Source organism: Micromonospora sp. DT4 (genome assembly GCF_049841675.1).
In the GTDB taxonomy this organism is placed as follows: domain Bacteria; phylum Actinomycetota; class Actinomycetes; order Mycobacteriales; family Micromonosporaceae; genus Micromonospora.
The window spans coordinates 82,412-133,343 of record NZ_JBNCKT010000005.1 but is presented as its reverse complement, the minus strand read 5'-3'; the positions used below and the strand labels follow the sequence as shown (position 1 = coordinate 133,343).

Here is a 50,932-nt window from a genome sequence, read left to right as displayed (position 1 = left end):
ACTGGCACACCAACCAGCCAGTCCTACGGTCCCTGACCGCATACGACCACTGACCCCCTTGGAATAGATCGTCTAGTCGAAGAAGCGTGCCAGGTGGGAGTTCGGGGCCGGCTCGGCATCGGCGGGGAGGGGCGTCAGGTCGGCGAAGATCGACGCGCCGTCGCACCCGGCGTGCAGCGGGTACCACCGCGGCGTGCCCGGCGGCCGGAGTTGGCAAATCCCCTTGAACGTCTGCACGTCCATCAGGCGGACGTGGGTCGGGTCGGCCACCGCGTTGACGTGTCCCCACCAGGGGCTCATGACGTGCAGGACGCCGCCCGGACGGAGCACCCGGTGGCACTCGTCCACCAGGGGCAGGAAGTCGATCAGGTGCTCCAGGATGTGCACCGCGAACAGGACGTCCACCGAGTCGTCGGCCAGCGGCAGCGAGCCGGAGAGGTCCGCCACCGCGTCCACCCCCGGCGCGGGATAGATGTCCAGCCCGAGGTTGCCCGACCACTGCTTGGTCGGGCCGCAGCCGAGGTCCACCACCACCGGCTTCCGTCCGCCGACGCCGACCTTGCACCAGACGCCGTAGACGCCGGCCAGCCGCCCCACCAACTCCCGTACCAGCCGTAGGTCGGCGGGTTCGGCCACGTCCCCGGTGAGGTGGGCGACCCCTCGGTCGAACCGCACCTCGACCGCCAGGTCGCGCAGCCGGTCGTCGTGTCGGACCTGATCCGCCCACGCCTGCGCGAGGAACTCGTCGATCAACCGCAGCCGGTCGGCCGAGGGCGGAGTCTGTGCCAAAGCGACCATTCGGGCCACCTCCCGCCGCGCGTTACCCGCATACGCGCCCGGTATTCCCGTTTCGCCGTAGCGCGACTGCTGGCGGGCGTGTCGGCGCATCGGAGGCACCTACCTGTCGAGGCTGATGACTGTGAGGCATCAAAATGCCTCAGAGTCATCACGCTCATCGGAGTGCCGCGCTGCGGTTCGGGCTCGCGCTGCGGTCCGGGCTCGCGCTGCGGTCCGGGCTCGCGCTGCGGTCCGGGCCCGCGCTGCGGTTCGGGCCCGCGCTGCGGTTCGGGCTCGCGCTGCGGTCCGGGCTCGCGCTCCGGTCCGGGCTCGCGCTGCGGTCCAGCGCCGTCGGGGGTCAGCCCGACAGGGTGCGGCGACCTCCGCGCATCCGTTGGCGGGGCGGGGGAGCGGCGGGCTTCGGCCGCTTGAGGTGGTACCGGTGCAGTTCGTGGTTGCCGGGCAGGGACGGGTCCTCGCTCATCGCGACCAGTTCCCAGCCCTGGTCGCCGGCCCGGTTGAGGTGGGCCAGCGCGGTATCGCCGTACGGCGTCACGTCCACCATCGAACCGTCCGGGCCGTACCAGACGAAGACGACCTCCCAGCCGAGGTCGTTGGTCGCTGCCTGGCGGCGGCGGACCAGCAGGGCGTACTCCCACTTGAGCATGGCGTCATTCTCACCCCGGCCCGGCCCTTCGGCGCGGATCAATCCTCGGCGATCCGCCCGGCGTCGACCCGCAGCCGACGGTTGGTCTCGATGGCGGCCAGCATCCGCCGGTCATGGGTGACCAGCAGCAGTGTTCCGGGATAGCTGGCCAGCGCCGATTCGAGCTGTTCGATGGCGGGCAGATCCAGGTGGTTGGTGGGCTCGTCCAGCACGAGCAGGTTGACCCCGCGCCCCTGGAGCAGGGCCAGCGCCGCCCGGGTCCGCTCGCCGGGAGAGAGTGTCGCCGCCGGCCGGGGGACGTGCGCCGCGCGCAGGCCGAACTTGGCCAGCAGGGTCCGCGCGTCCGCCGGCGACAGGTGCGGTACGGCCGCCTGGAACGCGTCGATGAGCGGCGCGTCACCCAGGAACAACCCTCGGGCCTGGTCCACCTCACCGACCACCACGCCCGGTCCGAGCGAGGCGGTGCCCTCGTCCAGCGGCAGCCGCCCCAGCAGGGCGGCCAGCAGGGTCGTCTTGCCCGAGCCGTTCGCTCCGGTCACCGCCACCCGGTCCGCCCAGTCGATCTGGAGGTCGAGCGGCCCGAGAGTGAAGCCTCCCCGTCGTACCACCGCATGTCGCAGCGTGGCCACGACGGCGCCGGCACGGGGCGCTGCGGCGATCTCCATCCGCAGCTCCCACTCCTTGCGGGGCTCCTCGACCACGTCGAGCCGTTCGATCAGCCGTTCGGTCTGCTTGGCCTTGGCCGCCTGCTTCTCGGTCGCCTCGCTGCGGAACTTGCGGCCGATCTTGTCGTTGTCGGTGGCCTTCCGCCGGGCGTTCTTCACGCCCTTCTCCATCCAGGAGCGCTGGGTGCGCGCCCGCGCCTCCAGGCCGGCGCGGGTCTCGGCGTACTCCTCGAAGTCGGCGCGGGCGTGCCGCCGCGCCACCTCGCGCTCCTCCAGGTAGGCCGCGTAGCCGCCGCCGTAGTGGTTGACCTGCTGCTGCGGAAGGTCCAGCTCCACCACCCGGGTCACCGTTCGGGTCAGGAACTCCCGGTCGTGGCTGACCAGCACCGTGCCGGCCCGCAGTCCGGTGACGAACTCCTCCAGCCGCTCCAACCCGGCCAGGTCCAGGTCGTTGGTCGGCTCGTCGAGCAGGAACACGTCGTACCGGCTGAGCAGCAGCGACGCCAGCCCGGCCCGGGCCGCCTGGCCGCCGGAGAGGCCGGACATCAGGTGGTCCATGTCGACCGTGAGCCCCAGGTCGGCGCTCACCTGCTCGGCGCGTTCGTCGAGGTCCGCGCCGCCGAGGGCGAGCCAGCGCTCCAGCGCGTCGCCGTACGCGTCGTCGGCGCCCGCTGCCCCGGCGGTCAGCGCCTCGGTCGCCGCGTCCAGCGCCGCCTGCGCGCCGGTCACCCCGGTCCGGCGGGCCAGGAACTCCCGTACCGTCTCGCCCGGTCGCCGCTCCGGCTCCTGCGGCAGGTGCCCGACGCTCGCGGTGGGCGGGCTGAGTCGCACGCTGCCGGCCTCGACCGGCAACAACCCGGCGAGGGTACGCAGCAGCGTCGACTTCCCGGCCCCGTTCGGCCCGACCAGCCCGATCACGTCGCCGGGAGCGACCACCAGGTCCAATCCGGCGAAGAGCGGGCGGTCGCCGTGCCCGGCGGCCAGGTCCTTGACGATCATCGTGGCGCTCATCAGGACGGCAGCCTATCCGCCCGCCCGCATGAGACCCGCCCCCAGCGGGCAGACTCCATGACGTGGTGACCACACTGGCGATCGACTGCGGTGGCGGCGGCATCAAGGCGTCGGTCCTCGACGAGGCCGGCACGATGCGCGCCCGACCGCTGCGGGTGCCGACCCCGTACCCGCTGTCTCCCGCCCTGTTCGTGCGGACCCTGCTCGACCTTGGTGCACGGCTCCCCACGGCCGACCGGCTGACCGTCGGCGTCCCCGGGATGATCCGGCACGGCGTGGTGGTGGCCACCCCGCACTACGTCACCCGCAGCGGACCCCGGTCCCGGGTCGACCCGGACCTGCTGACCGAGTGGTCCGGCTGGGACGCGCGGGGCGCGTTGGCCGACGCGTTCGGGGTGCCGGCGCTCGTGCTCAACGACGCCGAGGTGCATGGGGCGGGTGTGGTGGCGGGCACCGGCTGCGAACTGGTGTTGACGTTGGGGACGGGCTTGGGCAGCGCCCTCTTCGACGGGGGAGTCCTCGCGCCGCACCTGGAGCTGTCGCACGCGCCGGTGCGCTGGGGCACCACCTACGACACGTACGTGGGCGAGCCGGAGCGCCGGCGACTGGGCGACGCCTTCTGGTCCCGCCGCATCCGGCAGGTCGTGGACGGGCTGCGCCCGGTGTTCCGGTGGGACCGGCTCTACCTGGGCGGGGGCAACTCGCGGCTGATCCGGCCGGAGCAGCTGGCCCGGATGGGCGACGACGTGGTGGTGGTGCCGAACACGGCCGGGATCGTCGGCGGCGTGCGGGCCTGGGAGCTGTCGGCCGGGCGTCGCGACGCCCGAACCTGACCGATTCCGCCCCGGGGAACAGTCGCCAAACGGCCGGTGTTGTGCCAGCGTCGGAACAGGTGACGGCGCGACCCGAGGAGGTGGGCAGATGGATCTTCTGGCGGACTACCGGCGGGCGACCATGTTCTTCGAGACCGGTGACCCGAGCGGAGCGGCCCGACTGCTGGAGCCGATCGTGGACGCCGAGCCCGGCAACGCGGCTGTCCGGCAGTTGCTGGCCCGGGCGTACTTCCAGTCGGCCCAGCTCAACCGGGCCGAGGAGCAGCTGCGGGAGCTGGTCGACCGGGACCCGAGCGACCACTACGCGCACCACGTGCTGGGCCGGACGCTGGAGCGGCTGAACCGGCACACCGACGCGCTGCGGCACCTGCGGATCGCCGCGGCGATGTACGCGGCCAACGACGACTACCGGATCGCGCTACAGCGGGTGGAGACCCGCGTGGGCGGCACGCGCTGAGCGTGGAGCAGATGCGGTGCGCGAGGGGGCGGTCCCAAGGGTCCGCCCCCTCGTCGTCGGGCCTGCCCTGGCCGCCCGTTCGATGTCGGGCGGGGCGAGTCGTGGGACGTGCCTAGGATGGCGGGCATGGGACCTGACCGGCCGGGGGCTGCGGCATGAAGCTCAAGCTGGACCTGCACGAGATCTTCAACAAGGGGCAGGACATCGACCGCGCGCTGCGCGGGATCATGGACGAGGCGGTAGCGAAGAAGGCCACCCTCGTCGAGATCATCCCGGGCAAGGGGTCGGGGCAGCTCAAGAAGCGGGTGCTGCGCTTTCTCGACCAGAAGGACGTCAAGCAGCTCTACCACCGCGTGGAGAAGGACTCGAAGAACTTCGGCCGCCTCTTCGTCCATTTCCGCTGGAAGTAGTGACGGGACAGGCCGGATGACCACGACGCGTCTTCAGAGGTCCAGGACGCCGACTATCTGACCTCCACTCTGCTCGCCTGTCGGCCTGAAGCCCAACTTCAGGTAGAACTCCTCGGGCCCTCCTGCCCGGGACGCCCAGGTGACGTATGCCCGGGTGCCGCCTCTGGCGCGGGTCTCCGCGCATACGGCCTGCGCGGCGAACCGGCCGTAGCCGTTCCCCTGCGCGTCGGCTGCGATGTTCAGCCGCCAGAGGCCGGAGCGCAGGTCATCGGGATTGTCGCCCCACGGTATGGCGAGGAAGGCCATGAGAAAGCCGACCAGCCGGTGGCCGTCGTAGACCAGCCTCGGCCAGGCGTGGTCGGGGAAGACGTACGCCTCGGCCAGCGACTTGACCACCGGCGCGACCAGATCCTCCTGATCGGGGCGCACCGACACTTCGAGAGCCGCCTCGTAGTTCTTCGGGGTGATCTTCTCTAGCCGCATGCCGCGGACCATAGCGGGCGGTTGTCGGCCCAGCGACCGGTTTGTTCGCGGTCTGCCTGCAAGATCATGCCGTTCCCAGGCCGTCGAACGAGAGCCGACTATGACCATAAGTAGCAGCGTCATGGCCTCCGACCAACGCTTTTGTACGCTCCGGGGGTTGTCGAACCGTGAACGTAGCCACGGTCACGACTCGCAGGGCTGAGCCTCCCTCAGTGGGCCGCGCAACCAGCGATGGGCGGCGGCGTGACTGCGGAGGTGAACCACGGAAAGGCCCGGGCGCCGGACTGCCAGGGCCTCGATATGTGTGGCCGTCTGAGGATGCGTGTTCCACGCCCAGCGGACGATGTGCTCGGAGTCGGTGAGCAGGGTCCAGAGCGGCGGTTCCACGTTGCCGTTCCAGAGCTGTTGGCGTCGAAGGCGGCGTACGACGGTCCGCCGGACGACCTGGCGCATCACGGTGATCTTCGGCAGATCCAGCCACACCACCAGGTCGGCGAGGTCGGCGAGGTGGGTGCGTACCGCCCTGTACTGCCATTCGGTCACCCAGGAGGGGCCTGCGCTGAATCGGTGTACGTCGTCTTCGAAGGACGGCCGTCTGGTCCACGACGGTCCGTGGAACAGGCCGTCGATCTCTATGTGCGGCGCTTGCAACGAGGTGGCGATGCGGGAGGCGAGGGTCGTCTTTCCGGCGCCCGAGGTGCCGGCGACCAGCACGCGGCGAGGACGGCACGGCAGGGGATCAGCGGCGTCTAGGTGCGGCATGGCAATGAGGGTAGTTCGATCAGATCGGCTTCGTACCGACCGCGACTCTAGAGTGCCCGCATGCTCGTCTCCCAGTACGCGTACTTGGCGCTGTCCTCGGTTCGGATGTCAGCGGCCGAGATCGCCGGCCGGTTGGGCATCGAGCCCGACGAGGTGCTCGTTCGTGGCAGTCGCCAGGCCGATCCGGTTCGGCCCACCGCTCATCGGTGGAAGATCGTGTGTCGCAAGCCCGGACTTACCGTGGACGAACAGATTGCGGAGATCGTGGATCGCCTGTTCGGCCACGCCGAGCGGATCGGGGAACTTGCCGCCGAGCTGGACCGCGTCAATGACGTGCCCGGTGCGAGTGTCCTGCAAGTCGTCCGGGTGTTCGAGCACCCGGACGGCGAGGAGGAAGACCTGACCAGTCCCGTCGACGGCATGCAGAAACTCGCGGGGCAACACCAATTGCTGGGCTGGCACCTGAATGCCCGGGTGCTGGAATTCCTCCGGCTCACGCGGGCGGAACTGGACGTGGACGAGTACCTGTACGGATGAAGAGCCCGGGCCGGCGACAGGGAGGAGATGACGTCAGCGCTTGCGGATGTGGCTATCGAACCGCGTTCAGCGCGTCGCGGAAGTCGGCGGTGGCCTGCTCGTGGGGGTAGCGACGGTGCAGTTCGACGTCCACCTCACCGGCGACGAGCAGCAGCGAGGGCAGGGACCGACGAGTTGCGGCGAACGCCGACACCCCCTGCTCGACGGCCCGATCCAGCTCGCCGGCACGCAGGGCTGTGGCGGCGAGAGTGAGTCTGGCTTCGGCCATCCGCATGGGTGACCGCTCGATGCCGTCCGATCCGGTGCCGAGACGCAGAACCTCGTTGGCGTAGTGCTCGGCGAGAGCGTCGTGTTCGGCGAGGCGGTAGGCGTCCATCGCGTAGAACAGCCATTTGTCAGGATCGACCTCGAAGTGGTTGTCGGGCCGGTCGGGCGCACCGAGGTCGTCGAGCAGCCGCCGACCTCGATCGAGCGCCGTCCGCGCGCCCTCGAGGTCGCCGAGCCGTGCCAGCGCCTTGGCTTCCTGTGCGATCAGTTGCACCCCCACCCGCTGCCGGCCGGCGGCTTCCTGCCCAGCTCGGGCGGCAGTCAACACTGCCTCGTGCCGAGACTGGGTGAGTGCGAACCACGCCGTCATCTCCCACGCCCAGCCGGTGATGCCGGCGTGACCGGCTTCGTCGCCGAGCTGGCGGGCGGCAGTGCGGGTGGCCTCGGCGCTGGCGCGTTTGCCGAGGTCGTACTCGACACAGCCGATCAGCAGCGCCAGCCAGCCTGCGCACACCAGCAGTTCGCGGTGCTGCCGTAGCCCGGTGGGTCGCTGTAGCAGTCGGGTGACCTCGCGCAGCCAACCCTGACCTTCGGCGCGGAGCTCCCCGGCATCGCGCCACCCGTACTGGCAGCACAGCTCGGTCACGGTCGCCTGCAACGTCTCGATGGTGGCGGGGGCGGTGTCGCTGGCGTGCATTCGATGTAGCAGCTCGACGGTCTCCGACGGCCGGGTGTCGGAGGCGGCGGCGATATCCAGGGCGGCGCAGGCGATCAGCTCCCCACGAGCGGCCAGGACGTCGTCGATGCTGCGGGCCAGATCCTCACCCGGTCGGCGACGGCCGTTCTCAAGCCGTGAGAGGTGACCCTTGTCGGCGGGCAGCCGCTCGGCGAGAGCGGCCAGGCTGAGCCCGCGCGCTTCCCGCGCTGTCCGCATTTGGGTGCCGAATGTTGGCATGTCTCGCGCCTCCCGCCGGAGTTGCCAGGTTGCCGGTGCGCATTGGCAACGCGCAACCCGTCGACCGATGTGAGCGTACCGCCGCACGGTGTAACGGACGAGTACACGGAGTGACGGTGGGAGGCGTGGTGGCAGCTTGGAAGCGGTTCAAGCGCTTGTGGAGCAGGCGGAGTCAGGTCCAACTGGACGTGACCGGAGCAGCGACCTGTTACCCACAGCGGTTCGGCGCGTACGGGATCACGGTGCGGGACGGCAACCGCGACGGTGGGCGGGCGGCTCGGTGACGGCTGGAGAACGGCAGACTGCACGGGCCAATCGGGCTGAACGGTCGGTGTCAGCGCTCGATCGCCGGATGGACGGGGAGCACCTGCCGCGCCGGCCGCAGTGGCACTGTCAGACGTGTGCGGCAGACACGCCCTGGCCGTGCCATCCCGCGCGGGTGCGCCTGGCCGAGGCGTACGGGTGGGACCGCATCGGCCTTTCCATCTACGTCAGTGGGCTGCTCTTCGTCGTCGTCGTGGAACTGCCCGAGGTGGCGCCGGCCGAGTTGTACGAGCGGTTCGTGGCCTGGACGCGCTGATGGGCTGCGTCCACCCAGGCGACGGGGCGTGTCCTACTCCGACTGCGCGCACGGTCAAAGGCTGGCGTTGACGTTGGGGCGTGGCGGCGACAGGGTCATAACGAAATATCCGCTTTCGTGTGCTTTGCTCCATTCGGCCTCCTCGCGTCAGCCGCCGGGCCGATCGGACGGCAGCGGTGGTGCCACGGTGACGAGCCAGGCCGTCGGCTTCAGGTTCGTGCAGAGTTTCCGGGGGAAGGTACTCGCCACCTTGCGGATCGCGGCGCAACCACCCGACGTGGTCCGGGCGACGATCGACCATCCGGCCCGCTCGTTGCGCAGGAAATAGCGCCGGACGGCGGTGTTCACCTCGCACCCCGGGCGTGGCTCGACGCCGCACGAGGCCGGATCGTCGGCCACCGTCATGATCAGCCAGTTGCCGTCGCAGGCTTCGACGTGACCCTGGGAGTGGCGGGACACGTCCATCCCCCGTACGGCCGCACGCGTCCAGGTCGGGTCGCAGCGGTCCGTCGGTGGGTTGCAACCCAGGTTGTCATCGCACCTGGTGTAGGTGCCGTTCTTCAGCGCCCACGTCTTCTGGTTGAGCGACAGCGGGCGGTTCCCGATCGGCTCCGCCGACGTGAGGGTCACCTCGGCGGGCGCGAAGGTCGGGCAGGCGCCGACAGTGTCCGCCTCTGCCGATTCCTGCACGATGGTGGCGAAGATGACGCCGTTCTCTTCGGTGTGGTTGCCGATCTGGACGTTGCGCGAGCAGTTGTCGCCACCGGCGAGCGCCTTGACCTGCACGGACACCGATCGGTCATCCAGCCCGGGGATCACGCCGCTCACTTCGGCCTCGTAGGTGCCCCACACGGCGGACCCTTCGTGGGGATCCCCGCAGGCAGCCACTCCCGGTGCCAGAGCAGTCAGCAGACAGAGAACTGTTGCGAGCCGGCGCATGGGCGGCATTCTGCCCGGCCGTGCCACAGTTGGTGGCCCCGTGGGTCAGGCGTCGGTGCGGCTGCTGTGCACGACCGGGCGTCGGGACCAGGACTGCGGGCGCTGCCGAACGGCCAGCTCCAACGCGAGGTGGTCGGACTCGATCATTTCCCGGGCTATTCGACGCGCCATCTCCAGGCGGTCGACGTACGCGTCAAGATCGGTCGGGCCGGCGCCAGCCATAATCGAACTCCTCGTCCCATTCGAACTAGTCGCATCATCCACCGTGCCGGCGAGCCGCCACCATTCTCCGATCGGTGGAATCGATCCGCCGTACGGCTCTGTGTGTCGTACCCCCGGTTGGGCCGATGGTAACGGCGTGCCCACCCCCTCGCCCGGGAACTGCCAAAAGTGTCCACTGGATACGCCGCAATCAATGGTGACCTGCGGGTTTGCCGCCGGTCGCTACATTGCACGGTGCGCGGATCGGGGGGCGCGACCTGTCGGTGAGGGATCTTCGGCATGAAAGGACCGCCGTGCGACAAGCGAGCAGAACCGATCCGTTGTTCGTGGCCGTCGAGTCCCAAGCGATCACCCGCGCCGACGTCGCCGGTCTGGTCGCCGGGCGGAGCGCCGCCGTCCGGGTGCCGGGGCTGCTGCCCGCCGTTCGCTGCCACGCCATCACGACCGCGCTCGCCGACGCGGAGATGGACCGTTACGACGAGAGTCGCGTGTTTCCCGTCGTCGCCAAGTTCGGCCCGGCCATCAACGACCACCGCGATGGTGGTGACCTGCGCGAGGACTACTGGGAGGCGGCCGAAGCCGCCGAGAAGGGTTGGTCCGCGCTGGGTCTGCCGGACGCGCCGCGCGAGTTGTGCCTGGCCGCGTTCCGGGCCGCCTGGCCGGACGTGTCACCCGGGCGGCGGCAGGGGCGTCAGATGCACGTCGGCATTGTCCGCGAGATCAACGCCGGCCTTCAGGTGCACTTCGACGACGCGGTCCGGGAGTACGACGGTCGGCTGCTGGACTCCGAGGTGGTGGCCCAGTTGGCGTTCAACATCTACGTCCAGGTGCCGCCCGTTGGTGGCGAGACGGTGCTGTGGCGTCGCCGCTGGCAGCCGGACGACGAAGACCTGCGGATTCCCAGCGGGTACGGCTATCGGGAGGCGGTGGCCGACGGTGCGCAGTCGTTGACGTTGCGGCCGGCGTTGGGAGAGGGATTCCTGTTCGACCCGCGCCACTATCACACGGTGCGTCCGGCGACCGATGGCCGGCGCATCTCCATAGGATGTTTCGTCGGGCTCACCGACGACGGTCGACTGGCTCTCTGGTCGTAGTGAAGGGCGTTTCCCCATGGTGGACAGAAGTGACGTCGAGGCGGCTGCCGCGCTGGTCGAGGGGCGGGTCCGTGAGACGCCGGTCATCACGGTCGACGGCGCTGACCTGGGCGTGCCCGGGGTGCTCAGCCTCAAGCTGGAGCTGCACCAGCACACCGGGTCGTTCAAGCCGCGCGGCGCGTTCAACCGGATGCTCCAGGGACCGCTGTCGCCCGCCGGGGTGATCGCCGCGTCGGGGGGCAACCACGGTCTCGCGGTCGCGTACGCGGCCCGCTCGCTGGGCGTACCGGCGGAGGTCTTCGTGCCGGTCACCGCCTCACCGGTGAAGGTGCAGCGGTTGGCCGGCCTGGGAGCGCAGGTGCGGCAGGTGGGCCAGCACTACGCCGAGGCGTTGGCGGCCAGCAGCCAGCGGGCCGCCGAGACCGGGGCGCTCGTGGTGCACGCCTACGACCAGCCGGAGGTGGTAGCCGGTCAGGGCACCGTGGGTCGGGAGTTGGAGCGCCAGTTCGGCGCGGTCGACACCGTACTGGTCGCGGTCGGCGGCGGTGGGCTGGTGTCGGGCATCGCGACCTGGTTCGACGGGTCGGTGCGTGTCGTCGCCGTCGAGCCGGAGCAGATCCCCACCCTGCACACCGCCCTGAAGGTGGGGCGGCCGGTCGACATCGAGGTGGGCGGTATCGCGACGGACTCGCTGGGCGCCCGCCGGATCGGCGAGATCGCCTTCGACACCGCCCGGCGCACCGGTGTGGTCCCGGTGCTGGTGCGCGACGACGACCTGGTGCGCGCGCGTCGACTCCTCTGGTCGGAGCTGCGGGTCGCCGCGGAGCTGGGTGGCGCCGCCGCGCTGGCCGCGCTGGTCGGCGGGGCGTACGTGCCGCAGGCGGGGGAGCGGGTCGCGGTGATCGTCTGCGGTGGCAACACCGATCCGAGCGACCTGGGCCCCTCCGCGCCGCGCTGACACCTCATTCGCCGTTGCGTAGGCGGCGCAGGGCGTGTTCCACCTGGAGGGTGTCCAGGTGGAAGTCCCCGAGCAGCCGTCGGCGGTCGGCCAGCAGGTGCTCGTACACGTTGATCGCCTCGTCGACCCGCCCGTCGAGCAGGAGCACCACGGCGAGGGTGGCCCGGATGGCGAGCACCTCGCTGCGGTCGGCGTGCCGGGGCTCCACGGTGGCCAGGGTGGCCCGCAGCTCCGCCTCCGCCTCGCCGAGGCGACCCTGCTCCTGCATGCACCGGGCCAGGGTGTGCCGGGCCTGCCACGTCTCCGGCTGGTTGAGCGGCCACAACCGGTACCGGACCTCCAGGATCGCGTGCAGCATCTCCTCCGCCTCGGGGGCGCGATGCTGGGCGAGGACGGCCAGCGCGAGGCTGTGCCGCACGACCATGGTGTCCCAGTGCTCGGGTCCGCGTACCTGGTCCTCCGCGGCGACGATCTGCCGCAGCTCCGACTCGGCCTCCGGCCACTGCCGTTGCGCCATGATCGCCTTGGTGAGCTTGTGCCGGCTGGCGAGGGTGTCGGGATCGTCGCTGCCCAGCACCCGGGTCCGGTCGGCGATGACGTCGCGGAGCACCCGGTCGGCCATCTCCGGCTGGTTGCGCTCCAGCCAGGTGCGGCCCAGCTCGTGCCGCAGCGCCAACACCTGCGGCCGGTCCGGGTCGTGGTCGTACGCGGCGCAGCCCCGCACGATCGGCTCGAGGATGTCGAAGGCCGACCCGGGCAGGCCGACGGCGATGAGGTAGCGGGCGGTCAGCCGGGCCAGTTCCAGTGCCCGGCGTACCGTCTCGGGGTCGTGCTTGTGTTTCTGCGGCACCAGATATCCGCGAACGGCCTCGACCAGGTGCGGCACCAGCACGTCCCAGTTGGACCAGGCGGCCGAGTCGTCCGGATTCTGGCCCTCGGTGGCGGCGAGCAGCAGCTTCATGACGACGCCGTGGTACTCGGCGATCTGCTCGCGGACCTCGTCGCGGTCGCGAAACATCGCGTGCACCAGCGGGTGCAGCGACAGCACGTGCGCGAAGGCCGGGTCGGTGACGTCCTCCTGGACGTCGAAGTCGACCAGGGCGAGGTCGCCGATGCCCTCCAACACCTTCACCCGCTGCCGGGCGGTCAGCCCTTCGAACAGGGGCGACCCGGCAAGGATGGCTGGCTTGAGGACCGCCTCGTAGGGCACCGGGGAGATGCTCAGGCAGGCCAGCACGTTGAGCAGTGGTCGGCTCTGCTGGAGCTGGCGGCGGGCCAGCAGGTCCAGTGAGATGTCGTCGACCTCGCGGACGATCTCCAGACCGAGCGACTCGTCGAGGTCGACGTCGGCCGCGTCGCGCGGCGAGCGGAACCGCCGCTCCACGGCCGTGCGGTAGTCGGCGAAGGTGGTGATGGTGGAGGAGCCGCGCCAGACCGGACTGGCGTTGACCGAGCGGAGGTAGTTGCCGGCAGCCCGCAGGGCCAGTGGCAACCCGCCCAGCTCGCGGGCCAGTTCGCGGGCGTCGTCGAGGCCGCCGGCCTGCGCGCCGGCCCGGTCGATGAGCACCTGGGCCCCGGCGTCGGCGTCGAGCGGGCGGACCTGGTGGAGGGTCGACCAGGTGCCCCAGGTGGCGCGGTTGCCGTCCCGGGTGGTCACCAGGACCATGCCGTCCTCGGCCTCCGGCCTGCGCAGCCAGCCGGTGCCGTCGGCGAGTACCCCGTCGGTCGGACCGAGCGTCGCGGGCTCGTCCGCGCTGTCGAAGATCAGCAACCAGGGCTGCTGGGCCTGGTTGAGGTAGCGCCAGACCAGGTCGGTCGCGCTGATCATGCCGGACCACGCCTGGTCGACCTGACTCTCCGACGCGCCGAGCTGACTGACGACCTCGCGCATCCCGGAGTTGAGCCGGCCGGCCTGCACCCACCAGACGGTACGACCGTCCGCCCGTGCCCGACGGGCGATCTCCAACGCCACGTGGCTCTTGCCGGAGCCGCCCATGCCGCACAGGATGTGCACCGACGGTTGGTCCCCGTCGGTGTCCGCCGGATGCATGATCTCGTCGATCAGGTCGTCGCGGCCGTGCAGTGGGCTGTCCAGGCGCCCGAGTGGCGGGTCGACGGAGACGCGACTCGGTCGGTCGTAGGCCGGCCGGCGCACGCCCGCATTCTCGGGTGGAACGTCCGCAGTCAATGCGGTCCCCCTTCGGTGGCGAAATTGCGGCGCGGCGGGTGGCAGAAAAGATCATGTCCACTGAGTGGGCATTCGGAGGGGTCGTCACCCGCCCTACGTCAACCGCAAGCGTATCCACCACCGTACCGACTTGCACACTCTCCGTTCAGGCCGCCCGGCCGGCCGGAATCGACATGACGAATTCCATTCCGTCGTTCATTCGGACCGATCTGCCGTGCTCGATGCTCGCGCGGCGCATCCACGATGGACGCATGAACTGGTTGCCGTACGACGATGTGGCCGACTGGGGTTCGGTGCCGGACTGGTTCGGCGCGCTCGGCTCCATCGCGAGTGTGCTCTTCGTGTACCTCGGTCTGCGTCGGGAGATCCGTGCCCGGCGTGTCGACGAGATGCGGGTCCGGGCCACCCAGGCGCGGCTGGTCTCGGCGGTCACCGAGATCCGCGGCAACGCGGTGCTGCGGGTGACCGTGACCAACGAGAGTGACGCGCCGGTGCTCGACGTGACGGTGCTGCCGCGACTGGTGTCGTCCGAGGCTCCGGATGACCCGCCCGTCGACCTCGCCGGAGCGAAACAGGTTCGCCGGATACACGGCCGGGAAAGCGCGGATCTGTTCGTCACCGTCACCGGGGAACGTCGGCTACACGCGGCGACCGACACGGTTCTGGTGGAGTTGACCTTCACCGATCACGACGGAAACCGCTGGCGGCGTATCGGTTCCGGTCAACCCGAGCCGGTGAGCTGACCAAGACACGAATGCGGACACGGTGGTCCGGCGGCACACAACCGCCCGCCGGATCACCGGTCCGCCACCACCGGCCACGGCCCGGTCTGCGGGGTGCGCAGCGCGACCAGACCGCCGAGGGCGCCGGCCAGCGCCGGCAGGGTGGTGAGGTACGCCCCGCCGGGCACCGCCACGGCGAGCAGCACCCCGAGCAGGGCCAGCCAGGCCAGGCCGCCGACGGCCAGCGCGGCCGGGCCGATCCGGCGACGGGTCAGCGCGTACCAGGTGAACAGGATGGCGGTGGCGAGCGCCAGCACGGCCATCCGGTACCAGATCGGACGGTACGGGTCGAGGAGTTCCGCGTACCCCGGCCGGATCGTGGTGGCCCGGTAGATCAGAGGCACGCCTCCTCGGCGTCGGTCAGCACGGGGCGGCACCATCCTGCCCGTCGGCGGGTCGGAAGGGGACGGCCGGGCGTCCACCGATCTTCCGCCTGTCAGGGGGTGCCTGGCCGTCCGCTCTGCCCTCGGTTCCCCGGCGGGCAGTGATCCTGCCCATCCCCGCCCCGTGCCGCGGCCATCGTGTTGTGTGCGACCGTTGTCTAATACAGGATCAGCAGGGCACTCGGAAGGAGCCCGACATCACCAGCGAACTCCCGCGTCTCGCGGCGGTGACCCGGCCGCATCAGGGAGGTGGCCTGGCCGGCTCCCCTGTCGTGCCGTACCCGCACGGCGGCCTGGCGCGGCACGGCAACCTGCCGCCCGGCGAGCGGTTGCGGGTGCTGCTGGTGGAGGACGACGAGGGCGACGCCTTCCTGGTCGGTGAGCTGCTCGCCGAGACGAACTCGATGATCGACCTGGTGGTCGCCACCAGCCTCAGCGAGGCGCGACAGCGGATTGCCGGCGTCGACTGCGTCCTGCTCGACCTGGGCCTGCCCGACGCGCAGGGGCTGGACGGGCTGCGCCAGGTGCTGGAGATGTCCAGCGGGGCCGCCGTCTGCGTGCTGACTGGCCGCTCGGATGAGCACCTGGGCATCGTGGCGGTCGCCGAGGGCGCACAGGACTATCTGGTCAAGGGCCAGGTCGACGGGGTGCTGCTGACGCGGGCGCTGCGCTATGCGGTCGAGCGCAAGCGCGCCGACGTGAACGCCCGCCGGCTGCGCGAGGTCGAGCTGCGCCAGGCCGAGTCGGCCCGCCTCGAACGCGGCCTGCTGCCCCAGCCGCTGATGACGACCGACCAGGTGGCGGTGCACACCTTCTACCGGCCGGGTCGGCACGCCGCGCTGATCGGCGGGGACTTCTTCGACGTGGTGCAGACCCGTCCGGACCGGCTCGACCTGATCGTCGGGGACGTCTGCGGCCACGGGGTGGACGAGGCCGCGCTCGGTGTGGAACTGCGGGTGGCGTGGCGGGCCCTCGTGCTCGCCGGGGTGCCGGACGACGAGGTGCTGCCCGCGCTGGAGCAGGTGCTGATGAGTGAGCGCCGCCTTCAGGAGATCTTCGCGACGGTGGCCACCACCCGCCTCGACCTGGACGCCAACCGGGCCACCGTCCGACTCGCCGGGCATCCGCCGCCGCTGCTGCTCTCCGGCGGCCAGGTCGTCCCGGTGCCCGCCCCCGGTGGCCTGCTGCTGGGCGTACGACCCCGCCGGCCGATCGCCTACGACATGGAGTTCGACACCGATGACTGGTCCCTGCTGATGTACACCGACGGCCTGATCGAGGGACGGGTGGGCACGGGCAACGAACGGCTCGACGTGCCGGGCCTCAGTGGCCTGCTCGACGAGCCCGCCAACCGGGAGGTGTCGCTGCCCGAGCTGCCGGCCTGGCTGGTCGGCAGGGCCGAGCAGATCAACGGTGGCCCGCTCGCCGACGACGTGGCGATGCTGCTGGTCAGCCGCGGTGGTGGCCGGTGAGGCCGATGGTCGGCGGCTGGAGTCTGCGCCGCCGCGTCATCACGCTGCTCACCGTCGTGGGTGTGCTGCTGATCGGCCTGGCCGCCGCGGAGGCGGCCATGGCCGCGCGCAACCGCACCCAGATCGACGCCGTGCTGAACCAGACCGGGCCGCTGCGGGTGCAGTCGCAGGAGCTGCTCAACGCGGTGCTCGACCAGGAGACGGCGGTTCGCGGGTACGCGGTCAGCGGTGACCCGGCCGACCTGGGTCCGTACGAGACGGGACTCGACCGGGAGAAGGCCACCGTCGCCGCGATGCGGGGTTTGCTGCACGACTACCCGCAGATCGGCCAGGAGCTGCGGACCGTCGAGGAGCGGACCGAGCAGTGGCGGCAGACCGTCGCCGAGCCGGTGATCACCACGACGGAGCAGGAGGGCACCAGCGCCGGCCAGGTGCTGGTTACCGAGCAGGCCCGGCAGCGGTTCGACCAGGTCCGCTCGGCCGTCGACGACCTTCAGCGGGAGATCCTCGCCGCCCGGGAGCAGGCCGCCTCGAACGTGCGCAACAGCAGCAACGTGCTCGTCGTCCTGCTGATCGTCGCGGCCCTGGTTGTCGTCGTGGCCGGCGCGGTGCTCCTGCTCTCGCTGGACCGGATGGTGGTCCGGCCACTGACCGGGCTGGCCAGTCAGGTTCGCGAGGTCGCCGAGGGCGACTACCAGCACCGCATCGCCACCCTCGGCCCACCGGAGTTCATCCGGCTCCGCGACGACGTGGACGCGATGCGCCAAAAGATCGCCTCCGACCTGGCCGAGGTGCGGGAGGCCCGCGAACGCATCGAGTGGGTCAACAACCAGCTCCAGAAGCAGGCCGAGGAGCTGACCCGGTCCAACCGTGACCTGGAGCAGTTCGCGTACGTGGCGTCCCACGATCTGCAGGAGCCGTTGCGCAAGGTGGCCAGCTTCTGCCAGCTGCTCCAGCGCCGCTACGCCGGGCAGCTCGACGAGCGGGCCGACCAGTACATCGCGTTCGCGGTGGACGGCGCGCAGCGGATGCAGCGTCTGATCAACGACCTGCTCGCGTTCTCCCGGATCGGTCGGCTCACCACCGGCTTCGTCGACGTCGATCTCAACAAGGTGATGGGCGACGTGGCCGGCCAGACCGAGGCCGCCAGGCAGTACGCGGACGCGGAGCTGACCTGGACCGAGCTGCCGGTGATCCGTGGCGAGGAGCCGCTGCTCACCAACCTGTTGGCCAACCTGGTCAGCAACTCGATCAAGTTCCGTCGTCCGGACGCGCCACCCAAGGTGCACATCTCGGCGCGGCTGGTCGACGCCGAGTGGGAGATCAGCTGCCAGGACAACGGCATCGGCATCGAGCCCGAGTTCGCCGACAAGATCTTCGTGATCTTCCAGCGGCTGCACTCCAAGGACGCGTACCCGGGCACCGGCATCGGGTTGGCGATCGTCAAGAAGATCGTCGAATATCACGGCGGCCGGGTCTGGGTGGACACCGACGTACCGGAGGGCACCGCCATCCGGTTCACGCTCCCGGCGCGCCCGGAGGACGTGGAGGCGACTGCCGTCACCGACTCCGCCGAGCAACCGCAGGAGGTCACGGCGGGGGACGCGACGCCGGCGGACGAGGCGTCGTTGGCGCTGCCGGAGCATCCTGCGGGGGCGGACCAGCAGGACCGGGCCGACGGGCCGCCGGAACGCGATAGAACGGGTGACATGAGGGAGACGGTGGGATGACCGCGCCGGCGGACGGCAAGAGCCCGATCGAGGTCCTGCTCGTCGAGGACGATCCGGGTGACGTGCTGATGACCCAGGAGGCGTTCGAGGAGCACAAGCTGCGCAACCGGCTGACCGTCGTCTCCGACGGCGCCGAGGCGCTGGCCTACCTGCGGCGGGAGGGTCAGTACGCCGACGCGGTGGCGCCCGACCTGATCCTGCTCGACCTCAACCTGCCCCGCCGGGACGGGCGGGAGGTGCTGGAAGAGATCAAGAACGACCCGGAGCTGCGCCGCATCCCGGTGGTCGTGCTCACCACCTCGCAGGCCGACGAGGACATTCTGCGCAGCTACCAGCTGCACGCCAACGCCTACGTGACCAAGCCGGTGGACTTCGAACGCTTCATCTCGGTCGTCCGGCAGATCGACGAGTTCTTCGTCAGCGTGGTCAAGCTGCCGCCGCGTGGCTGACACCCTGCTCGACGACGTCGGCGACCTGCTCCTGGAGGCCGCCGACCAGGTCGTGTTGCCGCTGTTCCGCAAGCTCGACGACGCCGACGTGTCGGAGAAGGCGCCGGGCGAGGTGGTGACCGTCGCCGACCGCCGCGCCGAGGAGTTGATCTCCGCTGGGCTGCGCCGACTGCGGCCCGGCTCGCTGGTGGTGGGCGAGGAGGGCGTCGCCGACGACCCGACGCTGCTGACGCACCTGCGCGACGGTGGGGACGTGTGGCTGGTCGACCCGGTCGACGGCACCGCCAATTTCGCCGCCGGTCGCCGACCGTTCGCCCTGATGGTGGCGCTGCTGACCGATGAGCGGCCGACGGCGGGCTGGATCCTCGACCCGCTGGCGGGGACGCTGGCCGCCGGTCGGGCCGGCGAGGGCGCCCTACTCAACGGCCAGCCGGTCGGTACCGCCGACGTCGTGGCGTCCCTGGGCGACATCCGCGGCGTGGCGATGACCCGCTTCCTGCCCCCGCCGGCCCGCGACCGGGTTCGTGCCGGTGGTCGCCGCCTCGGCGAGTTGCTGCCCGGCCAGCACTGCGCCGGCCGGGAATACCTGGACATCCTCACCGGCGAGCAACAGTTCGCCCTCTTCTGGCGCACCCTGCCGTGGGACCACGCGCCGGGTGCCCTGCTGGTCCGCGCCGCAGGTGGCGTGGCCCGCCGGTTCGACGGCGTCGACTACCACCCGGCCGACGAGGGCGCCGGGCTGCTCGTCGCGGCCAACGAGCAGATCTGGGCCGAGGTCCACGAGGCGCTGCTCGGCACCTGACCCGCGCCGCCGGTGACGCCGTCGGCGGGGCTCGCGCACGCGGCGCGCTACGGCGGCGGCACGCTGCGTCGACGCCGGCGCTGGCGAGCGGTCACGGGGCTGGTCCCCGGCGCGCGTTCCGGTATCGTGACCGGCGGTCTCCGCCAGCAGGCCGCCGACCGGCGCCGGTGGGGACGCCGCCGCGCAGAGTTCACCGGGGGCCGGCGGTCGACGGAAGGACGCTTTCGTGCCCAGGACCAGGCTCAGTCAGCCGCGCGTTCGCCGCGTACTGCTCCCTCTGCTCGCTGCCGTCGCGCTGGTGCTCGCCGGCGGTGTGCCCGCGTTCGCGGAGCCCGGTGAGGGCGGCACCAAGAAGTTGCAGGACGCGCTGGAGCTGACCGCCAAGGGCCACATCGAGGCCAAGGCCAAGTTGGACAACTCCAAGCGCCGGCAGACGGCGCTGACCGGTGAGCTGAAGACCGTCGAGGTTCGGCTGGTCGGGCTGACCACCCAGGTCGGCGAGGTGGCCGCGCAGTCGTACCGGGCCGGCCGGCTCACCCCGATGGCGATGCTGCTCAACACGGCGACGCCGCAGGCGTTCCTGCAACGGGCGGCTGACCTGGATCTGATGGCCCAGCGGGACAGCAAGCGGTTGCGCGATCTGACCGCGGCCCGGCAGCAGGCCCAGCAGGCCAAGATCGCCATTGACGCCGAGGTCCGCGAGCAGCAGAAGCAGCTCGCCGTCATGGCCAAGAAGAAGAAGGAGGCCGAGGCGGCCCTGGCCGAGGTCAGCTCGGGTGGCAGCAGCGGCTTCAGCGGCGGCAACTCGTCCTCGGCGAAGCCGGCGCCGCGGAACTCCGACGGCTCCTGGCCGTCGGAGTCCTGCTCGGTGAAGGACCCCACCACGTCGGGGTGCATCACCCCGCGCACCCTGCACGCCCTGAAGGAGACCCAGGCGGCCGGCTACAAGCGGCACGTCTCCTGCAAGCGCAGTGGTGGCGGCGGCGAGCACCCGAAGGGTCGGGCCTGCGACTTCTCGGCCGCCATGAACGGCTTCGAGGACAAGAACGCGACCGGCGGCGACAAGGCGTACGGGGACAGTCTGGCCGCCTGGCACGTCCGCAACGCCGAACGTCTGGGTGTGCTCTACGTGATCTGGTACCGGCAGATCTGGCATCCGGGCACCGGGTGGCGTGCCTACAGTGGCAGCGGCAGTCCCGCCGCCTCCCACACGAACCATGTTCATCTCTCGATGTACTGACCCGAAGCGCCAGCTTCGCTGCGTACCATCGCGACGATGAGTTCCTCACCGTCCGACGTAGCGGCTCCCACGGCCCCGCCCGTGCCGGTCACCGGCCGGGCGCTGCCGGGCGGCCTGGCCGCCTTCCTCGTCTTCTTCGCAAGCGGCGCCGTGCTGGTGCTGGAGACGGTCGCGCTGCGCCTGGTCGGCCCGTACGTGGGGGTGACCCTCCAGGTGACCAGCTCGGTCATCGGCATCGCGCTCGCCGCGATCGCGTACGGGGCGTGGTCCGGCGGCTGGCTGGCCGACCGGCGTGACCCGCGCAGTCTGCTGGCGCCCGCGCTGGTACTGGCCGGGATCGCCACCGCGGTGACCCTGCCCGTGGTGCGCTACGCCGGTGAGGTGCTGCGCGGCGGGGCGGCCAGCGCCATCCTGCTGCTCGTGGCGCTCGCCGTGTTCGTGCCGGCGGCACTGTTGGCGGCGGTCACCCCGCTGGTGGTGAAGCTCCAACTCGCCGACCTGCGCCGGACCGGTCAGGTGGTCGGCCGGTTGTCCGGCATCGGCACCCTGGGCGGCATTACGGCCACCCTGCTCACCGGGTTCGTGCTGGTTGCCGCGCTGCCCACCACGGTCATCCTCCTGTCGCTGGCGGTGGCGCTCGGGCTGGCCGGCATCGGCCTCGGCTGGTACCTGCGGCGCCAGGCACGCCCCGACCTGCCCGGTCCGACCCGCGTCCGAGCCGCGCTGGCAGTTTTCGGCCTGCTCGGTGCGGGACTGAGCGCCGTCGCGCCCAACCCGTGCGACATCGAGACCGCGTACCACTGCGCCCGCGTCACCACCGATCCGAACCGGCCCAGCGGTCGGACGCTGCTGCTCAACTCGGCCCAGCACTCGTACGTGGATCTGGCCGACCCGAAGCACCTCGAGTACGCGTACACGAAGTGGATCGGCGCGGTCGCCGACGTTGCCGCGCCGGCCGGGCAGCGGTTGGACGCGCTGCACCTGGGCGGTGGCGGCTTCACCGTGCCGACGTACCTGACCGCGACCCGACCCGGCACCGACAACGTGGTGTTCGAGATCGACGGCGGGCTCGTCGAGCTGGGCGAACGGGAACTGGGCGTCCGCCCGGGGCCGGACCTGCGGGCGGTGGTGGGCGACGCGCGGATGCTGGTCGCCGGTGAGCCGACGGACAGCCGCGACCTGGTCGTCGGCGACGCGTTCGGCCACCTGGTGGTGCCCTGGCACCTGGCGACCCGGGAGATGGCCGCCGAGATCCGGCGCGTGACCCGCCCCGGCGGCGTCTACGTGCAGAACGTCATCGACTACCCGCCACTGCGGCTCATCCGCGCCGAACTGGCCACTGTCGCCGCCGAGTTCACGCACGTCGCGTTGATCGCCCCGCCGGAGGCGCTCGCCGAGGAGCGGGGGAGCAACTTCCTCATCGTCGCCTCCGACGCGCCGCTGCCGCTGACCGCCGTCCGCGTCCGTCTCGACGCCGTCGACGTGAACGTCAGCCTGCTCTCCGGCGCGGACCTCACGGACTTCGTCGGGGAGGCGATGGTGTTGACCGACGACTACGCCCCCGTGGACCAACTGCTGACGACCGCCTGATCGGGTGATATTCCTGACCGATTCCGATCCTTCAGGTGTAGCCCGGCCTGTCGTGGGCAACAACGGCCACCATGGGCGGTGGGGACCGGAACGGCGCGCAACTCCTCGATGAGCGGTACCGGCTCATCGAGCAGCTCGGCGCGGGTGGCATGTCGGTGGTCTGGCGCGGTTACGACGAGGTGCTGGGCCGCCAGGTCGCGGTGAAGGTGTTGGCGTCACGGTTGGCCAGCGACCGGGCCTTCCGGCACCGGATCCGCGTCGAGGCGCAGGCCGCCGCGCGGCTCTGCCACCCCAACATCACCAACGTGTACGACTACGGCGAGTCCCACCAGGTCGGCCTGACCGTGCCGTACGTGGTGATGGAGCTTGTCGACGGCGGTTCGCTGGCCGGCCGACTCGGTCGGGAGGTGCGGCTGCCCTGGCGTGAGACGGTGACCATCGGCGCGGAGGTCAGCTCGGCGCTGGTCACCGCGCACGCTCGCGGGGTCGTGCACCGCGACGTCACCCCGGGCAACGTCATGCTCACCTCGACCGGCGTGAAGGTGGTCGACTTCGGCATCTCCGCGTTGGTGGGAGAGAGCGAGAAGGGGCCGGACGGCGCGCTGCTCGGCACACCCGCGTACCTCGCGCCGGAGCGGCTGGACAACGGCCAGGTCTCCCCGGCCACCGACGTGTATGCCGTGGGGCTGCTGCTCTACCGGATGCTCACCGGCCGGCTGCCGTGGGAGGCGAACACGACCACCCAGATGCTGCGTGCGCACATGTACAGCGACCCGGACCCGATGCCGGCGGTGCCCGGGCTGCCCGACGCGGTGACCGACCTGGTGCGGCGCTGCCTGGCCAAGCGCCCGGCCGACCGGCCGACCACCGCGGAGCTGGCCCGCACCCTCGCGGAGGCGGTCGGCATGCTGGCGGTGGTGCCGGTCTCACCGGCGGGCGGTCCGTTGGATCCCGTCGCGCTGGCCAACGCCGGCACCACGATCCTGCCCTGGTCGGCGGAGACGGACGCCCTTCCGCTGTCGCGGACGCGGCGCGGCCGCATCCGCCAGGTGAACCGGCGTCGGCGGCTGGAGGCCGGGGCGGCAGCCGTCGGGTTGATCGCGGTCACCGGGGCGATGTGGGCCTTCACCTCCCACAGCCCGGCCAACGGCGAGGACCGGCCCACGACCGAGGCGCGGATGGGCCTGCCCGAGACGACGCCCTGCGAGGTGGCGTACGCGCTACGCACGGACTCCGGCAAGGACTTCACCGCCGAGCTGACCCTGACCAACACCGGTGACCGCGAGCTGCGCGACTGGACGGTGAACTTCACCTTCCCGGGTCAGCAGAAGGTGACGAAGGCCGAACCCGCCCCCGCCCAGCAGCAGGGTGGCGCGGTGCAGATCCGGCCCGCGGCCCAGCGGACGACGCTGGCGCCCGGCGCGGCCGAGAAGCTGACCCTGGCTGGGACGTACACCGGGGCGAACGCGCTGCCGGTGGAGTTCCGGCTCGGCGACGCGACCTGCCGGGTACGCGTCTCCGGGGTGGCCGGGTCGACCCCGTCCACCGCCCCGGCGGTCAAGGCCGCCCCGACGAAGGCCCTACCGAAGAAGACGACGAAGGTCGCCCCCAAGGCGCCGGCGCCACCGAAGGCCCCCGAGAAGGAGCAGGCGAAGGCGCCGAAGAAACCTTCCAACGGCAAGGGGCCGGGTGGTGGTCCGGGAAAAGGGTGAAAGTGCCTGAGGGGCACGCTCGCCACCCCAAGTGAGGTATCGACGTCAGCGTCGCCCCGCGAACCGCTGCACCTGGTCGATCCTCTCGACCCTCGGCGTGGCCGGCGTGCTGCTCGCCGCCGCCGTGGCCGTGCCCACCATGGCCGCCGCCGGCCCCTCGGCCGACGCGGACCGCACCCGGGCCACCGACCGGCCGATCGTCATCGGCCACCGCGGGGCCAGCGGATACCGGCCGGAGCACACCCTGGAGGCGTACTGGCTGGCGATCCGGATGGGCGCCGTCTACATCGAGCCGGACCTGGTGTCCACGTCCGCGGCGTGCTCGTCGCCCGGCACGAGAACGAGATCTCCGGCACCACCGACGTCTCGACCCACCCGGAGTTCGCGGCCCGCAAGGCGACGAAGACCATCGACGGTGTCGCCGTGACCGGCTGGTTCACCGAGGACTTCACCCTCGCGGAGTTGAAGACGCTGCGGGCCAAGGAGCGACTGCCCCAGGTACGCGTGGCGAACACCGCCTTCGACGGCCGCTTCGAGGTGCCCACCCTCCAGGAGGTCATCGACCTCGCCCGAACCGAGGGGCGGACACGGGCCGCACCATCGGCATCTACCCGGAGACCAAGCACCCGAGCTACTTCACGTCGATCGGCCTGCCGCTGATCACGCCCGGCCCACACGCTGGCCCGTCGTCCGCCACCTCGGACGCCGGGCCAGCGGCGTCTCCGACGCAGGCGGAAGTGCGGGTGCGGGCCGCGGGCAGAGGCGCTGGCGCTGGATCGCCCCACGGCCGAAGGCTATCCCAGGTCCACGCCCGCCCCACACGGGAAACACCCGCAAGATCGTGCTCGATTTAGGAAGTAGGGGCATAGCTGCGCCCCGAGGCCACTACATCCACGAACATTCATGATCGAGCACGATCTTGGTGGAGCGAAGGCGAACGAGGGAGCAACTTCCCTGTTGTTGCAGTCTTAGGGCCGACGGAAGCAGCAACAACAGGGAAGTTGCGCGGATCTTCATCCGCTCGCTCTCATCCTCGACGGCCACGGCCACGGCCACGGCCACGGCCACGGCCACGGCCACGGCCACGGCCACGGCCACGGCCACGGCCACGGCGATGGCGATGGCCTCGGCCACGGCGATGGCCACGGCCACGGCCACGGCGATGGCCACGGCGATGGCCTCGGCGATGGCGGAGGGGTGGAGGGGGCGACGGTCGAGGGATGGAGCGCGCGTCAGGCGGTGTCAGTGGCCGGGGTGCTCGGCGACGTAGGTGCCACGCCCCGGCTGGCCGGTGATCAGCTCACGGTCGTGCAACAGGGAGAGCGCCCGCGAAGCGGTGTTCGTGTCCGAGGCGTAGCTCTCGGCCAGCTCCCGAGTGGAGGGCAGCTTGTCGCCCGGCTTCAGCTCGCCGCTCCGGCGGCGGCCCCCCGTGTGGCCGCCGCCCTCTGCGTCGTGGGTCAGCCGTTCAGCAGGTCGTACGCCATTGCCGGGGCCTTCGTGGCGGCGGCGCCAGTCGGCACGGTGATCTTCGGCGCGCTGCCGTAGTCGGCGTACTTGACGACGTAGTCGTACGCCTTCGCCTTCCCGGCTGCCGGCATCTTCAGCGTCAGCGACGCCAGGTGCTTGTCCGCACCGACCACGGCCGTGAACGGCACCTTCTTGCCGGCCTCGCCGAGGGCCGCCGCCTCGCCGTCCTCCAGCGCCTTCGCCGCCTCCCCGGCGCTCACATCGATGAATCCGACGTACTGGCCGGGGCTCTTCTGCTCGACCGAGGTGGCCGCCTGGATCAGCGGACCCGCGTTGCCCTGGTCCACGCCGTCGTACGTCGGGATGCTCGCGGCATCGGTCAGCTTCGCGCGGTCCAGCTTCATCCACTTGTCGGGGAACTTCGGCAGTCCGGGACGGCCGCTGAACTTCGCCTTCACCCAGTTCTGGTCCTCGATCACCAGGAACGACATCTTCACCACGACGCCGTCGTCGGGCGGCATGACCATGTTGAGTTCGAACGCCTTCGCCGCCGGGTCGATCCGGCCGTCGATCGTGCTCGACGAGTCCTTGCCGCTGAACCGGAACGCCCCCTCCGTGCCGTCCGGGACGGCGTCGAGGAGCGCCTCCTTCGGACTGATACTCGGGCTGGCGGACGGGCTGCTCGGTGGCGCCGCGGCGGGCTCCTCTTCGGTCCGCAACCCGCGAGCAGGGTGGTCGCGGCCAGCACGGCGGCGGCCGTACCGACCGTCCGTCGGATGGTGCCGGCGGTGCCCGTTGCCTGTGTCATCGCATTTCTCTTTCTCGCTGCGTGGCTTCTGCCGACGAGGATGCTGCCGGCCGGCACGGCGGTTCGGCTGCCGATATGCTGCCGTCCGGCTGCCGGGCACTGCCGTCCGGCTGTCCTGGGGGTGTCAGGAGCGGAAACTCGCATGTCAGGCCAACTGCGTTTCGAGATTCTCGGGCCTCAGCGGGCCTGGTACGCCGACCAAGAGATCGACCTCGGTCCCGGTAAGCATCGGGCGGTGCTCGCCGTACTCCTGCTCGCCGCAGGCCGTCCGGTGTCCACCGGGCAGATCGTCGACGCGGTCTGGCCGGAGGAGCCGCCCGCGAACGGTCCCAACGTGGTACAGAAGTACGTGGCCGGGCTGCGCCGGGTGCTGGAACCGGACCGGTCCCCTCGTACGCCGGGACAGGTGCTCAGCCTGACCGACGCCGGCTACCTGCTGCGGGTGGATCCCGAGGCGGTGGACGCGGTCCGCTTCGAACGGGGTGTGCAGGCCGCCCGCCAGCGGCACGCGTCCGGGCTTGCGGAGCAGGCGCTGAGTGAGCTGGCGACCGCCCTGGACCTCTGGCACGGGGAGCCGTTCACCGGCTTCACCGGTCCGATCTTCGAGGCGGCCCGGCAGCGGCTGGTGGAGTTGCGGGCCGTGGCGTTGGAGACCCGGGCCGAGTTGAGGCTTGACCTCGGACGGCACCGCGAGACGGTCGGTGAGCTGGTGGAGCTGGTGGCCGAGTTTCCCGTCCGGGAACGGCTGCGACACCAGCTCATGCTCGCGCTCTACCGCAGCGGGCGGCAGGCCGAGGCGCTCGCCGCCTACCGGGAGTTCGGCGACCTGCTCCGCGAGGAGTACGGCATCGAGCCGGGCGAGGCGTTACAGGAACTGCACCGGCGCATCCTGCGCTCCGACCCGACCCTCGTGGTGGCGAAACCCACCGAACCGGAGATACCGCGGCCGGTGGCGGCCATGGTGCGCGAACCGGCAACGCCGGTGGTCGCACCCGCCGGTCTCGTCCCCACCCCACCGGCACCGGCACCGGCACCGGCACCGGCATCGCCGGCCGTCGTGTCAGCGCCGCCGCCGCTACTCCCGCCGCCGCTACTCCCGCTGCCTCCGCTACTCCCGCTGCCTCCGCTACTCCCGCCGCCTCCGGCAACCGCCAGGAAGCCCGCGCGGCGGCAGGCGCCGTACTGGGCGAGCAGGACCGTCACGATCCTCGGTACGGTGCTCGTCCTGCTCTCGTTCGGTTGCCTGACCTGGCTGGTGATCCTGGCGTACGCGGTCTGGCGGCGGAGTTGGCGCCTCGCGGTCGCAGGCGTCGGCTACCTGGCGCTGGTCGTCGTCGAGGTGACCATGCTCGACATGGAGAATCCGGACGCCGAGGTACCCGGCCCGGAGGCGGTGACATTCCTCGGTCTGGCCGTCATCACCTGGCTCGCCGGGGCGGTGCATGTGGTCCTGCTCAGCCGTGGGCTCTGGGAGGCGATCACCGGACGGCCGGACAGCGCCCGGGGTCGCGCGGACGAGGAGCGGCGCATCCGGCGGGAGCACGCCCGTTACCTGCTCTATCACTATCCGGCGGCCCGGGCCGAGTTGGGACTTGGCCGGCCCGAGCTGGCCCGCACCTTCGACGACGGTGGTCTGGTCGACATCAACGCGGTTCCCGAGCAGGTGCTCGCCACCCTGCCCGGGCTGACGCCCGAACAGGGCCGGCAGATCGTGGTGGACCGCTGGCTACGCGGCCCGTACGCCTCGATGGAGGAGCTCGCGGCGCGCTGCCTGCTGCCTCCGAGCGCGACCGAGCCCCTCCGCGACCTGTTGCTCTTCCTGCCCCCGGCGTCCCGGTCCGACGAAGCGCGAATGCACGGATCGTGATGGGAACCTCCCGCGCGGCCGGGGGTTCTGACGCACGGCGCTGGTAGAAATGCCGGATGGGCGACGAACGGGCGGCGGTACGGGAGCGGGCCGAGGCGGTGCTGCGCCGGCTGGCCGGTGAGCACGCCCGGCTGCGCGAGGACCAGTGGCGGGCCATCGAGGCGTTGGTCGTCGACCGGCGTCGGGTGCTCTGTGTGCAGCGCACCGGTTGGGGCAAGTCGGCGGTCTACTTCGTGGCCACCGCGCTGCTCCGCGACCGCGAGCAGGCCGACCGGCAGAGCGGCGTGGCCGACCGGCAGAGCGGCGTGGCCGACCAGGCCGGCCCGACAGTCATCGTGTCGCCGCTGCTGGCGCTCATGCGCAACCAGGTCGAGGCGGCGGCCCGCGCGGGCATCCGGGCCCGCACGATCAACTCGGCGAACCTCGACGAGTGGGACGAGATCACCGCCGAGATCCAGGCCGGCGCCGTGGACGTGCTGCTGATCAGCCCGGAACGCCTCAACAACCCCGACTTCCGCGACGGCGTGCTGCCCAAGCTGGCCGCGACCACCGGTCTGCTGGTGGTCGACGAGGCGCACTGCGTCTCCGACTGGGGGCACGACTTCCGGCCGGACTACCGGCGGCTGCGTACGTTCCTCGCCGAGCTGCCCGAGCGCACGCCCGTGCTCGCCACCACCGCCACCGCCAACGCCCGGGTCACCCAGGACGTCGCCGAGCAGTTGGGCGACGCGCTCGTCCTGCGCGGGACGCTGGACCGCGAGTCGCTGCGGCTCGGCGTCCTCGACCTGCCCAGCCCCGCACACCGACTGGCGTGGCTCGCCGACCACCTGGACGAGCTGCCCGGCTCCGGCATCGTCTACACGCTGACCGTTGCGGCAGCCGGAGAGGCCACCGAGTTCCTGCGCTCCCGGGGCTACCCGGTCGCGTCGTACACCGGCCAGGCCGACGACGCCGACCGGCGGGCCGCCGAGCAGGATCTGCTCGACAACAAGATCAAGGCTCTGGTGGCGACCAGCGCGCTCGGCATGGGCTTCGACAAGCCCGACCTGGGCTTCGTCGTCCACCTCGGCGCGCCGCCGTCGCCGATCGCGTACTACCAGCAGGTCGGCCGCGCCGGCCGCGCCGTCGAGCACGCCGAGGTGCTGCTGCTGCCCGGCGCGGAGGACGCCGCCATCTGGCGCTACTTCGCCTCGCTGGCGTTCCCACCGGAGCAGCAGGTCCGGGCCGTGCTGGCTGCCCTGCACACCGACCGGCCGCTCTCCACCCAGGCCCTCGAACCCCTTGTCGACCTGCGCCGGGCCCGCCTGGAGCTGATGCTCAAGGTGCTCGACGTGGACGGCGCGGTCCGCCGGGTGCGCGGTGGCTGGCTCGCCACCGGCGAGCCCTGGGTCTATGACGAGGCCCGGTTGCGCCGCGTCGCCGAGGCGCGCACCGTCGAGCAACAGGCCATGCGGGAGTACGCGTCGACGGGCGACTGCCGGATGCGGTATCTACGGGAACGCCTGGACGACATCGGGGCGGCCGACTGCGGCCGGTGCGACCGGTGCGCCGGCCCACTGTTCGCCGCCGACGTGTCGACGGCCGCGCTCACCGCCGCGCAGACGTTCCTGGGTCGGCCCGGCGTGGAGATCGCGCCCAAGAAGCTCTGGCCGACCGGGTTGGACGCGGTGGGCGTACCCCTCAAAGGCCGGATCGCCCCGACGGACCAGGCGCTGCCCGGCCGCGTGGTCGGCCGCCTCTCCGACCTGGGGTGGGGCGGTCGGTTGCGGGACCTGGTCGGCCCGGAGGCGCCCGACGCGCCGGTGCCGGACGACGTGGCCGGCGCGGTGGTCGAGGTGCTGAAGGCCTGGGCGCACGGCGACGACCCGTGGCCTCGCCGCCCGGTGGCGGTGGTCGCGGTCTCCTCCCGCCGCCGCCCCCGGCTGGTCGGCTCGCTGGCCGAGCGGATCGCCGCCGTGGGCCGGCTGCCGCTGCTCGGCGCGGTCGCCGCGACCGGCCCGGGCGGTCCCGGCGGGCCGCGCGGCAACAGTGCACAGCGGGTACGCGCGCTGCACGACGCCTTCGCCGTGCCGTCCGAGCTGGCCGACGCGCTGGCCGCGCTGGACGGTCCGGTGCTGCTCGTCGACGATCTGGTCGACTCGGGGTGGACGATGACGATGGTGGCCCGTGAACTGCGGCAGGCCGGCGCGCCCGATGTGCTGCCGCTCGCGCTCGCCGTGGCCGGCTGAGCCGCACCTGTCATCGCCGGGCACGCGGCGGCGGCCGCGGGCGGAGAGTTCCCGGGGCGGGCAGATTGCGACGGCCGCCACGCTGTCCCGGCGTCGACCGGAACCGGCCGGGCGCGGCGGTACGGTGGCGGGATGACCGACCAGCAGCTCGTCACCCGCGTGTACGCCGTCACCGGCATGACCTGCGCGCACTGCGTGAGTGCGGTCACCGACGAGCTGTCCGCGCTGCCCGGCGTGCGGCAGGTCAAGGTCGACCTGGCCACCGGCACCGCCACGGTGACCAGCGCCGCGCCGCTGCCCGACGACTCGGTGCGGGCGGCCGTCGACGAAGCCGGCTACGAGCTGGACGCCGGCGGTGCCTGACCAGGCTGGCGTGGCCGGGTCGGGCGGGGGTGCCGTCGTGTCGGACCAGGCTGGCGTGGCCGGGTCGGGCGGGGGTGCCGTCGTGTCGGACCAGGCCGCCGTCCCGGACCGTAGCGTTGTCGGCGTGCCGGACCGGAGCACGGTCCGGTTGGCGCTGGTGGTGGGCGGGCTGGTGCTCGCCGTCCTGCTCGGCTTCGGCCTAGGTCGCCTGAACGGCGGCACCAGCGCCGGCGGCGGCACCACCGGCGGCACGGCCCTGACCCCCGATCACACCCACCCGGCGGGCACGGCGGCACACGACCACGGGTCCGTCGCGGGCGCCGACCAGGGCGCGGCCACCGAGGCCGGTGGTCTGTCGGTCAGCTCGGGCGGATACACGCTCGTGCCACTGGCCACCGAGTTCCCGGCCGGACGCCCCGGGCAACTGCGCTTTCAGGTACGCGACGCGCAACGCCGGCCGGTCACCCGCTTCGCCGTCGTGCACGACAAGCCGATGCACGTCATCGTGGTCCGTCGGGACCTGACCGGCTACCAGCACCTGCATCCGATCATGACGCCGGACGGCACCTGGTCGGTGCCGGTGACTCTCGCACAGCCCGGTGTCTGGCGGGCGTACGCGGACTTCACGGCGGTCGCCGACAGCGGCGGCCAGAGCACCGCGACCCTCGGCGTGGACCTGGTCGTGCCGGGTTCGTACCAGCCGCGTCCGCTGCCCGCGCCGGCGACCTCGACGGCGGTGGACGGGTTCACGGCCGGCTACCAGGGCAGACCGCAGGCAGGGGTGACGGTGCCGCTGAACTTCCGGGTCGACGGCCCGGACGGTGGCGCGGTGCTGGAGCGCTACCTCGGCGCGTACGGGCACCTGGTGGCGCTGCGCGAGGGCGACCTCGGCTACCTGCACGTGCACCCCGAGCCCGAGTTGGCCGACGGCCAGGTCAAGTTCTGGCTGACGATCCCCGGTCCCGGCCGCTACCGCCTGTACCTGGACTTCCAGGTAGCCAGCAAGGTCCACACCGCCGAACTGACCCTGACCGTCCCGTAGCCCGCCCCCGCTGGGTTGATCATGAGGTTATTGCTGCTCGCGTCGGCGTGTCGCGGCGATAACCTCATGATCAACGCGCGCGGCAGGGGGGGTGGCCGGCGTAGCAGGGGTTAGCCGGCGCGGCGGGTGGGGCGGGTGGGGCGGCGGGCCAGGTAGCGGAGCAGGTCGCGGATGTGGTGCTTCTCCTCGGCCGGGACGGTGGGGTCGGCCAGCCGGTCCAGGATGGCGCGGACATCGGCGTCGACCGGGCCGTCGTCCCCGCGCCGTCGGGGCGCCGGGCCCGCGTCGGGCAGTCCGAGCGCGCGGAACGCGGCCGCCACCGGCAGGTCCAGCGCGGCGCAGAAGCCGCGTACCTTGGCCAGTTCGGGATAGTCCTGCCAGTCACCGGCGAGCCAACGAAACACGGTGGAGCGGCCCACGCCCGTGTGCGCGGCAAGATCGGTCACGGTCCACCCGCGCTCTTCGCGGGCGTCGTCGATGGCCCGCCGGACGAAGCGGGCGAACGCCATCTGCGGTGTTACGTCTGCGGAACCCATTCCGGTATGTCTTTCCCTCCCGGCCGAGCACTGGGAAGATGCGCCCCCGAGCGTAGTACGCCGAGGATCGGAAACCACTGACTGACCGCACAAACTGTCCCACGGATGAGACTCCACCTCGGGCAGTATTCGGACCGGTACCGAGCGATCATCATCGTTCGTCCACTAAGCTCGGTGCCCGTCCCGGCACGGCGCACGCGCGCCTGCCGCGTTCGCCTGGACCACCGCCGAGGAGCACCATGGCCGAATCGCGCCGTCCGCAGCCGTACCAGCCCGGTGCGGTGAGCCTCTTCTTCGTCGTCAAGGCTGGCGTCTTCGCCGTTGGGTTCTGGACCTGGCTGCTGGTCCTGGTGCTCCGTACCGATGCGGCGACCGGCGCCCACGTGCTGGCCGCCACCGGCGCGATCACCACCACGCTGGTCGCCGTGGTCCTGGGTGCGCGAATGGCGTTGCAGCACAACGCGGCCGTCCGGCACGCCGAGACGAAGAAACTGCTCGTCGACATCTCCTGGAACGCGTTCACCGCTGCCGGCAACGCCGACAGTTCGGGCAAGGTGGTGCCCTTCCCGAGCAGCCCGGTCGAGGACGACCGCGCGATGCGGCACATCGGGGACCGGGTGTCGGTCTTCGATCGTTCCGGCAGCCGGGACCGGGGCGGCAACACCGACCGCCGGCGCTAGCGCTACGACCGGCCGGCGGGCTGCTCGTCGGCGGCCAGCAGGGCCTCCAGCCGGGGCGTGACCTGCCACTGGTCGACAAGCTCGCGGTAGTCCGCGTGCCGCGGGTCGACGACGCCGGTGCGGCGGGCGCGGATCAGCAGGTTGCGGGGCGTGTGCTGGGAGTCGACGAACTCCACCACCTCGGTCCGGTACCCGTGCGCCCGCAGTAACCCGGCGCGCAGCGCGTCGGTGAGCACATCGGCGAAGCGCTCGCGCAGGATGCCCTGCCGCGTCAACAGCTCGTACGGTGCCGGGGCGGGCGCGGCGCGTAGCTGCTTGGCGAGATCGTGGTGACAGCAGGGCGCGGCGAGCACCCAGCGGGCCTGCCAGCGCACCGCGCGGGCCAGCGCCTCGTCGGTGGCGGTGTCACAGGCGTGCAGCGCCAGCACCAGGTCCGGAGAGGGGTCGACGACGGCCTCGGCGATCGTGCCGGCGACGAAGCTGACCTTGTCGGCCCAGCCCAGTCGCTGCGCCAGTTCGGTGTTGCGTCGGCGCTGGTCCTCCCGGACGTCCACGCCGACCAGCTCCACATCGAGCCCCCGGCTCGCCAGGTAACGGTAGGCGGCGAAGGTCAGGTAGGCGTTGCCGCAGCCCAGGTCGACCACCCGCAGCGGGCCGGTCAGATCGTCGGGCAGGGTCGCCGCCAAGGCGCGCAGGAACGCGTCGACCTGGCGACGTTTGGCCGCCGAGCCGCCGATCTCGGCGAAGATCGGGTCGCCCGGATCGAGCAGGTACTCCTTGGCCCGGTCGTTTCCGCCCGGCTTTGCCGCCGGTCGCGCCGTCGCCGCGCGGTGCACCTGCGCCTCGCCGGACTTGGTCACCCGTAGCTGGAGCGTCGCGTCGGCCGTCTCCACGTGCCAGTTGCCGAAGGGTTCGGCCAGCAGCTCGTCGACCGCCGCAGCGGCTTCAGGACCGGGGGCGACGTTGCGGGTGTACGGGCGTACGCCGTCGGAGGTGGCGATCTGCAGCCGCGTGCCCGCCTTGAGCGTCACCGGACGCAGCTCGGCCCGCACGACCGCAGGACGGTGTTTGCGGCGACGCCCGGCGGCGACCGCCCGGGTCAGCGCGGGATCGAGCAGCAGGTCACGGACCTCGGTGAGGGCGGCATCCAATGGTTCCGGCATCGTTCCATCTTCGGCAGGTGGGGTGGGGAGAAGCGACATCCCCCGTACCGCGCTCAGGCGGTGCGGGGGATGTCGGATGGCTCTCGTTGCGTCAGTCCGCGGTCGCCTCGGCCGGCGTACCCGCGCCGGAACCGCCACCACGACGGCGCCGGCGGCGGCGCGGCTTCGACGCCTCGCCCTCGGCGGCGTCGGCCGACTCGACCGGCGCTGCGTCGGCCGTGATCACAGCGGTCGGCTCACCGGTCACCGTCTCGCCGGCCCGGCGGCGACGCCGGCGGCGCGGGGTGCGGGTGCCCTCGTCGCCAGCGGCGTCCGCGGGTGCCTCGGCGGCCGGTGTGCCGGCGTCGGTGCGGTCCCGGCGACCGTCGCCCCGACCACGGCGCTCGCCCCGGCCCTCGCCCGGGCCCTCGCCGCGGCTCTCACCGCGTCGCGAGCCCCGGCCACCGCTGTCACCGCGGCGGGAGCGCGTCGTGCCGCCCAGGTCTTCCTCGATCTCGGCGGACAACCCGGCGCGCGTCCGCTCGGCGGTGGGCAGGGTGCCGCTGACCTCGGTCGAGACGTGCAGGTCGGTGTAGAGGTGCGGGGAGGTGTGGTACGTCTCCGGCGGCTCGGGCATCTCCAGACCGAGGGTCTTGTCGATGATCCGCCAGCGCGGCATGTCGTCCCAGTCGACGAAGGTCACCGCGACGCCGGTCGCCCCGGCCCGCCCGGTACGACCGATGCGGTGGGTGTAGGTGTCCTGGTCTTCCGGGCAGTCGTAGTTGATGACGTGGGTGACGCCGGTGACGTCCAGGCCCCGGGCCGCGACGTCGGTGGCGACCAGGATGTCGATCTTGCCGGCGCGGAAGGCACGCAGGGCCCGCTCCCGGGCGCCCTGGCCGAGGTCACCATGCACCGCGGCGACCGCGAAGCCACGGAAGTCGAGATCCTCGGCGACCCGGTCGGCGGCCCGCTTGGTGCGGGTGAAGATCATGGTCAGCCCACGCCCCTCGGCCTGGAGGATGCGCGCCACCACCTCGACCTTGTTCATCGAGTGGGTGCGGTAGACCAGCTGCTGGGTCTGCGGCGACGGCCCGGTCTCGGCGGTGTGCCCGGCGTGGATCGTCATCGGCTGGCGCAGGAAGCGCCGGGACAGCGTGACGATCGGGTCCGGCATGGTCGCCGAGAAGAGCATCGTCTGCCGGTCCTCGGGGAGCATCGCCAGGATCTTCTCGACGTCGTCGAGGAAACCCAGGTCGAGCATGCGGTCGGCTTCGTCGAGGACGAGCGCGTGCACCCGGTCGAGGCGCAGGTGCTTCTGCTTCTGGAGGTCCATCAGTCGGCCGGGAGTGCCGACCAGGATTTCGACGCCCTTGCGCAGCGCGTCGATCTGCGGCTCGTACGCCACGCCGCCGTAGATCGGCAGTACGCGGACACCGCGCGTCCGGCCGGCGGCGGCCAGATCCTTGGCGACCTGGATGCCCAGCTCACGGGTGGGGACGACGACCAGCGCCTGGGGGACGCCGTCGCTGCCCTCGCTCGGTGCGAAGACCCGCTCCAGCAGCGGTACGCCGAAGCCGAGGGTCTTGCCGGTGCCGGTGGGCGCCTGGCCGATGAGGTCGACGCCGCGCAGCGCGATCGGGATCGCGTACTCCTGGATGGCGAACGCGCGGGTGATGCCGGCCGCGGCCAGCGCCTCGACGGTCTCCTCGCGGGCGCCGAGGGCGGCGAAGGTGGGTGCCTCCGGTCGGACCGGGGCGGTGGGGGCCAGTTCCTGGCCGTCCATCAGATCTTGAGTCAGCTCGCTCATGTGGATGTGGGGGTGCCCTCTCGTGGGTGCGCCCCGTCATGTCCTCAGGGCGCGGTCGGTATGACGCGGGCCACACGGTCGGGGGCAGACTGCCGAGCCGGACCGGGCCGCACGCGCGCCGCGGGCTGAACGTCGATCAGATCGGCGCCCACGGCAACTGCTCTATGCTACCCGAACAGGTAAGTGAACGTCCCGATTCCCGGTCGGCCAGCCGCCACGCGGGGCAACCGATTGTGACCTGCCTCACATGCGACGCGGTGGACGAGCCCGACTGGGCGCTGGTGCTCGACGTGCTGCACGACTCTCGGTACGCGGAATTCGCCGTCGTCGAGATCCGGGTGACCGTCGCCGTGGTCGAGATCCGGGTGACCGTCGCCGTGGTCGAGATCCGGGTGACCGTCGCCGACGACCCGGGTGGCCGGCCGGCTCTCCACGTGAGCCCGGCGGCTGGTCGGCGAGGCGCTGTCCCGAGCCGGTCGCGTCGCCGCTGAACGCGCCACCCGCACCGCGTTGATCGTGCAGGACGGCCGGCGGGACTCTTCATACGGCTCAGCGCGCACACCGCGCGAATGGCCGCTGTCGGGCTGAACAACTGAGCGCCCATCCCTCGGACGCGGTACGCGGTGCCGGCCTGCGGCAGGTGGCCCGACGCCGACCTGCCGCAGCGGCCGGACCGGTCAGCGGACGGTGAAACCGACCGCTCGGGGGGACGCCTCGGCGATCTCGACGTAGGCGACCTTCTCGACCGGAACGATGACCCGCCGGCCCTTCTCGTCGGTCAGGGAGAGCGTGCCGCCGTTACCGGCGAAGGCGTCGGTCACGATCTGCTCGATCTCGGCCGGCGACTGCGCGCTGTCCAGAACCAGCTCGCGCGGCGCGTACTGCACGCCGATCTTGACCTCCACTGTGCCTCCTCAACTGGGGCGATAACCGCCCTGCGAAGGCTATCCGATCACGGGGGCGGCGGTCAGGCTGACTCACCTTGCAGCGGGAAGCTCGCGATGCCCCGCCACGACAGCGCCGCGACCAGCGCCTCGGCCTCGGCCTTCGGTACCTGCCGGCCGCCGGCCAGCCAGAACTGCGCGGCCGTCTCCGCCGCGCCGACCAGCCCGGAGGCGAGCAGTTCGGCGTGCGACCGGCTCACGCCGGTGTCGGAGATGATGGTGTCGGTGATCGCCGCGATGCAGCCCTGCTCGACCCGCTCGACCCGCTGCCGTACCGCCGGGTCGTTGCGCAGGTCCGACTCGAAGACGAGGCGGAACGCCTCGCTCTCGTGGTCGACGAAGTCGAAGTACGCGCGCACTGAGGCGCTGACCCGTTCCTTGTTGTCGCTGGTGCCCCGCATCGCCTCCTGCACCTGGGCGACGATGGCGTCACAGTGGGTGTCCAACAGTGCCAGGTAGAGATCCATCTTCCCGGGGAAGTGTTGGTAGAGCACCGGCTTGGAGACCCCGGCCCGCTCGGCGATGTCGTCCATCGCCGCAGCGTGGTAGCCCTGCGCGACGAACACCTCCTGCGCCGCCGCGAGCAGCTGTTTGCGACGCGCCGAGCGGGGCAGGCGCGTGGGCCTGCCAGCGGTCTGTGCGCCGTTCCCCACAGCGGTCATGGGATCCTCCGAGTTCTCCGTACGAGCCGGCATTTTCCCCCCAGACCGGGGCGGCCCCCGACCGCGTCGTGGAATTGGCCCGCCGCTGTAACTTATCGCCACTCTCCCCACACGGTAGCCTCAGCGAGGGCGACCAAGGAGCGCGCGGTGAGTGAAACAGGGCAACCCGGAGCCGCCACCCCGGGAGAGCACGGTGACGGAGCGGGTCAGCACGACGACCCGGGCCGTTCCAGCGGCGGGTGGGCGCCCTCGACGGGCGGGTGGTCCCCGTCCGGCGAGCGCGAAACGGTCGGGGAACAGGCGCCACGATGGCAGCCCGCGTCCGCCTGGCGCACCGCCTCCACGAGGCACGGTGACCTGCCGGTCCCTCTAGCCGGACTGAACGGGGACTCCGAGCGGCAGGCCCGGGTCAACGGCAACCACACCAACGGCGTCCACCATGCCGAGGTCGACGGTGACGGCGAGGTCAGCGGGGTCCACCACGAGGACGCTGAGGTGCTCGGCGTCGGGTCGTCGTCCGGTCGCCAGACGCCGGTGAGCGCGCCCCCGGGGCGGACCGCCGAAGACCGGCCCGACCTGGGTGCCGGTCGCCTCGCGGTGCCGGCCCAGCGCCCCGCGCCGCCCACGGAACAGGGGTCGGGGGATGCCGACGCCGGCCGGGCCCGGCACCTGACCGCCGACCCCGCCGCGCCGCACGGCGCCCGCTGGGCCGAGCCCGGTGTGCCCGGCACGGCGTCCATCCAGGTGCCGCCCGTCGGCACGGCCGCCTCAGGCTTCGAGGTGCCATCCGGCCTCCGCGCGCCCACCGGCGACCGGTCGGCCGTCGACGACCCGCCGGCCGTGCCGCGCACCCGGCCGGAAGCCCTCGCGCCGGAGGCGTCTGCCGAGTCGGGACGCGGCGACGACCCCGAGCCGGAGCGCCCCGCCGGGGACGCGCGCCGCGCCGGCGAGTCCTCCTCCATCGAGCCGGACTGGTCCGGGCCCAGCTGGAACCGTCCGAGCTGGGGCAGCGGGTGGGCGCCACCCTGGTCCCGTCAGGACGGCGAGCCGGCCGACCGGTCGACGCGGGACGAGTCCGTGCCGGGTTGGGTCGCCGAGCCCAGCGTGCCGTACGAGCCGGTGCGTGCCGAGCCGACCCGCCCGTACGAGCCGCTGTCCGCCGAGCCGACCCACCCGTATGACGCCGAGCCGACCCACCCGTACGACGCCGCCCCCGATGCCGAAGCGGCCCCCGATCGCGACCGGCCCATGCGCCCGTCCTGGGCCGGTGAGCGTCCGGTCCCGACCCCGACCAGCGGGCCGCCGGAAGCCTCCCGGCCCGAGCCGGCCGAGCGGCCCTCCTGGGCGGGCGGGCCGACGCCCGAGCCGGCCGAGCGGCCCTCCTGGGCGGGCGGGCCGACGCCCGAGCCGGCCGGCGCGCTTCCCGCGGCCCGACCGTCGTGGGCCGCGCCGGCCTCGACCGGCGCGCCGACCGACCCGTCACCCCGCGCGGGTGGCGCGGACCCCGCCCCGACCAGCGGCCCGCCCGTGCCCCTGCGCGCCGCGCCGCCGGCTGTCGAGCGTCCGTCCTGGGCGGGGGGTTCGGCGCCGACCAGTGGTCCGCCGGCCGTCGAGCGGCCGTCCTGGGCCGGTCCGGCATCGGCCCTCCCGCCGCCGCGCCCCTCCTGGGCCGGCGAGTCGGCCCCCGCGCCGACCAGCTTCCCGCCGTCGCGCCCGTCCTGGGCCGGCGACCCGGCCTCCGGCGGCACGCCTGCGAGTCCGCACCCGTCCTGGGCTGGCCCGGTCGATCCGTCAACGCCGGTCGATCCGCCACCGGCGCCCGCCGGCCCACCAGCGAAGGTGGCGGATGCGCCGCCGCAGGTCACGCCGTCACCAGCGGCACCGGTGCGTCCGGCGGCCGAGCCGCCCTCCTGGGCCGGTGGCTCGCCACCACCCGTGGCGAACGCGGCCACCGAGCGACCCGACTGGTCCGAGGGGCGCATCCCGGCAGCCGGGCCGTCCGATCGCCCGTCCTGGCCGGCCACCCGGCCGGCGAGCCCCGATCGATCGAGCGACGCCGGCGAGTCGACCGGCCCGGTCCGGCCAACCGGGCCGTTCCGGCTCCGGCCGGCGACCCCCGAGCCGCCTGACCCTTCGACCGCCGGGCCGGCCCGTACCGCCCCGACGGCGGCCGGTCCCTCCACCGCCGGCACCCCACCCCACTCGGCCGGTCCGGCCTCCGCCACCGGCGGTCCCGGCCGCCACGACCGGCCGTCACCCGCGTCCGCCCCTCCCTACGCGGCGCGCCGATCCGCCCCCGACCCGGGGTCGCCGGCCGACCCCGCCGCCAGCGGTCGACGGCCCGACACGCCGGCGGTGCTGCCGCAGCGCGTCCCCGCAGAACCGGACGTGCCCGTTGTGCCGGAGCCGCCAGCCGTGGAGCCACCCGCCGAAACCCCCGAGCTCGCTCGCATCGCCACCCACCTGCGCCGCGACGACGAGCCCGCTCCGTTGCGGGAGCGTCCCGAGGGATTCGACGTCAATGCCATCCTGGACGCGGTCCGGGAGGTGGCCGGCGTCCGGGACGCGGCGCTGCGCCGTACCCCGGCGGGTGCGCACAGCCTCCGGCTGGACCTGGCTGACGGCGCGGATCCGGCCGAGGTGAGTCGACAGGTCGCCCGGCTGCTCCAGGAACGGATGGGCCTCGCCGCCGCCCCGCAGAACGTGCCCGGCCTGCCCACCACGCCGGTGCCGCCGCCGGTCCGTCGCCGCGCCGGCGAGCCGCGCTCCGCCGAACCCCGACCGGCCGGCGCGAAATCCGCCAACGCGCGCTCCGCCGAGGCCCGACCCGCCGAACCGCGCAACACCGGCGCGGAGTCGCGCGCCGCCGAGGCGCCCACGATCGGACGATCCGGTGGGGGCTCCGCGGAGGCCGTACCGGCGGGCCCCGAGCGGTGGACCGGCTCGGATGCCGCACGTCCGCGGCGCACGGCCGCCCCGCACCGGGGCCGTGCCACGGTCGAGGAGCCCGGTTCGGTCTCGGGCGTACCCGCTGGCGGAGCCACCGGCAGCCCGGCGACGGTCGGTACGTCGTACTCCGGTGGTCAGGTGACCACGACGGAGTCGGCACCCTCCCGACCTCTGGACACCGGCGGCGCGCCGGGTCCGCGCGTGGTCATCGACCACGTGCAGGTCAGCACCCTCGGTCTGGACGCCAACGTGGAGGTGCGGCTGCTGGCCGGCGACGACAACGCCGCCGGGTACGCGACCGGGCCGGCGGTGGACGGTTACGTGCTGCGTCTCTGCGCGGTGGCCGCGGCCGCCGCCGTGGACGAGCTGCTGCGCGGCGGAGAGAACGCCGAGCGTGGTCGCTGCTTCGTGGAGCACGCGGCCGTGGTGCCGTTCGGCAACTGCGAGGTGGCCACCGTGGTGGTGCTGCTGGTGTGCGACGGCTGGGTCGAGCAGCTCGTCGGCTCGGCCCTGGTGGCCGGCGACCCGCGGCAGGCCGTGGTCCGGGCCACGCTGGCGGCGGTCAACCGTCGGCTGGAGGCGCTGCTGTCCTGAGTGGTGCGAGGCAGACTGGGAGGATGAAGCGCGCCACCCTCTGGCCGGACCATCTCCTTCGCGACACCGGTGTGCCGCCGCCGTGGCCGGGCCGGGAGGTCAGCCTCGACGGCACTGTCACGTACGTGCGGGACACCCCGGCGACGGCGGTGGACGCGGAGCCGGCGCTGTTCGTGCACGGGCTCGGTGGTTCGTCGCAGAACTGGACCGACCTGGCCGGGTTGCTCGCCGACCGGTTGGCCGGCCAGGCCATCGACCTGCCCGGGTTCGGTCGCAGCGAGCCGGGCCGGCGCTACACGATCCCGGCCTTCGCCGACCTGGTCATCCGGTGGATCGAGCACTCCGGCCGGGGACCGGTCCACCTGCTCGGCAACTCGCTGGGTGGCGCGGTCTCGGTCCAGGTGGCGGGGCTGCGTCCGGACCTGGTCCGTACCCTCACCCTGATCTCTCCGGCGCTGCCGTTCCTGGACTTCCGGCGGTCGTTGCAGGGCAGGATGCTGCCGGTCCTGGCCATTCCGGGGGGTGAACGGCTGGTCGCCCGGCGGCTCACCCAGCTCGCCCCGGAGGTGATGGCCGAGCAGGTGCTGGAGGCGTGCGTCGCCGATCTGAGCCGCATCTGCGCGCAGCGCCGGGCCGAGGCGTTGGAGGAGATCCGGGTGCGGTACGAGGCGGAGCACTACGCGGCCGCGTACGTCCGGACGTTCCGGGGCCTGGTCTCCAGCTTTCTGCGGGCGTACCTGCCGGGGCCGGGTTCGCTGTGGCGACTCGCCAGCGCGGTCCGCGCGCCGACGCTGGTGGTGGGGGGCCGGCAGGACCGGCTGGTCGACGTCCGGGTCGCACCGCAGACCGCCCGGGCCATCCCGGACAGCCGCCTGCTCATGCTCGACGGTGTCGGTCACGTGGCGCAGCTGGAGGTTCCCCGGCTGGTCGCCCGTGCGGTGGTCGGCCTGCTCACCGAAAAGGAGGAGACCGTTCGGCCGTCCGATCTGGCAGGCTGACCAGGATGTTCAGGTCTGCTCGCCGCCACCGACGCCTCCCACTGATCGCCCAGCTCGTGGCGGTGGGGCTGGCTGTCGGCGTGGCGGTCACCGTGCTCGCCGAGGGGCAGGGCGAACCGCCGGATCGGCTCACGGCCGGGGAGGTCGGTCCACCGCCGCTGTTGTCGGGACCGCAACCGCCGTCGTTGGACGCGTCGCCGAGCGCCACGGTGGCGGCGTCGCCGAGCCCGTCGCCGGTGCTGCGGATGCCCGGTGCGGTCCCGACCGCAGGGACCGGCCAGTTCGGTCACGACGACCGCTCCGGCCCGGTCCTGGGCCGCGCGGGCGAACTGCGTCGCTACCGGGTGGCGGTCGAGTCGGGCAGCAACGAGGACGTCGCCGCGTTCGCCCAGGCCGTCCAGGTGGCGCTCACCGGGCCGGGTAGCTGGGTCGACAGCGGTCGGCTGCGGTTGCAACAGGTGCCGGGGGACGCTCCCCGGGACTTCACCGTCTACCTGGCGACCGACGGCGGGCTGGATGTGCGCTGCGGGTGGCGTGGACATCCGGGTCGACGGGCGGCCGTACACCTCCTGCCGTGCGCCGGGTCAGGTGATCATCAACCTGGACCGGTGGCGGTTGTCGGTGCCGCACTACGTCTCGGCGCGCGTGCCGCTGTCGGTCTACCGGACGTACGTGGTCAACCACGAGGTCGGCCACCAGCTCGGGCACCACCACGAGCGCTGCCCGGGGGCGGGACGGCCGGCGCCGGTGATGATGCAGCAGACGCTCTTCCTCAACGGGTGCCGGGTCAACCCGTGGCCGTACGTCGACGGCCGGCGCTACGCAGGGCCGGCGCTCTGAGACAACCGGCTTGACGTATTGCGGCAATAGCTTGACGTATTGCGGCAATAGAAGGCAATAGAAGGCAAAAGCGGAGAATTGCCCGAATAATCTGGCAGGCTGGACGTCATGACGCCGTCGTCCCCTTACGGCCCGCCCGACCCTCCCGACCCGTTGGAGGGTTCGGCGTACGAGGGCGCGCGTCCCACGCTCGTGCGGATGCGCCGACGCCGCCGCCGCAGTCTGCTGTTCGGCGGCCTGCTCGTCCTCACCGCAGCCGTCGGCGTGACCGTGGCGCGGGGTGGCGAACCGCCGACGGACGCGCCGCCCACCCCGACCCAGGGCGGCATGGGCGTGGGCGGTGGGGAGGCCCAACCGGCGCCGCCCAGCGACTACCCGTCGGTCGGCGCGGGACGGTTCACCGCCGCCGACGGAGGGACCGCCGTGCACGGCGAGGACGGGCCGCTGCGGCGTTACCGCGTCGTGGTCGAGCGCGACAGCGGTCAGGACGCCGACGCGTTCGCTCAGCGGGTGGACGAGGTGCTGGCCGACCCGCGTAGCTGGATCGCCTCCGGCGAGCTGCGGGTGCAACGGGTGGCCGACGTCCGGGCCGCCGACTTCACCATCTACCTCGCCACCCCGGTCACGTCCGAGCGGATGTGCGCCGAGGGCGGGCTGACCACCGAGCGCTACACCTCCTGCCGGCTGCCCGGCCGGGTCATCATCAACCTGGCCCGCTGGCAGGAGGCGGTGCCCGACTACGGCGCGCCGCTGGAGACGTACCGCACCTACGTCATCAACCACGAGGTCGGCCACGAGTTCGGCGCCGAGCACGAGGCATGTCCCGGCCCGGGGGAGCCGGCCCCGGTGATGCAGCAGCAGACGTACGGGTTGCGCGGCTGTGTGGCCAACGCCTGGCCCTATCTCGACGGCCGTCGCTACGCGGGCGACATCGTCCCCTGAGTTATTCCCGCTCCCGCATCGCGGACCACGTGTCCTCCCTCATGGCCGAGCGGGGCCCCGGCGAGCAACAATGGCGCGGTTCACACCGCCGATCCCGGGGAGTCCACCGTGTCGTTGCCCCCGCTCGTCGAGCCCGCCGCCGAGCTGACAGTTGACGAGATCCGCCGCTACTCACGCCACCTGATCATCCCGGACGTCGGGGTGGCTGGTCAGAAGCGGCTGAAGAACGCCCGGGTGCTCTGCGTCGGCGCCGGTGGCCTCGGCTCCCCGGCCCTGTTGTACCTGGCCGCTGCCGGGGTCGGCACGCTCGGCATCATCGACTTCGACACCGTCGACGAGTCCAACCTCCAGCGCCAGGTCATCCACGGCGTGTCCGACGTGGGCCGCTCCAAGGCCGAGTCCGCCGCCGCGTCGATCCGCGAGATCAACCCGCTGGTCAACGTGGAGATCCACAACACCGCGTTGGACCGGGAGAACGTCCGCGAGATCTTCGCCCAGTACGACCTGATCGTCGACGGCACCGACAACTTCGCCACCCGCTACATGGTCAACGACGCGGCGGTGCTGCTCGGCAAGCCGTACGTCTGGGGTTCGATCTACCGCTTCGACGGTCAGGCGTCCGTGTTCTGGGCCGAGCACGGCCCCTGCTACCGGTGCCTCTACCCGGAGCCGCCGCCGCCCGGCATGGTCCCCTCCTGCGCCGAGGGTGGCGTGCTCGGCGTGCTCTGCGCGTCGATCGGGTCGATCCAGGTGAACGAGGCGATCAAGCTGCTCACCGGCATCGGCGAGCCCCTGGTCGGCCGGCTGATGGTCTACGACGCCCTGGAGATGGAGTACCGCAAGATCAAGGTCCGGAAGGACCCGAACTGCGTGCTCTGCGGTGAGAACCCGACCGTCACCGACCTGCTCGAGGACTACGAGGACTTCTGCGGCGCGGTCTCGGTCGAGGCCCAGGAGGCGACGCTCGACTCGACCATCACCGCCCTGGAGCTGAAGGAGTGGCAGGACGCCGGCAAGGACATCTTCCTCGTCGACGTGCGGGAGCCGGCCGAGTACGAGATCGTGCGCATCCCCGGCGCCACCCTGATCCCCAAGGGCGACATCATCTCCGGCGAGGCCCTCGCGAAGCTGCCGCAGGACCGGCAGATCGTGCTGCACTGCAAGTCCGGTGTCCGCTCCGCCGAGGCGCTGGCCGCGCTCAAGGCGGCCGGATTCAAGGACGCCGTACACGTGCAGGGCGGCGTGCTCTCCTGGATCAAGCAGATCGACCCGTCACTGCCCGCGTACTGACCCAGAGCCCGCGTACTGACCCAGAGCCCGCGTACTGACCCAGAGCCCGCGTACTGACCGGCCCGTCAGCGACGCATTTCAGCGCGCCCCGGCGGGCCGGCCTCGCACACGGCCGGCTCGGCACCGGCTAAATCGACGCAGCTGAACCCGTACGGCGTTCTCCACGAAGCGACGCAGCCATTTCCGGCTGGCCGATTCCCCGAAGCGGGATCGCGTCTGCGCAGGTAGCGTCTCCGCCGTGGTCGACTTGGAAGCGGCGATCGGGTTCGTCGTAGCGCACGGGGACGCGGTGGAACGCGCGCGCCTCTCCTGGCTGCGCAACGGCACGCCGGCACCGCCCGAGCTGTTGGACGCGGCCGAGGTCGGCCAGTCGCCCGACGGTGGCTGGCCGGCAACCTGGGGCGGTGAGGTCGCCTCGGTCGACGCCACCTGTTTCCGGCTCGTCGAGCTGGACGACCTCGGCGCGCTGGGTCGTCCCGCCGCCCGCCGGGCACTGGACTGGTTGGCGTCCCGCCAGCAGGCCGACGGTGGCTGGGACGAGGACCTCTCGCTGGCCGGCTCGGCGCCCGAGTGGGCCCGACCCGGCGACCCCGAGGCCAAACTCTTCCTCACCGCCAACGCCGGCTTCTGGCTCACCGTCGCCGGTCTGGACGCCCGCGCCTCGGGTCCGCTCGACCACCGGGTCGGTGGGGCGTACGCCGGTGTGGTGCAGGCCGCGGCCCAGTCGATCGTCGCGCGGCTGCGCCCGGACGGGAGCTGGCCGTCATTCCTCGCCGCCGGCTGGCTGAGCGCGGCCGTACTGCACCGCCAGGACATGTTCCAGGAGTCGGCGCGAATCCAGGTGGTGCTCGCCGAACGGATGGCCACGATGTCGGCGGGCGACGTGGCGTGGCTGGCCGCCACGCTGCGCCGGGTTGGCATCGACGCCCACGACTGGGTCATGACGCGTGCCCTGCGGCGGCTCGCCGAGACCCAGCGCAGCGACGGAGGGTGGGAGAGCGACGACGGCCACCAGTTCGACGTGCACTCCACGCTGTCCGCCATCCGGGCCTGCCGTCCGTCGCCGGCCACCTGAGCGGGCCGGTCCGCCCTACCGCAGGTGGCCGTCGCCGGTGACGACGTACTTGGTGCTGGTCAACTCGGGCAGGCCCATCGGGCCGCGGGCGTGCAGCTTCTGCGTCGAGATGCCGATCTCCGCACCGAAGCCGAACTCGCCCCCGTCGGTGAACCGGGTCGACGCGTTCACCATCACCGCCGCCGCGTCCACCCGGGCGACGAACTCGCGGGCCGCCGTCGTCGAGTCGGTGATGATCGCCTCGGTGTGCCCGGTGCCGAAGCGACGGATGTGCGCGACCGCCGCGTCCAGCGAGTCGACCACCGCCACCGAGATGTCGGCCGACAGGTATTCGGTGGCGTAGTCCTCCTCGGTGGCCGGCACCACGGCGGCGGAGTGGGTGGCCACCTCGGGGGAGCCGTGCACGGTCACGCCGGCCTCGGCGAACGCGGCCAGGATCGGCGGCAGGAACGCGTCGGCGACGTCCTTGTGCACCAGCAGCGACTCGGCGGTGTTGCAGGTGGACAGGCGTTGCGTCTTGGCGTTCAGCGTCACCGCGACGGCCTTGGCCAGGTCGGCGGCGGCGTCGACGTAGACGTGGCAGTTGCCCACCCCGGTCTCGATCACCGGCACGGTCGACTCCTCGACCACGGTGCGGATCAGCGACGCGCCACCGCGCGGGATGAGCACGTCGACCAGCCCGCGGGCGCGCATCAGCTCCTTGACCGAGTCGCGGGAGCTGGCGTCGAGGAGCTGCACCGCGTCGGCCGGCAGCCCGGCGTCGGCGACCGCGTCGCGCAGCACCGCGACCAGCGCGGCGTTGGAGTGCGCGGCCGACGACGACCCGCGCAGCAGCGCCGCGTTACCGGACTTGAGGCAGATCCCGGCGGCGTCCACCGTCACGTTGGGCCGTGCCTCGTAGATGATGCCGACCACCCCGAACGGCACCCGGATCTGGCGCAGTTCCAGCCCGTTGGGGAGGGTGGACCCGCGGACCACCTCGCCGACCGGGTCGGGCAGCGCGGCCATCTCACGCAGCGCGCCGGCGATGCCGGCCACCCGGCCCGCGTCGAGGGCGAGTCGGTCCAGCACGGCCGCGCTCAGCCCGGCTTCGCGCCCGGCCGCCAGGTCCGCCTCGTTCGCGGCGAGGATCTCCGGGGTACGCGCCACCAGCGCGTCGGCCATCGCGACCAGCGCGGCGTCCTTGACGGTACGCGTGGCCACGGCCAGCTCGGCGGCGGCATCCCGCGCCCGTCGCGCCTGCTCCACGACACTCATGCCAGCACTCCTCGGTGATGGTGGGAAGGTCCCTGGTTCACAGCAGCACGAGATCGTCGCGGTGGACGACCTCCCGTTCGTACGCCGGGCCGAGCGCCGCGGCGAGTTCGGAGGTGGAGCGGCCGAGCAGGCCGGGCAGCTCCACCGCGTCGTAGTTGACCAGGCCACGGGCTACCGGAGCGCCGGCGGCGTCGACCAGGTCCACCGGGTCGCCGGCGGTGAAGGTGCCGTCCACGGCGGTGATGCCGGCCGGCAGCAGCGACTTGCGCCGCTCGACGACGGCGGCCACCGCGCCCGGGTCCAGGTGCAGGCGGCCTCGGGGCGAGGTGGCGTGGGCCAGCCAGAACAGCCGAGCCGTCGGCCGTTGCCGCTGCGGGTGGAACAGCGTGCCGACCGGTTCGCCGGTCAGCGCCGGCGCGGCCAGGTCGGCGGAGGTGAGCACCACGGGGATGCCGAAGCCGGTGGCGATGCGGGCCGCCTCGACCTTTGTCACCATGCCGCCGGTGCCGACGCCGGACCGGCCTGCGCCGCCGATGGTGATCCCGGTGAGGTCCTCCTCGCTGCGGACCTCGGCGATCCGTACCGACTGCGGACGGGCCGGGTCGCCGGTCCAGAGCGCGTCCACGTCGGAGAGGAGCACCAGCAGGTCGGCGTGCACCAGGGCGGCCACCAGGGCGGCCAGCCGGTCGTTGTCGCCGAACCGGATCTCCTCGGTGGCGACCGTGTCGTTCTCGTTGACGATCGGCACCGCCCGCAGGTCGAGCAGTTTGCGCAGAGTGCGGTACGCGTTGCGGTAGTGCGCCCGCCGGACCACGTCGTCGACGGTGAGCAGCACCTGCCCGACGGTGCGACCGTGCCGGGCGAAGCTGGCCGCGTACCTGCCGATCAGGAGCCCTTGGCCGACGCTGGCGGCGGCCTGCTGGGTGGCCAGGTCGCGCGGACGTCGGGTGAGGCCGAGCGGCGCGAGGCCGGCGGCGATCGCGCCGGAGGAGACCAGCACGACCTCGCGTCCCTCGGCGCCGAGCCGGCCCAGGGTGTCGACGAGCGCGTCGACCCGCTCGTCGGCCAGTCCGCCGGTGGCGGTGGTCAACGAGGAGGACCCGATCTTGACGACGATCCGCCGAGCGGCCGTGACTGCGTCGCGCACCCGCCCATTCTGCGTGCTCACGCCCGTGTGGCCCGGTGGCGTTCCCATATGGTGGCCGATTGTGACTCCTGACGAGTACGTCGAGGCGGTGCTGGACCTGGTGGAGCGGATTCCGGAGGGTCGGGTGATGTCGTACGGGGCGATCGCCGACGCGCTGGCCGAACGTTCGGGTCGCTCCTCCGCGCGACTGGTGGGCACCATCATGGCCCGGCACGGTGGCTCGGTGCCCTGGCACCGGGTGGTGACCGCGGGTGGCCGGCTGCCACCGGGGCACGAGCGCGAGGCGCGGGCCCGGCTGCGGTCCGAGGGGGCGCCGTTGCGTGGCGAGGGTGTGGACGTCGCGGCGGCGGGTTGGTCGCCCGAGGAGGGGATGTGACCCCCCACAGAACGTGAGTAACATTCGGCCCCATGAACCAGCCGCCGGGTGCCGCCGGCCTTCCCGCCACCGGTCGGCTGCCCCGCCCGGTGCACGTCGGATACGCGCTCGGCTCGCTCGCCACCGGCGCGTTCGGCACCGTGCCTGGCCTGCTGCTGCTGCCGTACCTGACCGACACGCTCGGCGTCGCCGCCGGGGTGGCAGCCCTGCTGGTGCTGCTGCCGAAGGCCTGGGACGTGCTGGTGAACCCGGTCGCCGGCCGGATCTCCGACCGCACCCGGTCGCGCTGGGGCGCACGCCGTCCGTACCTGCTCGTCGCCGGTCTCGCGCTCGCCGTGCTCTTCGCGTCCATCTTCGCGGCGCCGTTCGACAACGGGCCGGCCGCCGCGACGTACGTGGCGCTCGCCTTCCTGGCCACCGCCACCGCGTTCGCCTTCTTCCAGGTGCCGTACATGGCGATGCCCGCCGAGATGACCGACGACTACGCGGAACGTACCCGGCTGATGACCTGGCGGATCGCCGCGCTGGCGCTGGCCATCCTGATCTCCGGCGCGGTCGCTCCCCTGGTGGTGACCGCCGGCGGCGAAGGCGTGCCCGGACACCGCTGGATGGGCCTGTTCGTGGCGGCGCTCATCGTCGTCGGCGCGCTCGGCGCGTTCCTCGGCACCCGGTCCGCACCCGCCGGTGTGGCCGGTGCCAGCGAGCCGACGCTGCGCGCCCAGCTCGCGGTGGCCGCCGCCAACCGGCCGTTCCGGGCACTGCTGATCTGCTTCGTGGTGCAGTCCGCGGGGGTGGCGACCATCCTCGCCGGGGTCAACTACTTCGCCGGGCAGATTCTGCGCGACGACCGGAACGGGCCGACGCTGCTCTTCGCCTGCTTCGTCGGACCGGCGCTGTTGGTGATGCCGCTCTGGGCCCGTGCCGGCGCGCGGCTGGGCAAGCGGGCCGCCCTCGTCGTCGCCGGGCTGATCCTCGCCGCCGGGGCGCTCGCCCTGGCCGCCGCCCCGGTGCTGCCCCCGGTCCTCGTGTACCTGGTGGTCGCGGTGCTCGGCGTCGGGTACGCCGGGCAGCAGGTGTTCGCGCTGGCGATGCTCCCCGACTGCATCGCGTACGACACGGCACGTACCGGCCGCCGGCAGGCGGGTGTCTTCACCGGCCTGTGGACCGCCGGGGAGACGTTCGGCCTGGCTCTCGGCCCCGGCATCTACGGCCTCGTGTTGCAGGTCTCCGGCTACGTCTCCTCCGACACCGGAACCGCCGCCGCCCAGTCCGACACCGCCAGGCTGGGCGTCCTGCTCGGTTTCACGGTCCTGCCCGCCCTGCTGGTGGGCCCCCCGATCCTGCTCCTGCGCCGCTACACCCTGACCCCCGCCGTCCTGGCCGCCGCCGCGCAGGACCCGCAGGTCGCGGTGGGGGCCGCCTCGAGAAGGGCACGACGACTTGACGATTGACGAGAACACTCTCGGGGCGGGCGCGCTGTCCCGCGACGGGGTGCCCGCGGATGTCGCGCTGGCCGAGGTCCGGCGGCTGCGCGCGGCCGACCGGCCCACCCACGGTGGGCGGCTGTTCGCCTACGTCTACGACCCGGCGGTGCCGGGGCTCGACGACCTCGCCGTCGCCGCCCACCGGGAGAGCGCCCACGTCAACGGGCTCGAACCGACCGCGTTCCCGTCCCTGCTGGCCATGGAGAACGCGCTCGTCGGCGCGGCCGGCCGGGTGCTCGGCGGTGGCCCGGGCACGACCGCGCCGGACGTCGTCGGCAGCGTCACCAGCGGCGGCACCGAGTCGCTGATCCTCGCCGTCAAGGCGGCCCGGGACGCCCACCCGGAGATCGCCGCGCCCCGGATCGTGGTGCCGTCGACCGCGCACGCCGCGTTCGCCAAGGCGGCGCACTACCTGCGGGTGGCGTTGGACCTGGTGCCGGTCTCGCGGGACACGCTGCGTCCCGAG

General features: G+C 72.4%; 50 protein-coding genes and 2 pseudogenes (1 of these 52 only partly in view). 31 read left to right on the top strand and 21 right to left on the bottom strand.

Annotated elements, in window-relative coordinates; all coding sequences use genetic code 11:
* Nucleotides 1-72: 72 nt before the first annotated feature.
* The 3 genes from ACLQ24_RS03850 to ACLQ24_RS03840 all read right to left on the bottom strand — a co-directional run bounded on the left by ACLQ24_RS03850 (nt 73) and on the right by ACLQ24_RS03840 (nt 3,120).
* Nucleotides 73-798 (bottom strand): methyltransferase domain-containing protein, encoded by a 726-nt coding sequence (locus tag ACLQ24_RS03850; RefSeq protein ID WP_425889002.1) that lies wholly within the window; start codon nt 796-798, stop codon nt 73-75.
* A 337-nt stretch (nt 799-1,135) separates the two neighbouring features.
* Complete coding sequence (locus ACLQ24_RS03845) at nt 1,136-1,444, bottom strand: hypothetical protein (RefSeq protein ID WP_425889001.1); 309 nt, start codon at nt 1,442-1,444, stop codon at nt 1,136-1,138.
* Between the two features lie 38 nt (nt 1,445-1,482).
* On the bottom strand, nt 1,483-3,120 hold the full coding sequence (locus ACLQ24_RS03840; protein ID WP_425889000.1) for an ABC-F family ATP-binding cassette domain-containing protein: 1,638 nt from the start codon (nt 3,118-3,120) through the stop codon (nt 1,483-1,485).
* A gap of 62 nt (nt 3,121-3,182) precedes the next feature.
* Here ACLQ24_RS03840 and ACLQ24_RS03835 point away from each other — a divergent pair, with 62 nt between their 5' ends.
* The 3 genes from ACLQ24_RS03835 (at nt 3,183) to ACLQ24_RS03825 (ending at nt 4,820) form a co-directional block, all read left to right on the top strand.
* Nucleotides 3,183-3,953, top strand: a complete 771-nt coding sequence (locus ACLQ24_RS03835) for an ROK family protein (protein WP_425888999.1) — start codon at nt 3,183-3,185, stop codon at nt 3,951-3,953.
* Nucleotides 3,954-4,041: 88 nt separating this feature from the next.
* Nucleotides 4,042-4,410, top strand: a complete 369-nt coding sequence (locus tag ACLQ24_RS03830; protein ID WP_234582401.1) for a tetratricopeptide repeat protein — start codon at nt 4,042-4,044, stop codon at nt 4,408-4,410.
* A 155-nt stretch (nt 4,411-4,565) separates the two neighbouring features.
* Nucleotides 4,566-4,820: a Smr/MutS family protein gene (locus ACLQ24_RS03825; protein ID WP_007465523.1), complete on the top strand. Its 255-nt coding sequence runs from the start codon at nt 4,566-4,568 to the stop codon at nt 4,818-4,820.
* A gap of 33 nt (nt 4,821-4,853) precedes the next feature.
* Here ACLQ24_RS03825 and ACLQ24_RS03820 read toward each other — a convergent pair whose 3' ends face one another.
* Both ACLQ24_RS03820 and ACLQ24_RS03815 read right to left on the bottom strand, forming a co-directional pair.
* Entirely contained in the window at nt 4,854-5,303 is a 450-nt protein-coding gene (locus tag ACLQ24_RS03820) for a GNAT family N-acetyltransferase (RefSeq protein ID WP_425888998.1), read from the bottom strand.
* A gap of 183 nt (nt 5,304-5,486) precedes the next feature.
* Entirely contained in the window at nt 5,487-6,065 is a 579-nt protein-coding gene (locus tag ACLQ24_RS03815) for an AAA family ATPase (RefSeq protein ID WP_425888997.1), read from the bottom strand.
* 105 nt (nt 6,066-6,170) lie between these two features.
* Here ACLQ24_RS03815 and ACLQ24_RS03810 point away from each other — a divergent pair, with 105 nt between their 5' ends.
* Nucleotides 6,171-6,602 carry a DUF4279 domain-containing protein gene (locus ACLQ24_RS03810; RefSeq protein WP_425888996.1) on the top strand — a complete coding sequence of 144 codons (432 nt, stop codon included), beginning with the start codon at nt 6,171-6,173 and terminating at the stop codon, nt 6,600-6,602.
* Between the two features lie 52 nt (nt 6,603-6,654).
* On the opposite strand, the gene ACLQ24_RS03805 is transcribed toward ACLQ24_RS03810, so the two are convergent.
* Nucleotides 6,655-7,824, bottom strand: coding sequence for a helix-turn-helix domain-containing protein (locus ACLQ24_RS03805; protein WP_425888995.1), 1,170 nt, complete (start codon nt 7,822-7,824; stop codon nt 6,655-6,657).
* A gap of 439 nt (nt 7,825-8,263) precedes the next feature.
* On the opposite strand from ACLQ24_RS03805, the gene ACLQ24_RS03800 reads away from it, so the two are divergent.
* Complete coding sequence (locus tag ACLQ24_RS03800) at nt 8,264-8,404, top strand: hypothetical protein (protein WP_425888994.1); 141 nt, start codon at nt 8,264-8,266, stop codon at nt 8,402-8,404.
* Between the two features lie 147 nt (nt 8,405-8,551).
* Here ACLQ24_RS03800 and ACLQ24_RS03795 read toward each other — a convergent pair whose 3' ends face one another.
* Both ACLQ24_RS03795 and ACLQ24_RS03790 read right to left on the bottom strand, forming a co-directional pair.
* Nucleotides 8,552-9,256, bottom strand: a complete 705-nt coding sequence (locus ACLQ24_RS03795) for a hypothetical protein (protein ID WP_425888993.1) — start codon at nt 9,254-9,256, stop codon at nt 8,552-8,554.
* A 132-nt stretch (nt 9,257-9,388) separates the two neighbouring features.
* The gene (locus ACLQ24_RS03790; protein WP_425888992.1) at nt 9,389-9,565 is read right to left on the bottom strand and encodes a hypothetical protein; all 177 of its coding nucleotides are present in this window, start codon (nt 9,563-9,565) and stop codon (nt 9,389-9,391) included.
* 326 nt (nt 9,566-9,891) lie between these two features.
* On the opposite strand from ACLQ24_RS03790, the gene ACLQ24_RS03785 reads away from it, so the two are divergent.
* Complete coding sequence (locus ACLQ24_RS03785) at nt 9,892-10,659, top strand: hypothetical protein (protein ID WP_425888991.1); 768 nt, start codon at nt 9,892-9,894, stop codon at nt 10,657-10,659.
* A 16-nt stretch (nt 10,660-10,675) separates the two neighbouring features.
* Nucleotides 10,676-11,617 (top strand): threonine/serine dehydratase, encoded by a 942-nt coding sequence (locus ACLQ24_RS03780; protein ID WP_425888990.1) that lies wholly within the window; start codon nt 10,676-10,678, stop codon nt 11,615-11,617.
* A gap of 4 nt (nt 11,618-11,621) precedes the next feature.
* Here the strand turns inward: ACLQ24_RS03780 and ACLQ24_RS03775 are convergent, their stop codons facing one another.
* On the bottom strand, nt 11,622-13,772 hold the full coding sequence (locus ACLQ24_RS03775; RefSeq protein WP_425888989.1) for a tetratricopeptide repeat protein: 2,151 nt from the start codon (nt 13,770-13,772) through the stop codon (nt 11,622-11,624).
* 14 nt (nt 13,773-13,786) lie between these two features.
* On the opposite strand from ACLQ24_RS03775, the gene ACLQ24_RS03770 reads away from it, so the two are divergent.
* Nucleotides 13,787-14,548, top strand: a complete 762-nt coding sequence (locus tag ACLQ24_RS03770) for a hypothetical protein (protein ID WP_425888988.1) — start codon at nt 13,787-13,789, stop codon at nt 14,546-14,548.
* A 53-nt stretch (nt 14,549-14,601) separates the two neighbouring features.
* Here ACLQ24_RS03770 and ACLQ24_RS03765 read toward each other — a convergent pair whose 3' ends face one another.
* On the bottom strand, nt 14,602-14,931 hold the full coding sequence (locus ACLQ24_RS03765) for a hypothetical protein (protein ID WP_425888987.1): 330 nt from the start codon (nt 14,929-14,931) through the stop codon (nt 14,602-14,604).
* A gap of 266 nt (nt 14,932-15,197) precedes the next feature.
* On the opposite strand from ACLQ24_RS03765, the gene ACLQ24_RS03760 reads away from it, so the two are divergent.
* The 7 genes from ACLQ24_RS03760 (at nt 15,198) to ACLQ24_RS03730 (ending at nt 23,965) form a co-directional block, all read left to right on the top strand.
* Nucleotides 15,198-16,442, top strand: a complete 1,245-nt coding sequence (locus ACLQ24_RS03760; protein ID WP_425888986.1) for a PP2C family protein-serine/threonine phosphatase — start codon at nt 15,198-15,200, stop codon at nt 16,440-16,442.
* Complete coding sequence (locus ACLQ24_RS03755; protein WP_425888985.1) at nt 16,439-18,172, top strand: sensor histidine kinase; 1,734 nt, start codon at nt 16,439-16,441, stop codon at nt 18,170-18,172. The genes ACLQ24_RS03760 and ACLQ24_RS03755 overlap by 4 nt, the downstream gene beginning before the upstream one ends.
* A complete protein-coding gene (locus ACLQ24_RS03750) occupies nt 18,169-18,621 on the top strand; it encodes a response regulator (protein WP_007465485.1) in 453 nt (150 codons plus the stop codon). Before ACLQ24_RS03755 ends, ACLQ24_RS03750 begins: the two co-directional genes overlap by 4 nt.
* Complete coding sequence (locus tag ACLQ24_RS03745) at nt 18,614-19,423, top strand: inositol monophosphatase family protein (RefSeq protein ID WP_425888984.1); 810 nt, start codon at nt 18,614-18,616, stop codon at nt 19,421-19,423. The genes ACLQ24_RS03750 and ACLQ24_RS03745 overlap by 8 nt, the downstream gene beginning before the upstream one ends.
* Before the next feature lie 226 nt (nt 19,424-19,649).
* The gene (locus tag ACLQ24_RS03740; RefSeq protein ID WP_425888983.1) at nt 19,650-20,663 is read left to right on the top strand and encodes a coiled-coil domain-containing protein; all 1,014 of its coding nucleotides are present in this window, start codon (nt 19,650-19,652) and stop codon (nt 20,661-20,663) included.
* A gap of 36 nt (nt 20,664-20,699) precedes the next feature.
* A complete protein-coding gene (locus ACLQ24_RS03735; protein ID WP_425888982.1) occupies nt 20,700-22,253 on the top strand; it encodes a fused MFS/spermidine synthase in 1,554 nt (517 codons plus the stop codon).
* Between the two features lie 71 nt (nt 22,254-22,324).
* Entirely contained in the window at nt 22,325-23,965 is a 1,641-nt protein-coding gene (locus ACLQ24_RS03730; RefSeq protein ID WP_425888981.1) for a serine/threonine-protein kinase, read from the top strand.
* Between the two features lie 45 nt (nt 23,966-24,010).
* Here the strand turns inward: ACLQ24_RS03730 and ACLQ24_RS03725 are convergent, their stop codons facing one another.
* Nucleotides 24,011-24,169 carry a hypothetical protein gene (locus tag ACLQ24_RS03725; protein ID WP_425889010.1) on the bottom strand — a complete coding sequence of 53 codons (159 nt, stop codon included), beginning with the start codon at nt 24,167-24,169 and terminating at the stop codon, nt 24,011-24,013.
* Here ACLQ24_RS03725 and ACLQ24_RS03720 point away from each other — a divergent pair.
* Nucleotides 24,105-24,633, top strand: a pseudogene (locus ACLQ24_RS03720) (glycerophosphodiester phosphodiesterase family protein); the annotation flags it as partial. The gene ACLQ24_RS03725 and the pseudogene ACLQ24_RS03720 overlap by 65 nt on opposite strands.
* Before the next feature lie 217 nt (nt 24,634-24,850).
* Here the strand turns inward: ACLQ24_RS03720 and ACLQ24_RS03715 are convergent.
* The 3 genes from ACLQ24_RS03715 to ACLQ24_RS03705 all read right to left on the bottom strand — a co-directional run bounded on the left by ACLQ24_RS03715 (nt 24,851) and on the right by ACLQ24_RS03705 (nt 26,151).
* Entirely contained in the window at nt 24,851-25,135 is a 285-nt protein-coding gene (locus ACLQ24_RS03715; RefSeq protein ID WP_425888980.1) for a hypothetical protein, read from the bottom strand.
* Between the two features lie 72 nt (nt 25,136-25,207).
* Nucleotides 25,208-25,369, bottom strand: a complete 162-nt coding sequence (locus tag ACLQ24_RS03710) for a GntR family transcriptional regulator (RefSeq protein ID WP_425889009.1) — start codon at nt 25,367-25,369, stop codon at nt 25,208-25,210.
* Nucleotides 25,370-25,422: 53 nt separating this feature from the next.
* Nucleotides 25,423-26,151: a hypothetical protein gene (locus ACLQ24_RS03705; RefSeq protein WP_425888979.1), complete on the bottom strand. Its 729-nt coding sequence runs from the start codon at nt 26,149-26,151 to the stop codon at nt 25,423-25,425.
* Between the two features lie 231 nt (nt 26,152-26,382).
* Between ACLQ24_RS03705 and ACLQ24_RS03700 the strand changes: the two genes are divergently transcribed.
* The 4 genes from ACLQ24_RS03700 (at nt 26,383) to ACLQ24_RS03685 (ending at nt 31,740) form a co-directional block, all read left to right on the top strand.
* Nucleotides 26,383-28,107 carry a BTAD domain-containing putative transcriptional regulator gene (locus ACLQ24_RS03700; RefSeq protein ID WP_425888978.1) on the top strand — a complete coding sequence of 575 codons (1,725 nt, stop codon included), beginning with the start codon at nt 26,383-26,385 and terminating at the stop codon, nt 28,105-28,107.
* Nucleotides 28,108-28,163: 56 nt separating this feature from the next.
* Nucleotides 28,164-30,335 (top strand): DEAD/DEAH box helicase, encoded by a 2,172-nt coding sequence (locus ACLQ24_RS03695; RefSeq protein ID WP_425888977.1) that lies wholly within the window; start codon nt 28,164-28,166, stop codon nt 30,333-30,335.
* A 132-nt stretch (nt 30,336-30,467) separates the two neighbouring features.
* A complete protein-coding gene (locus ACLQ24_RS03690; protein ID WP_425888976.1) occupies nt 30,468-30,698 on the top strand; it encodes a heavy-metal-associated domain-containing protein in 231 nt (76 codons plus the stop codon).
* 37 nt (nt 30,699-30,735) lie between these two features.
* The gene (locus tag ACLQ24_RS03685; protein WP_425888975.1) at nt 30,736-31,740 is read left to right on the top strand and encodes a hypothetical protein; all 1,005 of its coding nucleotides are present in this window, start codon (nt 30,736-30,738) and stop codon (nt 31,738-31,740) included.
* A gap of 110 nt (nt 31,741-31,850) precedes the next feature.
* Here ACLQ24_RS03685 and ACLQ24_RS03680 read toward each other — a convergent pair whose 3' ends face one another.
* Nucleotides 31,851-32,276 (bottom strand): helix-turn-helix domain-containing protein, encoded by a 426-nt coding sequence (locus ACLQ24_RS03680; RefSeq protein WP_425888974.1) that lies wholly within the window; start codon nt 32,274-32,276, stop codon nt 31,851-31,853.
* Nucleotides 32,277-32,515: 239 nt separating this feature from the next.
* Here ACLQ24_RS03680 and ACLQ24_RS03675 point away from each other — a divergent pair, with 239 nt between their 5' ends.
* Nucleotides 32,516-32,956, top strand: a complete 441-nt coding sequence (locus ACLQ24_RS03675; protein WP_425888973.1) for a hypothetical protein — start codon at nt 32,516-32,518, stop codon at nt 32,954-32,956.
* Nucleotides 32,957-32,958: 2 nt separating this feature from the next.
* Here ACLQ24_RS03675 and ACLQ24_RS03670 read toward each other — a convergent pair whose 3' ends face one another.
* Nucleotides 32,959-34,119, bottom strand: coding sequence for a class I SAM-dependent methyltransferase (locus ACLQ24_RS03670; protein WP_425888972.1), 1,161 nt, complete (start codon nt 34,117-34,119; stop codon nt 32,959-32,961).
* Between the two features lie 91 nt (nt 34,120-34,210).
* Nucleotides 34,211-35,908: a DEAD/DEAH box helicase gene (locus ACLQ24_RS03665; RefSeq protein ID WP_425888971.1), complete on the bottom strand. Its 1,698-nt coding sequence runs from the start codon at nt 35,906-35,908 to the stop codon at nt 34,211-34,213.
* A 257-nt stretch (nt 35,909-36,165) separates the two neighbouring features.
* Between ACLQ24_RS03665 and ACLQ24_RS03660 the strand changes: the two genes are divergently transcribed.
* A complete protein-coding gene (locus ACLQ24_RS03660; RefSeq protein ID WP_425888970.1) occupies nt 36,166-36,399 on the top strand; it encodes a hypothetical protein in 234 nt (77 codons plus the stop codon).
* A gap of 186 nt (nt 36,400-36,585) precedes the next feature.
* Here the strand turns inward: ACLQ24_RS03660 and ACLQ24_RS03655 are convergent, their stop codons facing one another.
* Nucleotides 36,586-36,813, bottom strand: a complete 228-nt coding sequence (locus ACLQ24_RS03655) for a DUF3107 domain-containing protein (RefSeq protein WP_030329796.1) — start codon at nt 36,811-36,813, stop codon at nt 36,586-36,588.
* A gap of 62 nt (nt 36,814-36,875) precedes the next feature.
* A complete protein-coding gene (locus ACLQ24_RS03650) occupies nt 36,876-37,514 on the bottom strand; it encodes a TetR/AcrR family transcriptional regulator (protein WP_355053367.1) in 639 nt (212 codons plus the stop codon).
* Nucleotides 37,515-39,041: 1,527 nt separating this feature from the next.
* Between ACLQ24_RS03650 and ACLQ24_RS03645 the strand changes: the two genes are divergently transcribed.
* The 6 genes and pseudogenes from ACLQ24_RS03645 to ACLQ24_RS03620 all read left to right on the top strand — a co-directional run bounded on the left by ACLQ24_RS03645 (nt 39,042) and on the right by ACLQ24_RS03620 (nt 46,202).
* Nucleotides 39,042-41,057, top strand: coding sequence for a hypothetical protein (locus ACLQ24_RS03645; protein ID WP_425889008.1), 2,016 nt, complete (start codon nt 39,042-39,044; stop codon nt 41,055-41,057).
* A gap of 23 nt (nt 41,058-41,080) precedes the next feature.
* On the top strand, nt 41,081-42,055 hold the full coding sequence (locus ACLQ24_RS03640; protein WP_425888969.1) for an alpha/beta fold hydrolase: 975 nt from the start codon (nt 41,081-41,083) through the stop codon (nt 42,053-42,055).
* A gap of 5 nt (nt 42,056-42,060) precedes the next feature.
* Nucleotides 42,061-42,895: pseudogene (locus ACLQ24_RS03635) on the top strand (DUF3152 domain-containing protein).
* A 108-nt stretch (nt 42,896-43,003) separates the two neighbouring features.
* Nucleotides 43,004-43,837, top strand: a complete 834-nt coding sequence (locus ACLQ24_RS03630; protein ID WP_425888968.1) for a DUF3152 domain-containing protein — start codon at nt 43,004-43,006, stop codon at nt 43,835-43,837.
* Between the two features lie 108 nt (nt 43,838-43,945).
* Nucleotides 43,946-45,127, top strand: a complete 1,182-nt coding sequence (gene moeZ / locus ACLQ24_RS03625) for an adenylyltransferase/sulfurtransferase MoeZ (protein WP_425888967.1) — start codon at nt 43,946-43,948, stop codon at nt 45,125-45,127.
* A gap of 187 nt (nt 45,128-45,314) precedes the next feature.
* Nucleotides 45,315-46,202 carry a prenyltransferase/squalene oxidase repeat-containing protein gene (locus ACLQ24_RS03620; RefSeq protein ID WP_425889007.1) on the top strand — a complete coding sequence of 296 codons (888 nt, stop codon included), beginning with the start codon at nt 45,315-45,317 and terminating at the stop codon, nt 46,200-46,202.
* 15 nt (nt 46,203-46,217) lie between these two features.
* Here the strand turns inward: ACLQ24_RS03620 and ACLQ24_RS03615 are convergent, their stop codons facing one another.
* Together ACLQ24_RS03615 and proB are read right to left on the bottom strand one after the other, a co-directional pair.
* Nucleotides 46,218-47,459, bottom strand: a complete 1,242-nt coding sequence (locus ACLQ24_RS03615; RefSeq protein WP_425888966.1) for a glutamate-5-semialdehyde dehydrogenase — start codon at nt 47,457-47,459, stop codon at nt 46,218-46,220.
* Between the two features lie 37 nt (nt 47,460-47,496).
* Nucleotides 47,497-48,654 (bottom strand): glutamate 5-kinase, encoded by a 1,158-nt coding sequence (gene proB / locus ACLQ24_RS03610; protein ID WP_425888965.1) that lies wholly within the window; start codon nt 48,652-48,654, stop codon nt 47,497-47,499.
* Between the two features lie 13 nt (nt 48,655-48,667).
* Between proB and ACLQ24_RS03605 the strand changes: the two genes are divergently transcribed.
* The 3 genes in view from ACLQ24_RS03605 to ACLQ24_RS03595 are tightly spaced (at most 32 nt apart) and all read left to right on the top strand, a layout consistent with a single transcriptional unit that may run on beyond the window.
* Entirely contained in the window at nt 48,668-48,982 is a 315-nt protein-coding gene (locus ACLQ24_RS03605) for an MGMT family protein (RefSeq protein ID WP_425888964.1), read from the top strand.
* A gap of 32 nt (nt 48,983-49,014) precedes the next feature.
* Complete coding sequence (locus ACLQ24_RS03600; RefSeq protein WP_425888963.1) at nt 49,015-50,433, top strand: MFS transporter; 1,419 nt, start codon at nt 49,015-49,017, stop codon at nt 50,431-50,433.
* Nucleotides 50,429-50,932, top strand: partial view of a pyridoxal phosphate-dependent decarboxylase family protein gene (locus ACLQ24_RS03595; RefSeq protein ID WP_425889006.1) — the 5' end (the start) only. The gene runs 1,008 nt beyond the window's last position; the window shows 504 of its 1,512 coding nt (coding positions 1-504); its start codon is at nt 50,429-50,431; the stop codon falls past the right edge of the window. The genes ACLQ24_RS03600 and ACLQ24_RS03595 overlap by 5 nt, the downstream gene beginning before the upstream one ends.

Excerpts from the sequence above, each read along its gene's own strand:
- ACLQ24_RS03815 (WP_425888997.1), bottom strand. The coding sequence starts at position 6,065 with ATGCCGCACCTAGACGCCGCTGATCCCCTGCCGTGCCGTCCTCGCCGC.
- ACLQ24_RS03780 (WP_425888990.1), top strand. The coding sequence starts at position 10,676 with ATGGTGGACAGAAGTGACGTCGAGGCGGCTGCCGCGCTGGTCGAGGGG.
- ACLQ24_RS03630 (WP_425888968.1), top strand. The coding sequence starts at position 43,004 with ATGACGCCGTCGTCCCCTTACGGCCCGCCCGACCCTCCCGACCCGTTG.
- ACLQ24_RS03840 (WP_425889000.1), bottom strand. The coding sequence starts at position 3,120 with ATGAGCGCCACGATGATCGTCAAGGACCTGGCCGCCGGGCACGGCGAC.
- ACLQ24_RS03670 (WP_425888972.1), bottom strand. The coding sequence starts at position 34,119 with ATGCCGGAACCATTGGATGCCGCCCTCACCGAGGTCCGTGACCTGCTG.
- ACLQ24_RS03790 (WP_425888992.1), bottom strand. The coding sequence starts at position 9,565 with ATGGCTGGCGCCGGCCCGACCGATCTTGACGCGTACGTCGACCGCCTG.
- ACLQ24_RS03640 (WP_425888969.1), top strand. The coding sequence starts at position 41,081 with ATGAAGCGCGCCACCCTCTGGCCGGACCATCTCCTTCGCGACACCGGT.
- ACLQ24_RS03650 (WP_355053367.1), bottom strand. The coding sequence starts at position 37,514 with ATGACCGCTGTGGGGAACGGCGCACAGACCGCTGGCAGGCCCACGCGC.
- ACLQ24_RS03675 (WP_425888973.1), top strand. The coding sequence starts at position 32,516 with ATGGCCGAATCGCGCCGTCCGCAGCCGTACCAGCCCGGTGCGGTGAGC.
- ACLQ24_RS03680 (WP_425888974.1), bottom strand. The coding sequence starts at position 32,276 with ATGGGTTCCGCAGACGTAACACCGCAGATGGCGTTCGCCCGCTTCGTC.
- ACLQ24_RS03700 (WP_425888978.1), top strand. The coding sequence starts at position 26,383 with ATGTCAGGCCAACTGCGTTTCGAGATTCTCGGGCCTCAGCGGGCCTGG.
- ACLQ24_RS03850 (WP_425889002.1), bottom strand. The coding sequence starts at position 798 with ATGGTCGCTTTGGCACAGACTCCGCCCTCGGCCGACCGGCTGCGGTTG.
- ACLQ24_RS03730 (WP_425888981.1), top strand. The coding sequence starts at position 22,325 with ATGGGCGGTGGGGACCGGAACGGCGCGCAACTCCTCGATGAGCGGTAC.
- ACLQ24_RS03665 (WP_425888971.1), bottom strand. The coding sequence starts at position 35,908 with ATGAGCGAGCTGACTCAAGATCTGATGGACGGCCAGGAACTGGCCCCC.
- ACLQ24_RS03690 (WP_425888976.1), top strand. The coding sequence starts at position 30,468 with ATGACCGACCAGCAGCTCGTCACCCGCGTGTACGCCGTCACCGGCATG.
- ACLQ24_RS03820 (WP_425888998.1), bottom strand. The coding sequence starts at position 5,303 with ATGCGGCTAGAGAAGATCACCCCGAAGAACTACGAGGCGGCTCTCGAA.
- ACLQ24_RS03805 (WP_425888995.1), bottom strand. The coding sequence starts at position 7,824 with ATGCCAACATTCGGCACCCAAATGCGGACAGCGCGGGAAGCGCGCGGG.
- proB (WP_425888965.1), bottom strand. The coding sequence starts at position 48,654 with ATGGGAACGCCACCGGGCCACACGGGCGTGAGCACGCAGAATGGGCGG.
- ACLQ24_RS03695 (WP_425888977.1), top strand. The coding sequence starts at position 28,164 with ATGGGCGACGAACGGGCGGCGGTACGGGAGCGGGCCGAGGCGGTGCTG.
- ACLQ24_RS03845 (WP_425889001.1), bottom strand. The coding sequence starts at position 1,444 with ATGCTCAAGTGGGAGTACGCCCTGCTGGTCCGCCGCCGCCAGGCAGCG.
- ACLQ24_RS03810 (WP_425888996.1), top strand. The coding sequence starts at position 6,171 with ATGTCAGCGGCCGAGATCGCCGGCCGGTTGGGCATCGAGCCCGACGAG.
- ACLQ24_RS03830 (WP_234582401.1), top strand. The coding sequence starts at position 4,042 with ATGGATCTTCTGGCGGACTACCGGCGGGCGACCATGTTCTTCGAGACC.
- ACLQ24_RS03825 (WP_007465523.1), top strand. The coding sequence starts at position 4,566 with ATGAAGCTCAAGCTGGACCTGCACGAGATCTTCAACAAGGGGCAGGAC.
- ACLQ24_RS03615 (WP_425888966.1), bottom strand. The coding sequence starts at position 47,459 with ATGAGTGTCGTGGAGCAGGCGCGACGGGCGCGGGATGCCGCCGCCGAG.
- ACLQ24_RS03725 (WP_425889010.1), bottom strand. The coding sequence starts at position 24,169 with ATGACGATCGGCCGGTCGGTGGCCCGGGTGCGGTCCGCGTCGGCCGAG.
- ACLQ24_RS03600 (WP_425888963.1), top strand. The coding sequence starts at position 49,015 with ATGAACCAGCCGCCGGGTGCCGCCGGCCTTCCCGCCACCGGTCGGCTG.
- ACLQ24_RS03735 (WP_425888982.1), top strand. The coding sequence starts at position 20,700 with ATGAGTTCCTCACCGTCCGACGTAGCGGCTCCCACGGCCCCGCCCGTG.
- ACLQ24_RS03750 (WP_007465485.1), top strand. The coding sequence starts at position 18,169 with ATGACCGCGCCGGCGGACGGCAAGAGCCCGATCGAGGTCCTGCTCGTC.